Source organism: Frigoribacterium sp. R86507 (genome assembly GCF_044597695.1).
Lineage (GTDB): Bacteria > Actinomycetota > Actinomycetes > Actinomycetales > Microbacteriaceae > Frigoribacterium.
Window position 1 is genome coordinate 843,870 of sequence record NZ_CP139002.1, and the last position, 56,984, is coordinate 900,853.

The window sequence follows — 56,984 nt, forward strand, 5'->3', positions numbered from 1 at the left end:
TTATTCGCCGATTTGCAGCCGTTCCTAGTGCCTCCCACCAGCATCAAGAACAGCTACTACGGAAGATCGGGTCTAGTCACCCAGTGGCGACTGGCGGCCCAGGCCCTACGTGCCGCCGATCAGGTTGACATCATTGGTTATTCGTTCCCCGCAAGTGACCTGCCCACCCGGACATTTCTCAGCAGCACGATTCGACCGGACGCGCGGCTTCGGGTCATCGACCCGTTCCCACGGGACGGCGCTGCGAAGAGCGCCATGCCAGGGCGCGAAGTAGGCCTTGTTCATGCGAGCGCTCAGGTCTTTGCTGAAAAGCATGCAGGCACTCGGGTGAGTGCCTGGTATTCGCAGCAGGACGATGGCCAGTACCTACTGCAGATAGAGGAAAACGGGGCGCTCCGTACATCGCTGATTCCCAACACCCCACAGCCTGATGAAGAGCTTCGGCGCAGGCTCGTTGACGATTACGGGCCGCAGGAATACACAAGCACCGGGGGGCGAGGACCCTCTCACGCTTGGTCTTCCACAGTGGAAGTCTTCCTCCCCTCGGACGATGAATGTGAGTAGTCACTCAGCTGTCCGGCTTGGCGGCCACCGCCAGCTTCATCCTCTCGCGGTGAGTGTCAAAGGCCTGATCGGGCAAGCATCAGTTTGGTATCGGACGTGCGCATCTGAGCCGTCTGGCGCGAGAAACCTCAAAGATGATGGCCGTTTCGCTTGTGCAAATACTTCTGCGAATTCCTAGGCATTGACTCCCGATTAACGCTTGAATGAGGGCATGAGGAATAACGGCTACAACATGGAACACGGTGAATCTTTCGATCCCGCCGAGCAAATACAATTTGATGAGGCGCAGGAGCAAGAGTCGAACAGGGTTTACTTCGCCAAGAAAGTCGAGACTTTGGAGAAACGTGAGCGGGAGCTGTCGAGTGAGCTTGCTAGCGTCGTTCAGGAGTTGGAAGAAGCCCGGAGCGAGAGTGCTCGCGCTGGCGAGCCCAGGTGGAACAGAAGCAACGGCTAGTGGTAGGCGGCCTTTGCGGCAGCTAGCCGCACTCCAAGACTGGGGCCGATGGGTCTGTCTAGTCGCTTGTCAGGACACAAACCGTGTCTTTGAAAGGTGACTCGTTACTAGCAGAATGTAATTGGGCGATAATATCGAACTACGCCACCGCCCTCTGTTGCTCAGCGCGTCGCTAACATCGCCGAGTGCCCATAGGGCATATCGGCGACCGCGCAGGCCCGTAGCAGTGGCGTTGCACGAGCGAACCTCGCATATCGCTTCCGCTCTGGTATATTAGAACGAATCAATCACTACGGCGTGCGCCGAATCACGGCAGCGCACACGAAGCCGTTGAATAATCTACGGGCGGTGCGGCTATCGACGAACCCCCAGATGCTCGCACCGGAACGAACGGCGGCGTCGAGGCCCGACGCCGTCCTCGCTTCTGCGGCTGCGGCAAGCTCCACGGCATCGGTGACGTTTATCCGGCCTCCTACAGGATGCTCGTAGTGGGCCGTCGTCAGACCTCTGCGGGCACCGTCGTCTAATCGTGGCGTGCTCTCGAATCTGCGGACGTTAAAATCATTGACGGACTGCCCGTGACCAGCCGCGAGCGCACCGCTGTCGACCTCCTCAGCGATGAGGATGATGTTTCCATTGCAGCCGACGCCCTTCGCGATGCGCTGTGGGGCGACCAAGAGCCCGTCACCGGGCCGCACGCCGAGCGTCACCTGGTCGGTGACGATGGTCCCCGCCTCGGCGAGGCTGTCGCTGGTCACCGTCGAGACGCTCGGTCGGAAGGGAAGGGGCGACAACTGCTCGACACTCGCGGCTTCGGAAGCCGAGGCCGCCACCCCGCCCGAGAAGAGGATCATCTGCGAGCCTGCGGGGCTGTTCCCCACCGTGGTCACCCGTCCGTACGGCAGGTCGACGAACTCGACCGAGGCGTTCACGATGAGTTGAGCAGCGTCACCGGTGGCGGTGACGGGCACGCTCTCGCCGTTGCGGACGAGGGCCGTGGTCGAACCGTCCTCGAACACGGCTCCGTCCAGGGTGACCGTGCCCGCATGCGTGGGCTCGAGGGCCGTCGGCCCACCCGTCACGCGGTCGACCGTGAGGTCGGGGCGGATGAGCCCCGTGCCGTCGTCCGAGAGCTCGACGGTGATCGATGCCGCGACCGACTTCGACGCGGCGGACGAGGCCTCGGCGAGCATCTGGTTCGCGCGTTCGAGCACGATCGGCCACCGCTCGTTGGCACGGCCGGCGTAGTAACGCTGCGTGTGGCCGTTCAGGCCGGTGATGGTCCAGACCGCGAGCTGTCCCGCGGCGGCCGTGTCGGCGTCGGTCGTGCCACCCCAGGTGCGGACGATGTAGGCGAGGCGCGCGTGGCCGTCGGTCGAGACGCCGATCACGTCGCCAACCGTGGTCGTGTCGTAGTGGTTGCCGACGGGCGAGCTCTTGCCGGCTTCGAGGCAGAACGCCTGGGTGCCGTCGTCGAGTCGGTACGTGCCGAGCCACGAGGCGTTGTCGCCGCGCCAGAGGTGGCCCGGGCCGAGTCCCGTCCCGGTGACGGCGGCGGCCGGGGCGTGGCCGAGCAGGCCGACGACGACGGAGAAGAGCAGGGCGAGGGCGAGGGCGAGGCGCCGTCTGGGGGGATGGAGGGCGCTGTGTGGTGAAGTCATGCACCGACGATCGGGCAGCGACCCCGGCTGCCGAGGGCGGCACCGCGCCTCCTGTGCGCGGATGACGACGGCGACCGCCAGGGGAGGAGCCGTGACGCGACCACGGCCCCGCCGCGACGCGACGACGCCCCCGCCGCGAGGTGCGGCGGGGGCGTCGTCAGACGGTGGTGACCGAGGTCACTCGGTCTCGTCGAGGTCGATCTCGTCGCCCTCGAGGTCGTTCGAGGCGTACTCGGGCGAGCCCTCGCGGGGCGCGCCGCCGGTCGGGCCGTCGTTGCCCTCGCCGACGCCGGGGAAGACCGTCTCGCCGGCGACGGCGTCGTTGGTCGCGATCTGCTCGGACTCGGCGAACTCGTCGGCCTGATCGTAGGGCTGGTCGCCCGATGCTGCGGGGGTGTTGATGTCGCTCATGATGCGTCCTTCCGAAGGCGGTGCGGGGTGGTGGGAAAGCGGCTCAGGCCAGGCCGAGCTGCTGCTTGAGGCCGGCCTCGTCGGTGGCGCCCCAGCGCTCGACCAGCAGGCCGTCCTCGTCGAAGCGGCCGACCTGGATGCCGCGCACGGTGAACGACTTGCCCGTGGGCTCGGCGCCCTGGAACGTGCCCGTGTGCGTGCCCGAGATCGTGAAGACCGCGGTGACGTTCTCGTCGTCGGCGACGAGCGTCTCGACCCCGAGGTCGGCGTCGGGGAAGGCCGCGAAGAACTCGGTCCAGAAGGCCTGGATGCCCGCGAGGCCGGCGGGTGCGTCGGGGGCCGGGTCGTGGTCGACGACGTCGGCGTGGAAGCCCTCGCCGAGGCGGTCGATCTCACGGGCGGTCAGGATCTCGCCGAGGCGTTCCTGCGTGGCGAGGTTCTTCTCTTTCGACATGCGTGTCTCCGTTTTCTCGTTCTGTCGGGATGCCTCTCGTCTACTCCCCAGGTCATCGGTGGCCGCCGATGCTCACAGCAGACGCGACGCTCGGCGTACCCCTCGGGTCGCCCGCTAGGCTGACCGCTGGCCCATATGTCTTCATGTCGAGATGGCTCGATGTCGAGACGGATCATGGTGAGACGACGCAGCGATGCGGATTGGAAGAACAGCGTGGATCTTTTCGAGTACCAGGCCAGAGACCTGTTCGAGCAGTACGGGGTTCCCGTGTTGCCGGGCATCGTGGCCGACACCCCCGAGGAGGCGCGAGCGGCGTCCGAGAAGCTGGGTGGCGTCACCGTCGTGAAGGCCCAGGTCAAGGTCGGCGGCCGCGGCAAGGCCGGCGGCGTCAAGGTGGCGAAGACCCCGGACGACGCCGAGGCAGCAGCGAAGGACATCCTCGGGCTCGACATCAAGGGCCACGTCGTCAAGCGCGTGATGATCGCCGGCGGCGCCCAGATCGCCCGCGAGTTCTACTTCTCGGTGCTGCTCGACCGCGCCAACCGCTCGTACCTCTCGCTCTGCAGCGTCGAGGGCGGCATGGAGATCGAGCAGCTCGCCGTCGAGAAGCCCGACGCGCTGGCGCGCATCGAGGTCGACCCCCGCTCGGGCATCGACCTGGCGAAGGCCACCGAGATCGCGAAGGCCGGCGGGTTCCCCGACGAGCTGATCGAGAAGGTCGCGCCCGTGCTGGTCAAGCTCTACGCGGTCTACGAGGGCGAGGACGCCACCCTCGTCGAGGTCAACCCGCTCGTCCTCACCGAGCAGGGAGACATCGTCGCCCTCGACGGCAAGGTCTCGATCGACGAGAACGCCGAGTTCCGTCACCCCGGTCACGCCGAGCTCGAGGACGCCGACGCGGCCGACCCGCTCGAGGCGAAGGCCAAGGCCGCGGGCCTCAACTACGTGAAGCTCGACGGCGAGGTCGGCATCATCGGCAACGGCGCCGGGCTCGTCATGTCGACGCTCGACGTCGTCGCCTACGCCGGCGAGGCGCACGGCGGCGTGAAGCCCGCCAACTTCCTCGACATCGGCGGCGGAGCGAGCGCCGAGGTCATGGCGGCGGGGCTCGACGTGATCCTGGGCGACGCCCAGGTCAAGAGCGTCTTCGTCAACGTCTTCGGTGGCATCACCGCCTGTGACGCGGTCGCCAACGGCATCGTCGCCGCCCTCGGCATCCTCGGCGACGCGGCCACCAAGCCGCTCGTCGTGCGACTCGACGGCAACAACGTCGACGAGGGTCGACGCATCCTGGCGGAGGCGGCGCACCCGCTGGTCACCGTCGTCGCGACCATGGACGAGGCTGCCGACAAGGCCGCCGAGCTGGCTTCGAAGTAAGGACTGCAGAGAACAATGTCGATCTTCCTCAACAAGGACAGCAAGGTCATCGTCCAGGGCATCACCGGCGGTGAGGGCACCAAGCACACCGCCCTCATGCTCAAGGCAGGCACCCAGGTCGTCGGTGGAGTCAACGCCCGCAAGGCCGGCACGACCGTCACCCACGGTGACGTCGAGCTCCCCGTCTTCGGCACCGTGACCGAGGCCGTCGCCGAGACCGGCGCCGACGTCTCGATCGTCTTCGTGCCGCCGGCGTTCGCCAAGGACGCCGTCGTCGAGGCCATCGAAGCCGAGGTGCCGCTCGTCGTCGTCATCACCGAAGGCATCCCGGTGCAAGACAGTGCCGAGTTCTGGGCCCTCGCCAAGGCCAAGGGCGGCACGACCCGCATCATCGGTCCGAACTGCCCCGGCATCATCACGCCGGGCGAGTCGCTGGTCGGCATCACGCCCGCCTCGATCTCGGGCTCGGGCCCGATCGGGCTCGTCTCGAAGTCGGGCACCCTGACCTACCAGATGATGTTCGAGCTGCGCGACCTCGGCTTCTCGACCGCCATCGGCATCGGCGGCGACCCGGTCATCGGCACGACCCACATCGACGCCCTCGAGGCGTTCGAGGCCGACCCCGACACCAAGGCGATCGTCATGATCGGCGAGATCGGTGGCGACGCCGAAGAGCGTGCCGCCGACTACATCAAGGCGCACGTCACCAAGCCCGTCGTCGGCTACGTCGCGGGCTTCACGGCCCCCGAGGGCAAGACGATGGGTCACGCCGGGGCGATCGTATCCGGCTCGGCCGGCACCGCCCAGGCCAAGAAAGAGGCACTCGAGGCCGCCGGCGTCAAGGTCGGCAAGACGCCGAGCGAGACCGCGGCGCTGCTCCGCGAGGTCTACGCCTCCCTCTAGGGGCCGACCCGCGCCTCCTCGACGGGCGTGTTCGTCACGGCCGGTCGTCCTCGGACGCCCGGTCACGACGGACACGCCCGTCGTCGTCCGTGTGGCCCGGTGCAGGCGCGGCACGGGTGCCGACCGGTGTCGTCGTCGTGGGCGGCGGGGCAGCAGGCCGGCCCCGGTCGGCACCGGTACAGTCGCTCGCGATGAACCGCCCAGTCACCGCCCTCTTCTCCGCGCTCGAAGCCCTGCTCGTCGTGGCCATCGGCGTCGGCATCCCCCTCGTCGTGCTGACCTCGCTCTGGGCGTTCCAGTACGGCCTGCAGATCGACTGGATCGTCTTCTGGCGAGCGGCCGTCGACTCGTGGCTCGTCGGGCACGGCGCCGACCTCACCGTCCAGCTCAGTGCGGACGCGGCCGCGGCGACCGGCATCGCCGGGGCCGACGCCCCCATCGTCGTCTCGCTGGCCGCGCTCGGCTTCGCCCTGCTCACGGTGCTGATGGGGGTCCGCGCCGGCCGTGCCGCCGCCGAGACGGCCCACCGCACGATCGGTGTGCTCGTCACGATCGGCACCTTCGCCCTGCTGTCCCTCGCCCTGGCGGCCTCGGCGCAGCACGAGCTCGCGCGCCCGTCGTTGTGGCAGGGCACCCTGCTGCCCACGCTCGTCTACGCCGTGCCCGTCGTGGCCATGGCCGAGGTCACGCGCCGCCGTCGGGGCGAGTCCGCCGACCCGGTCACCGGTGCCGTCATCGGCCTGCTGTCCCGACTGCCCGGACAGGTGACCGGCATCGCAGCCGCCGGGCTGCGTCTCGGGGCCGTGGCCGCATCGACCGTGCTCGCCGTGTCGGCCCTGATCGTCTCGGTGCTGATCGTGACGAACTACGCCGAGATCATCACCCTGTACGAAGGCGCGCACGGCGGGTTCCTCGGCGGGCTCGCGCTGACGCTCGGACAACTGGCGCTGCTCCCCGACGTCGTCGTCTGGGCGGCGTCGTGGCTGGTCGGCCCCGGCTTCGCCATCGGCACCGGGTCGTCGATCTCGCCCCTCGGCACCGCCGTCGGTCCGATGCCCGCGATCCCCTTCCTCGGCGCCCTGCCCACCGCCGACCTGACGTTCGGGTTCGTCGGGCTGCTGGTGCCGGTCGTCGCCGCGTACGTCTGCGCGACGCTGCTGAGGCCGAAGCTGCAGCGGATGCTCGCCGGGCACGGAGTCGACGACCTGGTCCGCCGCATCGTCGTCGCGGTCGTCGGCGGGCTCGTCGGGGGAGTGCTGCTGGGCCTGCTCGCCTGGGCGGCCTCGGGCTCGGCCGGGCCCGGGCGACTGACCGAGGTCGGACCCGACCCGCTGCTGGTGGGCGGGTTCGCGGCGCTCGAGTTCGCCGTCGCCGGCGTCTTGGCGATGGTCGTGACGCCGCCGAGGTTCGCGGGTCCGCGGGCCGAGACGACGCCGGACAGGTCCCGGACGAAGCGGCACGACGATGCGGGTGTCGACTCGACCGCGACGACCGCGACGACCGCGACGACCGCGACGACCGGGCCCGTGTCCGTACCCACCCCCCGGCCCGACGGTGACGACACCGAGCGCATCGAGGGCATCACGCGCTGACGTCGTCGTCGTCCGCCTCACGACGGACCCCTGTCTCCGCCGCCCCACGGTGCGCGTGCCCGGCCCGCTAGGCTTGCCGGGTGCTGAAGCTCGTGGTGCTCATCTCCGGTGGCGGCTCGAACCTCCGGGCGTTGCTCGAGGCCGCGAGCGACGCCGAGTACCCGGCCCGAGTGGTCGCCGTCGGCGCCGACCGTGAGGCCGACGGCTTCGAGCACGCCGAACACTTCGGGGTGCCGACCTTCTCGGTCGCCTTCTCGAACTTCGCCGACCGTGCCGCCTGGGGCGACGAGCTGCTGGCCCAGGTCGAGCAGTGGCAGCCCGACCTCGTGGTGCTCAGCGGGTTCATGCGGCTCGTGCCGCCGCGGGTCGTCGCGGCCCTCGCCCCGAACCTGATCAACACGCACCCCGCCTACCTGCCCGAGTTCCCCGGGGCGCACGGCGTGCGTGACGCGCTCGCGGCCGGGGTCGAGCAGACCGGCGCCAGCGTGATCGTCGTCGACGAGGGCGTCGACAGCGGCCCGATCCTCGCGCAACGCCGCATCCCGGTGCTGCCCGGCGACGACGAGTCGTCGCTGCACGACCGCATCAAGGTCGTCGAGCGCGAACTGCTCGTGCAGACCGTGCTCGACATCGCCAACGGAACGATCTCTCTCGAACAGGAGCCCACCGCATGAGCGGCCACGCCATCGACCCCAGCCTCTACCGCGACCGTGACGCCGTCCCCGTGCGACGGGCGTTGATTAGCGTCAGCGACAAGACGGGCCTGCTCGACCTCGCCGCCGCGCTGTCTGCTTCCGGCGTCGAGATCGTGTCCACCGGTTCGACCGCCCAGACCATCCGCGACGCCGGCCACGCCGTCACCGACGTCAGCAGCGTCACCGGGTTCCCCGAGTCGCTCGACGGGCGCGTCAAGACGCTGCACCCCGCGGTGCACGCGGGCATCCTCGCCGACCTGCGTCTCGAGTCGCACGAGGCCCAGCTGGCCGAACTCGACATCGCCGCGTTCGAGCTCGTCGTCGTCAACCTCTACCCGTTCGTCGAGACCGTCGCGTCGGGTGCCGACGTGCCCACCGTCATCGAGAACGTCGACATCGGCGGGCCCGCCATGGTGCGGGCCGCCGCGAAGAACCACGCCAACGCCGCGATCGTCGTCTCGCCGACGAACTACCCGCAGGTCGTCAAGGCACTCACGCTCGGTGGCACGACCCTGGCCCAGCGTCAGCGCCTGGCCGGCGAGGCCTTCGCCCACACGGCCGCGTACGACACGGCAGTCGCGGCGTACTTCGCCGCACACGTGGGTGTGCGCGCCGAGGCCGACGCGTCCGCCGGGGCGACCGGCGCCTCCTCGTCCGTCGTCGACCAGCAGGAGGCGCGGGCCGGCTTCGAACGCACGGTCACCCTCTCGGCCGAGGTGCAGCACACCCTCCGCTACGGCGAGAACTCCCACCAGGCCGCGGCGATCTACGCGACGCCCGGGGCGCACGGCATCGCGCAGGCGACGCAGCTGCACGGCAAAGAGATGTCGTACAACAACTACGTCGACGCCGACGCCGCCCTGCGCGCCGCCTTCGACTTCGACGAGCCCGCCGTCGCGATCATCAAGCACGCGAACCCGTGCGGCATCGCCGTCGCCTCGCCCGACGCCGTCGACGCCATCGCCGACGCGCACCAGCGGGCCCACGCCTGCGACCCCGTCTCGGCGTTCGGCGGCGTCATCGCGGCCAACCGCACCGTGACGCGCGCCATGGCCGAGACCGTCGCGGACATCTTCACCGAGGTCGTCATCGCCCCGGCGTTCGACCCCGAGGCCGTCGAGATCCTCAGCGCGAAGAAGAACATCCGCCTGCTGACCCTGCCCGCCGACTTCGCTCGCGACGTCCGCGAGGTCAAGCAGATCTCGGGTGGCCTGCTCGTCCAGGACGCCGACCGGTTCGACGGCTTCACGTCCGACGGCTGGACGCTGGTCGCCGGTGACGAGGCCGACGCCGCGACGCGTGCCGACCTCGAGTTCGCCTGGAAGGCCTCGCGCGCCGTCAAGTCGAACGCGATCCTGCTCGCCTCGGGCGGCGCCTCGGTCGGAGTCGGCATGGGCCAGGTCAACCGCGTCGACTCGTGCCACCTCGCCGTCGACCGCGCCGGCTCGCGCGCCACCGGGTCGGTCGCGGCGTCCGACGCGTTCTTCCCCTTCGCCGACGGCCTGCAGGTGCTGCTCGACGCGGGTGTGGCCGCGGTGGTGCAGCCCGGCGGGTCGATCCGCGACGACGAGGTCGTGGCCGCGGCCAAGGCCGCCGGCGTCACCATGTACTTCACGGGCGAGCGCCACTTCTTCCACTAGGTCGTCGTCGACGAGGTCCCGGAGGCGCGGGTCGCGTCGTCCGTTGATCCGAACGATTCCGTCTTGCGGCGGAGTCGACGGCACGCATATCCTGTAAGGCTGCTCACAGCCGGTCGGACACGACCGCACGGACGGACGACGACACTCAGGAGGACATGATGACGACGACGACACTGACCACGGTGGGCACGGCCACCGACGGTGCTCGCGTGGGTCGCGCCTCCTCGGCGTATCCGAGCCCGGCGCCGATCATCTAGACGAGACGGTCCGCCGCCCACCGGCACCACTCCGACACCTACGCCCGGCGACGTCCCGGGCGCGACCGCGCGACCATGCGTCCTCCCCGGACGGTCGCCGCACCACCTTTCTCCACAACGGGTCAGCGCTCTGCGCCGTCGCCTGTGCCAGATCACGACACTTGGATCACCCATGTCTCAGAAGTTCTCGTCCGCCCGTCCGCCCGACACCGCGAAGCGCCCCTCGACGGTGCAGTCGCTCACTCGGCTGTACCCCTACGTCAAACCGGCCCTGCCCCGCATCGTGCTGGGCATGGTCGCGGCCCTCCTCGCCGCCGTCGTCGCCCTGCTGATCCCCCTCGTCCTGCAGCTGCTCGTCGACGGACCGCTGTCGAGCGGTGACCGGTCGCAGGTGTGGCCCGCGTTCGCCGTCGTGCTGGGCCTCGGCGTCGCCGAGGCGATCATGATCGGTGCTCGTCGACGACTGGTGCTCACCCCGAGCACGCACGTCGAGGCGACCATGCGCAACGCCCTGTACGCCAAGCTGCAAGACCTGCCGGTGGCGTTCCACGACCGGTGGCAGAGCGGTCAGCTGCTGAGCCGGTCGGTCAGCGACCTGAGCCTCATCCGTCGCTGGCTCGCGTTCGGCGTCGTGCTGCTCGTCGTCAACGTGCTCACCATCGTCGTCGGCTTCGTCGTGCTGTTCTGGTACAGCTGGGTGCTCGGCCTCGTCTTCCTCGTCGCGTCGTTGCCGGTGTTCTTCGTCAGTTTCGCCTTCGAGAAGCGGTACTCGATCGTCGCCCGTCGGTCCCAGGACCAGGTCGGCGACCTGGCGACCAGCGTGGAAGAGAGCGTCCACGGCATCCGGGTCCTCAAGGCCTTCGGTCGCGGCAAGCACTCGCTGCGCGAGTTCGCCAAGCAGGCCGAAGACCTCCGGGGGACCGAGATCGAGAAGGCGAAGGCCATCTCGAAACTGTGGCTCTGGCTGCTGCTCGTGCCCGACGTGGCCTTCGCGCTGTGTCTGCTCGGCGGCGTGTGGCTCGCCGCCGACGGTCAGCTGACCGTCGGCCAGTTGTTCGCCTTCTTCGCTACCGCGACCGTGCTGCGTTGGCCGGTCGAGTCGATCGGCTTCCTGCTGTCGATGACCTTCGACACCCGCACGGCCGTCGACCGCTACTTCGAGGTGATGGACAGCGAGAACACGGTGACCGACCCCGAGAACCCGTCGACGATCGCAGAACCCCGCGGCCGTCTCGAGTTCAAGGGCACGCACTTCCGCTACCAGGACTCACCGGCCCAGTTCTCCGACCTGGTCAACGGGGTCGACCTGGTCGTCGAGCCCGGCGAGACGATGGCCCTCGTCGGTCTCACCGGCTCGGGCAAGACCACGCTCCTGTCGCTCGTGTCCCGGCTCTACGACGTCACCGGCGGGCAGGTCCTGATCGACGGCGTCGACGTCCGCGACCTCAGTCGCGAAGAACTCCGCCGTCACATCGGCATGGCGTTCGAGGACGCGACGCTGTTCAGCGCGTCCGTGCGCGACAACGTGCTGCTCGGTCGCCCCGATCTCGCGGACGACCCCGACGAGGCCGACCGGGTGATGCGCGAGGCCCTCGAGATCGCCCAGGCCGACTTCGTCGAACGATTGCCCGAGGGCGTCGACACCCGGGTGGGCGAAGAGGGGCTCAGCCTGTCCGGCGGACAGCGCCAGCGCCTCGCGCTGGCACGCGCCATCGCGGCCCGCCCGGCCGTGCTGGTGCTCGACGACCCGTTGTCGGCCCTCGACGTCGACACCGAAGCGCGCGTCGAAGCCGGTCTGAGGCGCGTGCTCGCGTCGACGACGTCCCTGATCGTCGCCCACCGACCGTCGACGGTCACCCTGGCCGACCGGGTCGCGCTGCTCGAGAACGGCACGGTCACCGCGGTGGGCCGCCACTCCGACCTCATCGCGAGCAACGAGCACTACCGCTACGTCATCTCGTCGCTCGACGACGACTCCACCACCAGCCGAGAGCAGGTGCTCGCATGACCGACACGACACTCGAGGACGACCGTCCCGACCGTCCGGCAGCAGCCGACGGCCCCGTCGAGCGCGAGGCGCTCGACGGACGCACCCCCGCCGAGAAGCGCGCCGAGCAGGGCTCGACGACGCAGGGCGTCCGCGGCGAAGAGCGCGAGAACTTCACCAAGGACGAGAGCAAGAGGCTGCGCCGTCGTTCGCTGCGCCTCCTCGGCTCGCTCGTGCACCCGCTGCGCTGGCGTCTCGCACTGATGGGCGTCGTCGTCGTGATCAGCACGGCCTCGCAGGTCGCGGGGCCGGCCCTGATCGCGATCGGCATCGACACCGCCCTGCCGGCGCTGATGGACGACCAGGACTGGGCGCCCGCGATCCTCGTCGTGGTCGCCTACCTGGTGACCGGTGTGATCGGTGCGGTGCTGATGGCTCAGTACACGGTGCTGTCGGCGCGCATCAGCCAGGCGATCCTGTTCGACCTGCGCAAGCGTCTGTTCCTGCACACGCAACGGCTCAGCCTCGAGTTCCACGAGACCTACACGTCGGGCCGCATCATCTCGCGCCAGACGAGCGACCTGGACTCGATCCGAGAACTGCTGGACTCGGGCATCAACCAGCTCGTCTCGGGTCTGCTGTACATGGTCTTCACCGCCGTCGCCCTCGTCGCGCTCGACCCGCAGAGCGGCCTCGTCCTCGCCGTGGCGCTCGTGCCGCTCGTGGCGTTGACCCGGTGGTTCCAGGTGCGCTCGCAGAAGCTGTTCCGCGCCACCCGCGTCACGAGCGCCCGCGTCATCGTCCACTTCGTCGAGACGATGACGGGCATGCGCGCGGTGCAGGCCTTCCGCAAGGAGGCGCGCAACGAGAAGGAATACGCCGGTCACGTCGAGGACTACCGGCAGGCCAACTCGAAGGTGTTCACGTTGTTCGGCACCTTCGACCCGGGCCTGGTGCTCATCGGCAACGCGACCCTCGCGGCCGTCGTGCTCTTCGGCGGCTTCCGGGTGATCGACGGTTCGCTCGAGATCGGCGCCCTGCTCGCGGTGGCGCTCTACGCGAAGCGGTTCTTCGACCCGGCCGAAGAGATGGCCATGTTCTACAACGGCTACCAGTCGGCGTCGGCCGCGCTCGAGAAGATCTCGGGCGTGCTCGAGGAGCAGCCGAGCGTGCCCGACCCGACGCGTCCGGTCGACCTGTGGGACGCCAAGGGGCAGGTGCACTTCGACGACGTCGAGTTCGCCTACAACGCCGACACGGTCGTGCTGCCTGGCTTCGACCTCCACGTGCCCGCGGGTCAGACCATCGCCCTCGTTGGGTCGACGGGGGCCGGCAAGTCGACGTTGGCGAAGCTCATCTCGCGCTTCTACGACCCGACGCGCGGGGCGGTGACGCTCGACGGCGTCGACCTGCGCGACCTGCACCCGAAGGACCTGCGCCGCGCGATCGTCATGGTCACGCAAGAGGCCTACCTCTTCTCGGGGTCGGTGGCCGACAACATCTCGCTCGGCAAGCCCGACGCGACACGTGACGAGATCGTGCGGGCGGCGAAGGCGGTCGGGGCGCACGAGTTCATCGAGGCCCTGCCCGACGGGTACGACACCGACGTGAACAAGCGCGGCGGCCGGGTGTCGGCCGGGCAACGTCAGCTGCTGTCGTTCGCCCGGGCGTTCATCGCGGACCCGAGCGTGCTGATCCTCGACGAGGCGACGGCGTCGCTCGACATCCCGTCCGAGCGCATGGTGCAGGAGGCGCTGCAGACCCTGCTCGCCGATCGCACCGCCGTCATCATCGCGCACCGCCTGTCGACGGTCGCGATCGCCGACCGGGTACTCGTGATGGAGCACGGCAAGATCGTCGAGGACGGCACCCCGGACGACCTGATCGCGGGCACCGGCCGTTTCGCGCAGCTGCACGCGGCGTGGCGCGACTCGCTCGTGTGAGATCGCGGCTCGGCTAGCGTGTCCCCGATGATCGACGCGACGACCTACCTGCAGGCCTACGACGAGCAACTCCGCACCGACGCCGAGACGCCGAGTGCGATCGACGTCACGCGGCACGGTCCGTTGCGGCTCGTCACCTTCGCCGGTGGCCGCGGGTTCGTCACCTACCGCGACCTCGGCGAGGCCGACGCCGACGCGGTGCGCGCGCTCGTGGCCGTCGCCGTCGAGCACTTCGACGCCGACGCCGAGATCACCCGGGTCGAGTGGAAGACGCGGGGCCACGACCGGGCGCCTGGGCTGCACGACGCGCTCGTGGCCTCGGGTTTCGAGCCCGGCGAGCCCGAGTCGATCATGATCGGGCCGCTCACGGCGTTGGCCGGTCTCGGCGATGCACCCGAGGGGGTGACGGTCCGTCGGGTCACCACCGAGGCTGACGTTCGGGCGATGAGCGCGATGGTCGACGAGGCGTTCGGCGAAGCGGTCGACGCGCGGATGGCCGACGCGCTGCTCTCGCGGCTGGGTCGCGACGACGGCATGGAGCTCTGGGTCGCCGAGGTCGACGGTCGGATGGTCAGCGGTGGCCGACTCGAGCCCGTCCCCGGCACGGACTTCGTCGGCATCTGGGGCGGTGCCACCCTCGAGGCGTACCGCCACCGCGGCATCTACCGGGCGCTGACCGCCGCACGGGCGCGCTCCGCCCTCGCGCAGGGCAAGGCCCTCGTGCACAGCGACTCGACCGACGACTCGCGTCCGATCCTCGAACGGTCGGGCCTGGTCGCGGTGTCGACGACGACCCCGTACGACCGGACGCGCTGAGGCCGCCCGAGCGTCGGCGGGCGAGTCCGGGGGAGTCGGGCGGTCGTGGCCGACCGTCTCCGACGAGTCCGCCCGGTCCGGTCACGAGAGTCGGTCCGGTCGCGAGCGTCTGCCCGGTCAGGGACGGTAGGAGGCGCGCTCGAGATCGACGCGGAAGGTACCCGACCGGCTCCACAGCACAGGCGTGCCCTCGACGCGGTACTGCTCGAGGGCCCGCTGCTCGTGGTCGCGCGGGGCATGGCCCGAGGCGCGGATCACCCGCCACCAGGGCAGGTCGGCCCCCGCGTACGCCATCACCTGGCCGACGCCGCGAGAGGCCCGGGAGCCGAGGGCCGCGGCGACCGAGCCGTAGGTCATGACGTGGCCAGGCGGGATCGACTCGACCACGGCGATCACCCGCGAGACGAAGTCGTCGGCATGCGGCCCGGAGCCGGCTGCGCGTCCCGGCCCCGCGTCGAGGTCGGGTTCGAGGCCGAGCCCGGTCCCGGTGGCGGACCCGGGCTCGTCGCCGGGGGCGGGCCCGTCCGGTGTCACGACGTCGGCCTCTCGCGGTGCCGGCTCAGACCTGCGACGACGCCAGGGTCAGCCCTGCGACGTGCTCGCCGTAGGGCGTCTCGCCGATGACCTCGAAGCCGATGTGGTGGAAGAACTCTTCGGGCCCGTCGTCGCCCGGCTCGTAGATGACGGTGACCCGGTCGAAGCCGCGGCTGCGGGCCTCGTCGGCGAGGGCGTGGACGGCGAACCGCCCGATGCCCCGGCCCTGGGCGTCGGCCTCGACGTTGATGCGCCAGATGCAGCTGCGCAGCGCCTCGTCGTCGGCCTCGGCGTCGAAGTTGCCCATGATGAAGCCGACGACCGTGTCGTCGTCGTCGACGACGACGCGGGGCCAAGCGGTGGTCGGGTTGACGTAGGCCTCGGCGATCGAGTGCGAGACGGGGGCGACGAACTGCTCTTGCCCCGGCTTGAGCGTCAGGTTGTTGGCCGCGACGACGGTGGCGGCGGACAGTTCTTCGAGGCGCAGTCCAGACATGGATTCAGGGTAACGGCGCGTCCCGACGGGCACCACCGCCGGGCGGATGACGGGGCGCGGTCTGCGCGCGACCCCGGACGTCGTGGATGATGACGAGAATGAACCGCGGGACGAACCTGCCGGCGATCGGCGGCTACAACCGGTCGGTCGTGCTCGACGCGATCCGGCGGGAGAGCACGGGCCTGAGCCGGACCGAGATCGCCGGGCGCACCGGGCTCAGCCCCCAGGCCGTGACGAACGTCTCGCGACGGTTGATCGAGTCGGGCCTGATCCGTGAGAGCGGCACCGTCATCAGCGGCCCCGGCAAGCCCCGCACCATGCTGCAGCTCGAGTCGCGGGGGCGCTTCGCGGTCGGCGTGCACGTCGACCCCGCCGTGCTCACGTTCGTGTTGCTCGACCTCGTGGGCACGGTCGTCGCCCACGCCCGCGAGCTGACCCCGTCCGCCAGCGAACCCGACGAGGTGGTGGCCCTGATGGCGCGGGCCATCGACGGGCTGGTCGTCACGAGCGGCGTCGACCGCGACCTGCTGCTCGGGGTCGGCATCGCCTCGCCCGGCCCGGTCGACATCGGGCCCGGCCTCGTGCTCGATCCGCCGATGATGCCGCTCTGGCGGCACGTGCCGTTGCGCCGGGCGCTGAGCGAGGCCACCGGCCTGCCGGTCCTGCTCGAGAAGGACGTCACGGCCTGCGCGGTCGCCGAGCTCTGGCTGAGCGACGGAGGCGCGGGTGAGCGCAGCGACTTCGCCTTCGTCTACTACGGCACCGGCTACGGCACCGGGCTCGTGCTCGGCGGCGACGTGCTGCGCGGGGCCAGTGCGAACGCGGGGGACTCGGGGCACGTGATGGTCGACGACCACGGTCACCGCTGCACCTGCGGGCGGATCGGCTGCGTGGGCGAGCTGATCACGCCGCACGCCCTCGTGCGCGAGGCCGTCGCCACGGGGGTGCTGGTCGAGGGAGACGTGTCGGAGGACGCGCTCGCCGAGGCGGCACGCAGCGGGGACGACGTGGACATGCGTCGCATCGACGAGGCGTTCGTCGCCCTGGTCGGCAAGGCGGACGCGGGCGACGCCGGGGCCCTGCACGTGCTGCACGGGGCCGGGCGACACCTGGCCCGGGCCCTGGTGACCATCGTCAACCTGCTCGACCTCGACGAGGTCGTCTTCGGCGGGCCGTTCTGGGCGCCACTGTCGCGGCACGTCCTCGCGGTGCTGCCGGCCGCGCTCCGCGACGACCCGGCGCTGGTCCCGAAGCATCCGATCCGGCTCGTCGAGTCGTCGATCGGCATCGACGTCGCGGCCGTCGGAGCGGCCTGCCTGGTGCTCGACCAGACGTTCTCGCCGCGACCGTCCGCCCTGCTGATCCGCGCCTGACGGGGCCGAGCCGCGCCTCCTGCGCTTGTCGACCAGCGCCTCGGGGCGTCAGGACCCGCCCCTCCTGCGGTCGTGGCCCGCGCCTCCTCGGCCGTCGCGTCGTTACCGGACCGTTGCGCGCAAGGATCTTGACACGAGTTACTCCATACGATGTAGTAATCGAATCGCGGTCGGGCAGAGCAGCCCGGCGCCGACGCGACTGGAGCAAAGGAGCACCATGTCACGCACGTTCACCTCGGCCCGGGGGCGCAAGCGCGCACTGGCCGTCGCCGCCGCGGCGGTCGCCACGGCCCTGCTGGCCTCGGGCTGCTCGGGGGGTGCCGGCAGCGGCGACTCCGACACCATCAAGGTCGCGTACCAGAAGTTCGGCACGTTCACCCAGATGGACGCCCACATGAAGGAGACCGCCAAGACCTTCGAGGCGGCCAACCCCGGCATGAAGGTCGAGTTCGTGCCCATCGCGGCACAGAACGACGACTACTTCACGAAGCTCGCGCTGATGAACCGGTCGGCGGCCACCGCACCCGACGTCATGTACGAGGACACGTTCAAGGTCAAGAGCGACGCGGCCGCCGGATACCTGCTGCCGCTCGACGAGTACACCGAGGCCTGGGACGACTGGGACGAGTTCTACGACAACGCCAAGGAGGCCGGCGTCGGCGAGGACGGCAAGACGTACGGCATCCCGATGGGCACCGACACGCGGGCCCTCTGGTACAACAAGGACCTCTTCGCGCAGGCCGGCCTCCCCGTGCCGTGGGAGCCGAAGACCTGGCAGGACGTGCTCGACGCGGCCGAGACGGTCAAGGCGAAGGTGCCCGACGTGGTCCCGCTCAACGTCTACTCGGGCAAGCCGCAGGGCGAGGGCGCGACCATGCAGGGCTTCGAGATGCTGCTCTACGGCACGCCGACCGGCACCCTCTACGACGACGAGACCGGCAAGTGGCTCACCGACTCGCAGGGCTTCGTCGACTCGCTCGGCTTCATCGAGGACGTCTACCAGGGCGGCATCGGACCGAAACCCGAGGAGGCGCTGGACACCAACATCGCCACCATCGTCGGTGGTGAGTGGCTTCCGCAGGGCAAGCTCGCCATCGCCCTCGACGGCTCGTGGATGAGCGGCACCTGGCTCGAGACCGGCACCAACCCGTGGCCCGAGTGGAACGACGTGATGGGCCAGGCGCCCATGCCCACCCAGGACGGTGCGAAGCCGGGCGCGACGAGCATGTCGGGCGGCTGGACGCTGGCCGTCGGCTCGAAGACGAAGAACCCCGACAAGGCGTTCGAGTTCATCGCCGACGCCCTCGACAAGGACGGCTCGCAGAGCTACGACATCGCCGCCAGCCAGATCGCGGTGCGCAGCGACGTCGCGGAGGACCCCGAGTACGTCGGCAGCAACCCGACCTTCGAGTTCTTCTCGTCGATCGTGCCGGTGACGCACTTCCGTCCGGCGACCACCGACTACAGCCGCATCTCGAACGAGATCACCGTCGCGATGGAGGCCGTCATGACGGGGCAGCAGTCTCCCGAGGAGGCGGCGGCCGCGTTCGACGACCAACTCGTCGGCATCGTCGGCGAGGACCAGACACAGAAGGCGGGGGACTAGCCGGATGGCGACCATCGCCCCCACCCCGGTCGGCCGTGAGAGCGGCCGACCGGGGGCCTCCGGGCCCGGCCCCGGGCCCCACGGTGAGAAGCCGGGTCGTCGGGCGGGCGCGTCGAAGGCGCGCGCCCTGCGCACCGGTGCCCGCACCCTGCCGCTCGTCCCGGCCTTCGTGCTGCTGGCCCTGTTCTTGCTGGGGCCCGTCATCTCGAGCTTCTACGGCTCGTTCACCGACGCCTCGCTGACCGGCTACGCCGCCGGCGGGTCGGAGTTCATCGGGTTCCGCAACTACACCGAGCTCTTCGCCGACCCGGACTTCCCGAAGTCGGTGCTGCTGACGCTCGCCTTCGTCTTCTTCTCGGCCGTGGTCGGCCAGAACGTCGTCGGCCTGGGACTCGCCCTGCTGATGCGGAACGGCCACAAGGTCGTGCGCTCGATCGTCGGCACGTTCGTGATCGCCGCGTGGGTGCTGCCCGAGATCGTCGCCGCCTTCGCGGCCTACGCGTTCTTCAACGACGCGGGCACGCTCAACACGGTCCTGTCGTGGTTCGGCGTCACGGGCGCCAACTGGCTTTACGCGATGCCGATGCTCTCGGTGATCCTCGCCAACATCTGGCGCGGCGCCGCGTTCTCGATGCTCGTCTACTCGGCGGCCGTGCAGGAGGTGCCCCCCGAGATCACCGAGTCGGCCGAGGTCGACGGCGCCACCGGCTGGCAACGCCTGGTCTACATCACGCTGCCGGTCATCCGACGCAGCATCTCGACCAACCTCATGCTGACCACGCTGCAGACGCTCTCGGTCTTCACGCTGATCTACGTGATGACCGGCGGCGGACCGGGCACGAACAGCACGACGCTGCCGATCCTGGCCTACCAAGAGGCCTTCCAGTTCTCGCAGCTGGGCTTCGGCACGGCCATCGCCACGATCATGCTGCTCGTCGGAGCGGTGTTCTCGATCATCTACATCAGGGCCCTGAAACCGGAGGTCGACTGACCATGGGCATGACCTCACCCAGCGGCCGCAGCATGAAGGCCGTCTCGAACGCCGTGCTGATCGTCATCGCGATCTGCTTCGCCGTGCCCCTCGTCTGGCTGCTGCTGGCCTCGTTCGACCCGTCGGCCACGCTGTCGGCCAAGGTGCCGTCTCAGTTCACTCTCGACAACTTCACCGCCGTGCTGACGCCCGAGATCTCGTTCGTGCCGCTGGCCAACAGCCTCATCGTGTCGGGTGGCTGCGCCCTGGTGACCGTGGTCGTGGCGATCCTCGCGGCGTACCCGCTCTCGCGGTACCGGATGCGCATCAACAAGCCGTTCCTCTACGGCATCCTCTTCGGCACCGGCCTGCCCATCACCGCGATGATGGTGCCGGTCTACAGCCTGTTCGTCTCGCTGAACCTGATCGACTCGATCGGCGGCACGGTGTTCTTCCTCGCCGCGACCAGCCTGCCGATGGCGATCTGGATGGCGAAGAACTTCATGGACTCGGTGCCGATCTCGCTCGAGGAGGCCGCGTGGACCGACGGGGCCTCGATGTTCTCGACCCTGACGCGCATCGTCGTGCCGCTCATGCGGCCGGGCATCGCCGTGGTGTTCATCTTCGTGTTCATCCAGGCGTGGGGGAACTTCTTCGTGCCGTTCGTGCTGCTGCTCAGCCCCGACAAGCAGCCCGCGGCCGTGAGCATCTTCAACTTCTTCGGGCAGTACGGCTCGGTGGCGTACGGCCAGCTCGCCGCGTTCTCGATCGTCTACTCGGTGCCCGTCATCGCGTTGTACGTGCTCGTCTCGCGGACCCTCGGCGGCTCGAACGCGCTGGCCGGTGCCGTGAAGGGGTGACGCGCCTCCCCACCAGTGCCTCCGCCGCCCTCCCGATCCACAGAACGACCCGCCCCACCGTGCGCCTCGGCGCGCCCGTCAGGAGACTGATCCCATGCACGACAACACCGTCCTCGTCGAAGCCCGCATCGACCGCTTCGTCCGCGACCGCATCACACCGGCGGTCTACCGTCGGGCCGTCCCGCTGACGATCACGGCCTGGGAGGCGCCGGGCGAGCCGGTCCCCTTCGCCGAGGCCGTCTCGCAGACGTACGAGCCGTTCGCCGTCGGCTCGCCGTGGAGCCGCCCGTGGGGCACCACGTGGTTCCACGTCACGGGGACGGTGCCCGACGACTTCGGCACCGACCCCGCCACCGCCCTCGAGCTCGTCGTCGACCTGGGCTTCAGCATCCGCCAGCCCGGGTTCCAGGCCGAGGGCCTCGTCTGGCGACCCGACGGCACCATCGTCAAGGCGATCGAGCCGTACAACGGCTACGTGCCACTGACCGCGATCGGTGCGGGCGTGACCCCGGGCAGCACGATCGACGTCTACGTCGAGGCCGCGTCGAACCCCGACATCGGCGGCGACGACTTCCACGGCGAGACCCCCCTGGGCGACCCCGAGACAGCCGGCGACGCCCCGATCTACGCCCTGCGCAGCATCGTGCTCGCCGAACGCGACGAGGTCGTCGCCGAACTCGATCGAGACGTCTGGACGCTCGTCGGGCTGATGCGCACCCTCGAGCTCACCTCGCCGCGACGTCACGAGATCCTGAGGGCCCTCGACCGGATGTGCGACGTCGTCGACCACGCCGACGTCGCGGGGTCGGCGACGGCCGGTCGGGCCGCGCTCGCCGACGTGCTCGCGGCGCCGGCGAACGCGAGCGCCCACCGGGTCGTCGCGACCGGGCACGCCCACATCGACTCGGCCTGGCTCTGGCCCGTCCGCGAGACGCAGCGCAAGGTCGCCCGCACCTTCTCGAACGTCGTCGCGCTGATGGACGACGACCCCGACTTCGTCTTCGCCGCCTCGAGCGCCCAGCAGTACGCCTGGCTGAAGGAGCACTACCCCGAGCTGTTCGAGCGGGTGAAGCAGAAGGTCGCCGAGGGCCGGTTCGTGCCCGTCGGCGGCATGTGGGTCGAGTCCGACACGAACATGCCCGGCGGTGAGGCGCTCGCCCGTCAGTTCGTCGCGGGCAAGGGGTTCTTCCTCCGCGAGTTCGGCGTCGACGCCGACGAGGTCTGGCTGCCCGACTCGTTCGGCTACACGGGTGCCATGCCGCAGATCGCCCGCGCCGCCGGCGCCAGCTCGTTCTTCACCCAGAAGGAGTCCTGGAACGAGACGAACCGCATGCCGCACCACACCTTCCTGTGGGAGGGCATCGACGGCAGCCGGGTCTTCACGCACTTCCCGCCGGTCGACACCTACAACTCCGACCTCTCGCCGGCCGAGCTCGCCCACGCCGAGCGCGGCTACGCCGAGAAGGGGTACTCGAACGTCTCGATCGTCCCGTTCGGCTGGGGTGACGGCGGCGGCGGCCCGACCCGCGAGATGATGGCGGCCGCACGACGGGCCTCAGACCTCGAGGGCTCACCGCGCGTGACCGTCGGCACCCCCGCCTCCTTCTTCGCCCAGGCGCGGGACGAACTCGCCGACCCGGCCGTCTGGTCGGGCGAGATGTACCTCGAGTTCCACCGCGGCACCTACACCTCGCAGGCCCGCACCAAGCAGGGCAATCGCCGCAGCGAGCACCTGCTGCGCGAAGCCGAGCTCTGGAGCGCCACGGCGACGGCGCGCCGCCTGCTCGACTACCCCTACGACGAGCTCGAGCAGATCTGGCACGTCGTGCTGCTGCAGCAGTTCCACGACATCCTGCCCGGCTCGTCCATCGCCTGGGTGCACCACGAGGCCGAACGGCACTACGCCCGGGTCGCCGAGCAGCTCGAGGCGATCATCGGGTCGGCCCAGCGGGCGCTCGCCGGGTCGGGGTCGGCGACGACCACGTTCAACGCCGGGCCGGTCCCGGCGGCCGGGGTCGACGCCTCGGCCGGCTCGGCCTCGGGTCAGGCCCAGGAGGCGGGGGTCGGGTCGGTGGCACCGGTCGCCTCCGACGGCGGCTGGGTACTCGACAACGGGCTCGTGCGCGCCGTGTTCGACGGGGACGGCCTCGTCGCCTCGCTCGTCGACACCACGTCGGGGCGCGACCTCGTCGCCCCGGGCGCACGGCTCGGGTTGCTGCAACTCTTCCGCGACACCCCCAACCAATGGGACGCGTGGGACGTCGACCAGGCCTACAAGAACGTCCGCACCGACCTGGTCGAGGCCGAATCGGTCGTCGCCGACGGTGGGGCCCTCGTCGTGACCCGTCGCGTCGGCGACTCGACGATCGTGCAGCGCTGGTGGCTCGACGACGGTGAGGCCGAGCTGCACGTGCAGACCGAGGTCGACTGGCACGAGCGGCAGAAGCTGCTCAAGCTGGCGTTCCCGCTCGACGTGCACGCCGACCGGGCCGCCTCCGAGGTGCAGTTCGGCCACGTGCAGCGCCCGACCCACCAGAACACGTCGTGGGACTTCGCCCGGTTCGAGACCGTCGCGCACCGCTGGGTGCACGTCGCCGAGCCCGGCTTCGGCGTGGCCGTGGCGAACGACGCCACGTACGGCCACGACATCACCCGGAGCACCCGCGACTCGGCCGACGGCGGTGACGGCGGCACGACGACGCTCGTGCGGCAGTCGCTGCTGCGGGCCCCGACCTTCCCCGACCCCCACGCCGACCAGGGCCGACACGTGCTGCGTTCGTCGGTGCGGGTCGCGCCCGACGTGCTCGAGGCGGCGACCGCGGGCTACCGCCTCAACCTGCCCGTCCGGCGGGTCGACGGATCGTCCGGGGCTGCGGTGGCACCGCTCGTCACGTCGTCGTCGCCCGCCGTGCTGGTCGAGGCGGTCAAGCTGGCCGAGGACCGCTCGGGCGACCTGATCGTGCGGCTCTACGAGGCACGGGGCGCGCGGGCGGCGACCACGGTCACGGTCGACGCCGCCAGCGGGTTCGGCGACGCATGGCGCACCGACCTGATCGAGCGCGAGCTGGCCGAGGGCGCCGCCGGCTCGGGCCGCTGGACGGCGGGGGCCGCGGTCGAGCTCACCCTGCGCCCGTTCGAGATCGTGACGCTGCGGGTGGCCCGGGCTTAGCGCAGCACCTGCGGGCACCGCGCCACGAGATGGTCACAGCGCCGGGTTTTCGCCTGGTGCGGTGACCATCTCGTGGCGGTGTGGCGGTGTGGCGGTGTGGCGGTGTGGCGGTGTGGCGGTGTGGCAACGCAGGGGCGTGGGGGCAGAGCGCCGTGGCGGCGGTCAGACGGCGGCTGCGGTCGCCGTGGCCGACCCGCGGGCTCCGACCGTCGCCGCACCGACGGCCGCCACGGGGAACCCCGGCGGCAGCAGCTCGATGCGCGATGAGAGCTCGAGCGAGGCGAGGAACGGCGACCCCGCCGCCCAGCGGTCGAGCACACCGGCGACGTCGTCGAGCAGGGGGCGACCGAGGTTGCTGAGCCCGCCCCCGATCACGACGGAGTCCACGTCGGTCGTCAGGACGAGGAGGCGCACCGCGGCCGCCACCCCCGCCGCGAGGTCGGCACGCACGCGGACGGCCTCGGGGTCGCCGGCGTCGGCCGCCGCGAACAGCGCCACGGCCGGGTACGCCCCCTCGGTCGGCCAGTGACGTGACACCGCGGCGCCGGCCGCGACGGTCTCGAGGCACCCGCGCTGCCCACAGGGGCAGAGTTCGCCCCCGGGGTCGACGGGGACGTGCCCGATCTCGCCCGAGACGCCTCGCGAGCCGCGCCAGAGTTCGCCGTCCACGACGAGGCCCGCGGCCAGGCCGGTGCCGAGGTTGAGGTAGCCGACCGAACCCGACAGCGACATGGCGAGGTACGCGCCCAGGGCCGCCGCGTTGACGTCGTTCTCGACCCGGACCGGCACCCCGAGCCGGGCGCTCAACGTGGACCCCACGGCGACGTCGTCGAAGCCGATGTTCACCGCGTGCCGCACACGCCCCGTGGTGCCGTCGACCAAGCCGGGGATGCCGACGCCGACCGACTCGAAGGCCCCGACGGCGACGCCGACGCGGTCCGCCAACGAGTTGACCGCCGTGGCCGCGTTCGCCAACACGGAGTCAGGGCCGAACCCCGTGGGCAGGCGGAGACGGTGGACGGGGGCGCCGGACCCGTCGACGACGACCGCGTCGATCTTGGTGCCGCCGATGTCGAGGCCGACCCTCACGGCCGCCCCGTCGATCCGGCCCCGGAGGCACCCGCCCGCGCGTCGTCGAGAGCGCCGGGAGGCGCGGCGACGGACACGGAGGCGGGCGTGGACATGTTTGTTAGTAAAGCTTACGAACCAGGTCCCGGCAAGGGGTCCGGCAGGAGGGGGTCGCGATGTTTCGGGTGTTGACCGCCGGTGTTTCGTGTGCGTAAACTCGCCGCCACGCACCTTGACACGTGTTTGTAAGGCCCATTTACTAACGGCACGCCACCACGGCGACGCCACCCGGCACCGCTGCCGACGGGCCCTGCGAACGGGTCCGAGGTCGGCGACGATGCCGAGACGAGAGGACGCGCCCGTGACCACCACGACGATCACCCGGCAGCAGCAACCGCCCGTCCGCGCGCACAACCGCTCGCTCGTCCTCGAGGCCCTCTACCGCGACGGCTCGATGAGCCGGGCCGACCTGGCTCGTCGCTCGGGCCTGACGCGCCCCACCGTCTCCGCACTCGTCGCCGAACTGATCGACGACGGCATCGCTCGCGAGCTCGGCGTCCGCGACGACGCCCGGGTCGGCAAACCGGCGACGCTCGTCGGCATCGAGTCGGACGCCTTCCACATCGTCACGGTCGACCTGTCGAACGCCGACCGTTTCGTCGGGGCCGTCGTCGACCTGAGGGGCGGGGTCGTCGAGCGCGCCGGCGTCGAGCTCGAGGGTGCCGTCGGCGAGGCCGCCGTGTCCCTGGTCGAACGACTCGTCGACGACCTCGGCTCGCGCACGACCCGCCCACTGCTCGGTGTCGGGGTCGCGACCCCCGGCATCGTCGACCACGACGGCGTCGTGCGCACCGCCGTCCACCTCGGCTGGTACGACCTGCCCCTGCGGTCCCGGCTCTCCGACCACGTCGGGTTGCCCGTCCACGTCGGCAACGACTCCAACGCCGCGGCCGTGGGCATCCGCACCTTCGGCGAGACGGCCGGGCAGGGTGTGGCCGGGCGAGCCCCGGCCGGGCAGAGCCTCATGGTCGTGACGATCGACCACGGTGTCGGCGTCGGGCTGGTCGTCGCCGGCTCGCTCGTCGAGGGCGACCAGTTCTCGGCCGGTGAGATCGGGCACGTGACGGTCGACGAGAACGGTGACGTGTGCGCGTGCGGTCGACGCGGCTGCCTTGAGGAGGTGCTGGCCGCCCCGCAGCTGAGGGCGCGCCTCCTGCAGCACGACGAGGGATCGCGGGGGGCCGTGCTGCACGACGCCGGGCGCGCGCTCGGCCTCGTGCTCGCCCCCATCATCAGTGCGCTCAACATCGACGAGGTCGTGCTGTCGGGCCCCGCCGACCTGGTCGAGGGCGCCCTGCTGCGGGCCGCCCGCGACACCGTGCGGCAGCGCACGCTGTCGGCCGTGAGCAACGGCCTGACCATGAGCATCGCGGGCAGCGGCACCGACCTCGCCCTGCGGGGTGCGGCGTCGTTCGTGCTGCAGGCCGAACTGGGGCTGACGTGACCCCGGCGAGCGGCTCGTCGGCGGCCCGGGGCGAACGCCCCACCACAGACCTCGGGGGCCCACCCCCGGAGGCGGCGAGGGCCCCGGCCCGTGCCGCATTCCCGACCCGACGCTTGTGCGAGCGCGGGCCGGGACCACAGCGATGCGGCATCCCCGCTTCGACGACGAGGAGATGAAATTGCGAATCCAACGCTACACGGCGGTCGGGGCCCTGGGCCTGGCCGCGGCACTCGCCCTGACCGCCTGCTCGAGCTCGGGCACGGGCGGCAGCTCGTCCGACGAGCCCCAGGCCGTACCCACCACCAAGGGCGACGGCAAGACACTGACGGTCTGGGTCATGACGGGTGACTACACGCCCGAGACGATCGATGCCATCAACGCCGAGTTCACCGAGCAGACGGGCGCCGACGTCGACGTCCAGATCCAGCAGTGGGACGGCATCACCACGAAGATCAGCACGGCGCTCGCCACCAGCACGCCGCCCGACGTGCTCGACCTCGGCAACACGCAGGTCGCCAGCTACGCCGCCAACGGTGCGCTCCTCGACCTGACGCCGTACCGGGACGACCTGAAGCAGGGGCAGACCTGGTTGACCGGTCTCGAGGAGCCCGCGACCGTCGACGACTCCCTCTACGCCGTGCCGGGCTTCGCCGGTGCCCGCGCCGTCATCTACAACAAGACGATGTGGGCCGAGGCCGGCATCACCGAGGCCCCCACCACCTACGACGAGCTCACGGCCGACCTCGACAAGGTGAAGGCCGCCAACACGGCGTCCGACTTCTCGGCCTTCTACCTGCCCGGCCAGTACTGGTACGCGGGCATGCAGTTCGTCTGGGACGCCGGCGGCGACATCGCCACCTCGAGCGACGGCACCTGGAAGGCCGGCCTCGAGAGCGACGAGGCGCAGCAGGGCCTGGCCGACTTCACCGAGTTCCAGAACGCCTACTCGACGCCCGCGTCGCAGACCCTCGACACCGATGCCCCCGACCAGACGCAGGTCTTCGCCGACGGCAAGACGGCGACGATCCTGCACACCAACGGTTCGATCGACCTGATCCAGAAGGCCAACCCCGCCCTGACCGACGACGACTTCGGCACCTTCCCGATGCCGGGCAGGTCGGGTGAGACGCAGCCGGTCATGCTGGGCGGCTCGGACTGGGGCATCGCGGCCAAGAGCCAGAACTCCGACCTGGCCCTGCAGTGGACGAAGATCGCCACGAGCCCCGACATCCAGAGCGAATGGGTCGTGGGCAACGACGGCTGGATCCCGAACAGCGAAGAGGGCATCGAGGCGGCCGGCAGCGTGGTGACGCCGATCCAGAAGGGCTTCTTCGACGCCGCGCTCAACTCGAAGGCCACGCCGGCCAGCGCGAACTGGGCGGCCCTCGAGGGCGACAAGAGCATCAACCAGCTCTTCTCCTCGGTGGTCTCGGGCTCGAAGTCGCCCGAGGCGGCTGCCAAGTCCTTCGACGAGGCCACCGACGAAGCGCTGAACGACTAGCGCCGAGCCACCGGCAGCACCGGCAGCACCTGCTGCCTCCGGGGGCGTCGCGCGACCATCCGACCGCGCGACGCTCCCACCCCCTCGACCCGCACCTCCTGGACTCGAACCGAAAGAGGAACCGTGGCCCTCTCGATCGCCCCCGGTCTCACCGAGACCCCGCCCGGCGCGGCGCCCGACCAGAAGGGCGGCCGGCGTCCGAAGAACGAGCGGAAGGCTCCGGTGCGGCCGGGGAAGAAGCGTCAGCTCGCCCCGCTCTGGCTGCTGTCGCCCGCGGGCATCGTCCTGCTCGCCGTCACGGTCGCACCCATCGTCTTCCTGGTGTTCACCTCGTTCACCGACTACGACCAGCGCTCGCTCTTCACCGGCGCGTACGACTCGGTCGGCGTGCAGCAGTACGCGACCCTGCTGGCCGACACCGATTTCTGGTGGTCGCTCGTCCGCACCCTGGTCTTCACGGCCGCGATGGTCGGCGGCAGCGTCCTGATCGGCACGGGCGTCTCGCACCTGCTGACCCGGCTCGGCACGCCGATGCGCTACACGGTGACGGTGGTGCTCATCCTCGCCTGGGCGATGCCGAACGTGGCGTCGTCGATCGTCTGGAAGTGGCTGTTCCAGCCCGGCTACGGCGTCGTCAACTGGCTGCTCACCCAGACCGGCCTGCTCGGCGACATGACCAACGTCGACTGGTCGAACGACGCCGCGCTCGCCTACACGAGCATCTGGCTGCTCATCGTGTGGCAGGCCGTGCCGTTCATCGCGCTGACCATGTACGCCGCCGAGACGCAGATCCCGCTCGAGTACAAAGAGGCCGCGCGACTCGACGGTGCGAGCGAGTGGCGCGTCTACCGCACCGTCACCCTGGTGTTCCTCAAGCCGACGTTGCTGCTGATCACGATCCTGTCGATCATCTGGGACTTCAACGTCTTCAACCAGATCTGGCTCGTCTCGGCCGGCGGCCCCGACGACGCCACCTCGACCCTCGGCGTCTTCACCTACGTCACCGCGTTCGTCGGCTTCGACATCGGGCAGGGCGCCGCCATCTCGGTGGTCACCACCCTGCTGCTCGTCGTGCTGACCGCGTTCTACGTCCGCAACCTCGTCCGATCCGGAGAAGACCTGTGACCACGACCGCACCCGCCGGCGTCGGCACCACGACGACCGAGACCGTCGCGCGCGACGAGAGAACCAAGGAGGCGCGCTCGGGCCACGGCACCGGCCGCCCGTCGAGCGCCCGCCCGACCCGGCGCCGCCGGAAGCCCCGCTGGGTCAGCAACGCGATCGCGATCGTCTTCAGCCTCGTCTGGCTGTTCCCCGTCTACTGGATGGTGAACACGGCGTTCAAGCCGCGCCCCGAGGTGATGACGGCGACCCCGCTGTTCTGGCCGCAGAACCCGACCCTCGACAACTTCGTCGTCGCGGTCACGCAGTCCGACTTCTTCACGAACCTGCGCAACAGCGTGATCGTCGTGGTCGGCGCCGTCGTCTTCTCGATCGTGCTCGGCCTGTTCGCCTCGGCCGCCCTGTCGCGGTTCCGGTTCCGCGGGCGGCGCACGATCATGGTGTTCATCCTGATCGTGCAGATGCTGCCGGCGACGGCCCTGTTGATCCCGCAGTTCCTGATCTTCAACAGCCTCGGGCTGCTCGGCACCTACGGCGGGCTCATCCTGGCGTACGTCGCGTCGACGTTGCCGTTCTCGATCTGGGTGATGCGCGGGTTCTTCCTGGCGATCCCGGTCGAGGTCGAAGAGGCCGCGCAGCTCGACGGCGCGAGCACCTGGCAGGTGCTGACGCGCATCATGTTCCCGCTCGTGCTGCCCGGCATGATCGCGACCAGCATCTTCGCCTTCATCGCGGCGTGGAACGACTACCTCGTGGCCTACACGTTCATGAAGGACCAGTCGATGTACACGCTGCCGGTCTGGCTGGCCTCGTTCAGCACGCCCACCAGCGGCACCGACTTCGGCGGGCAGATGGCGGCCTCGGTGCTGTTCTCGCTGCCGGTCGTCGTCTTCTTCATGATCATCCAACGCAACCTGGTGACCGGCATGTCCGCCGGCGCCGTGAAGGGCTGACCCCGTGACGAACGCACCCTCGACCCCCTCGACCACCGCGCGGGCCGGCACCGGGACGCCCGAGACCGCACCGGTCGCGATCGTGCCGCGTCCTGCTCGACTGACCCGCGCCTCCGGGGCGTTCCGCCTCGACGCGGCGACGCGCGTCTCGGCGCCCGACGAGCTGGCGGGCGTCGTCGCCTGGCTGCAGCAGGCGCTGCGCCCGGCGACCGGGTTGCCGCTGCGCGAGGGCAGCGCCGACGGCACCGGCATCTCGTTCGACCTCGATCCATCGCTCGGAGCCGAGGCCTACCGCCTGGAGGCGCGACCCGCCGGGGTGCGCATCACCGGTGGCGACGCGGCCGGCGCGTTCCACGGGGCACAGGTGCTGCGTCAGCTGCTGCCCGCGGCGGTGTACCGGTCGGCCCTCGTGACCGGGGTCGACTGGGTGGTGCCCGCCGTCGACGTCGAGGACCGGCCACGCTTCGGCTGGCGGGGGACGCACCTGGACGTCGCCCGGCACTTCCTGCCGAAGCACGACGTGCTGCGCTTCGTCGACCTGATGGCGCTGCACCGGCTGAACACGCTGCACTGGCACCTCACCGAGGACCAGGGCTGGCGCATCGAGATCACGAAGTACCCGCGCCTCACCTCGGTCGGTGCCTGGCGGGAGTCGACGCAGGTGGGGGCCGGGCCGGACGCGACCCAGGACGGTCGGCCGCACGGCGGCTTCTACACCCAGGACGACATCCGCGAGGTCGTCGCCTACGCCGCCGCCCGCCACATCACGGTCGTGCCCGAGGTCGACGTGCCGGGCCACTCGATGGCCGCGATCACGGCGTACCCGCACCTGGGCGTCGGGGCGGTCGAGGTCGGCGGCACGCCCGTGGCATCGCCCCGGCAGATCGCCGTCGGCACCGAGTGGGGCATCTTCGAGGACGTGCTCAACACCGAGCAGTCGACGGTCGACTTCTACACCGACGTGCTCGACGAGGTGATGGAGCTCTTCCCGGGCACCTGGATCGGCATCGGCGGCGACGAGTGCCCCAAGGCCCAGTGGCAGGCCGACCCCCGCACACGAGAGCTGATGCGCGACCGCGGCCTCGCCGACGAGGAAGAGCTGCAGGCGTGGTTCATCGGCCGGCTCGACGCGCATCTGACGGCCGCCGGACGACGCACCTTCGGCTGGGACGAGATCCTCGAGGGGAACGCGACGATGTCGCCCGGCGCGACGGTCGCGTCGTGGCGGGGCATGACCGGGGCCGTCACGGCCGCGCGACGCGGGTACGACGTCGTCGCCTGCCCGGACGACCAGGTCTACCTCGACTACCGGCAGTCCGAGGGCCCGGACGAGCCGATCCCCGTGTCGATCCCGCTGACCCTCGCCGACGTGTACGCGTTCGAGCCGGTGCCGGCCGTCCTGGACGAGGCCGAGGCCCGCCACGTGCTCGGCGGTCAGGCCAACATCTGGACCGAGCACATGGACTCGCCCCGCACCGTCGACTTCTTCGCCTTCCCGCGCTTGTGCGCCGTCGCCGAGGCGCTCTGGACGACCGAACCGCGGGACTTCGACGACTTCTCCACACGCCTCGCCGTGCACCTCGGACGCCTCGACGCCATCGGCGTCGAGTACCGGCACGAGTCGGGGCCGCTACCGTGGCAGCAGCGTCCGGGCGTGCCCGGGCGGCCGGCCTCGCGGGAAGAACGCGAGGCGTACATCGCGTCGGTCGTGGCGAACATCACCTGACGCCGCGTCAGCAAGGAGCCCCCATGGAGATCATCATCGTCCGCGACGCCGACGAGGTCGGCCGCGTCGCCGCCCTCAAGATCGCGTCGGTCGTGCAGCGCGAGCCCGAGGCCGTGCTGGGCCTCGCGACCGGGTCGTCGCCGACCGGCATCTACGCGTCGCTCGCGGCCCGGGTCGCGGCGGGCGAGCTCGACTTCGGCCGCGCCTCCGGGTTCGCGCTCGACGAGTACGTCGGCATCCCGCTCGAGCATCCCGAGAGCTACGCGTCGGTGATCGAGCGCGACGTCGTCGTGCCGCTGGGCATGGACGCGACGAAGGTGCGCGTGCCCGACGGCCGAGCGAGCGACATCGAGGCGGCCGTCGTCGACTACGAGCAGGCCATCGTCGACGCGGGCGGCATCGACATCCAGATCCTCGGCATCGGCGCGAACGGGCACATCGGCTTCAACGAGCCCACCTCGTCGTTCGCCTCGCGCACCCGCATCAAGACGCTCGCGCCGCAGACCCGGGCCGACAACGCGCGCTTCTTCGACGACCCGTCGCAGGTGCCCACGCACTGCCTGACCCAGGGGCTCGGCACCATCCTCGACGCGCACGAGGTCGTGCTCGTGGCGCAGGGGTCGGCCAAGGCGGCGGCCGTCGTGGGCATGGTCGAGGGGCCGCTCAGCGCGATGTGCCCGGGCAGCGCGTTGCAGCTGCACCGGCACGCGACGATCGTGGTCGACGAGGCCGCCGCGGCCGACCTGCAGCTGGCCGACTACTACCGCTACACGTACGCGAACAAGCCCGTGTGGCAGCGCTTCGAATAGCTCGGCATCCCTCTCGATGACCGCGGTGCTCTCGTGACGGCGGCGGTGCCCTCGTGACGACGCTGGTGCTCGCGGGCGGGACGGTCTGGGACGGGTCCGGAGGCGCGGGTCACGTCGCGGACGTCGTCGTGCGCGACGGGGTGGTCACCGCGGTCGGGGTCGGGGCGGGGGCGTCGGTCACGGGCGCCGAGGGCACGGGCCGTGGAGGCGAGCGTGCCGGGGCGGTGACGTCCGTCGGCGGCGGGCACCGCGCCTCCTCGTCCGGGACTCCGGACGGTGTCGAGGTGGTCGACGCGAGCGGGCTCGACGTGCTGCCGGGGTTCGTCGACGTGCACGCACACGACGACGCGGCGCTGTTCCGCCCGGGCGGCGTCGCGCCCAAGACCGGGCAGGGCGTGACGACCACGATCGTCGGCAACTGCGGCCAGGGCGTCGCACCGTCGCCGACCGATCCCGACGACCGTTCGCTCGAGGACTACTCGCGACCGGTGCTGGGCGGGTTCCCGGCACGGCGATGGGGGACGTTCGCCGACTACGTCCGGACGCTGGCCGAGGGCGACGCCGACGGGCGGTTCGGCCTGCACGCCGCGACCCTCGTGCCACACGCACCGCTGCGGGCGGACGTGCTCGGCTTCGAGCGACGCCCGGCCGACGCCACCGAGCGGTCGCTCGTCGCGGCGTCGGTGGGCGAGGCACTCGACGCCGGGGCCCTCGGCGTCTCACTCGGCCTCATGTACGCACCCGGCGACGCCGCCGACCGGCCCGAGCTCGTGGCGCTGGCCCGGGAGTGCGCCATCCGCGGCGCGCTGCTGGTCGCACACGTCCGCAACGAGGCCGACGGGCTCCGCGACTCGATCGACGAGCTGGCCTCGCTCGGACGCGAGACCGGGGCCGCCGTGCACGTCAGCCACCTCAAGGTGACCGGACCGCGGAACGTCGGCGGCATGCCCGCGATCGTCGAGCGCCTCGACGCCCTGCGGGACTCGGGGGTCGACGTCAGCGCGGACGTCTACCCCTACGACGCGGGCAGCACGACGGTCGCGTCGCTGTTCCCTCCGTCCACGGCCGACCGCGGGGTCGAGAGCCTGCTCGAGGCGCTCCGGCCCGGCACGCGCTCGCGGCGTCAGGTGCTCGACGGGCTGCTCGAGCCCTGGGCCGGATCGACGCTCGAGAACCAGTACTCCGCGATCGGCCCCGCACGGATCTCGTTGGCGGGGTTCACGCGAGCCGAGCACGCGGGCTTCGAGGGACGGCCGCTGTCCGACATCGCCGCGTCGGTCGGTGCCGACCCACGCGAGGTGCTCGCCGACCTCGTCCTCGCCGAACGGGGTGCCCTGACCGTCATCGTGTTCCACACCGACCTCGAGGGCATGCGGACGGCCCTGGCCTGGCCGCACACCCTGGTCGGGTCGGACGGTCTGCCGCGCGAGACCGGCACCGTGCACCCGCGGCTGTACGGCACGTTCTCGCGCGTGCTCGACGAGTACGCCGGGTCGGGGCCGAGGGCCGTGCTGTCCCGAGGCGAGGCGATCGCGCGCCTGTCGACCCGCGCCTCCTCGCGGTTCGGGCTGGGCGGTGGCGGCTCGACCGTCGGTCGCGCGGCCGGCGCCGGTCGTGCAGGAGGCGCGCTCGGCATCGCCCCCGGGGCCGTCGCCGACCTGCAGCTGATCGACCCTGCCGCCTACGCCGACCGGGCCACCTACGCGACGCCTCGCCTCGGCCCCTCGGGGCTGATCGGCCTCTGGGCCGCCGGCCGCCGCCTCCGCTGACCCTGCCCCCTCGCCCCCGGGGTTGCCGCCGACGTGTGTAGATCGCGACAACCGGCGGGCGACATGCCGCCTCGGAGGGAAGATGAGCGGCGTGTCGGCCCGAAGATGTCGGGATTTGCACACATCTGGGGTGCCCGGGGTCGGGTTCGGCGCGCATCCGGGGTGCCCGGGAGTCGGGTTCGAGCGGGTGAAGGTTCGGCCGTGGAGCTCTCGGCCTGCTCTCGGCCCGCTCTTGGCCGGGCGGTGTTCGCTTTCCTGAACGACAGGAGGCGCGATGAGGATTCTGGTGCTGGGAGCGACCGGGGGCACGGGCTCCCACGTCCTGCGGGTCGCCCTGTCGGCTGGGCACGAGGTGACGGTGCTCGTCCGGGACGCGTCCACCCTCGACGTGACCGACGGCGTCCGGGTGCTCACCGGGGACGCGACCTCGGCCGAGGACGTCCGCGCCGCGGTCGCCGGGCAGGACGCCGTGCTGAATGCTGTCGGCTCGCGGAACATCCGTCACCCGGTCGAGGTCGAGGTCGGCCGCGCCCTGCTGCCGGCGATGCGCGACGCGGCGGTCGACCGCCTCGTCGTCTGTTCGGCCTTCGGTGTCGGCGACAGCCAGGCCGACGCGAACACGCTGCAGAAGATGTTCTTCCACACCGTGCTCGGCAAGGTCTACTCCGCCAAGGAGGTCGCCGACGCCGAGGTGCGCGAGAGCGGCCTCGACTGGACCCTCGTCTACCCGACGCGCCTCACCGACGACCCGGCGACCGGGTCGCTCGCGACGGGGGAGCGGCTGCCCCGTGGGGCGGGCATCCACGTCACCCGGGCCGACGTGGCGCGCTTCATGCTGGCCCAGCTGACCGACGCGACGTGGTCACGGAAGACCGTGGTCGTGACGGGCGCGGCCGACTGACCCCGCGCCTCCTGCGGTGACGTCAGCCGAGGATCGCGAGCGCGTCGATCTCGACGAGCATGGCCTCGTTCGGCAGCCCGACGAAGACCGTCGTGCGGGTGGGGAACACGCCACTCGGGACGTTCTGCAGCAGGTAGGTCTCGTACGCGGCGTTCATCTCGGCGAAGTCGTCGCGCGTGGTGAGGAACACGCGCAGCGAGACGACGTCGTCGAACGTGCCGCCGGCGCCCTCGACGATCGCCTTGACGTTGTCGAGCGTGCGGACGGTCTGTGACGTCAGGTCGCCGGGGTGCAGGTACTCGCTGGTGGCGGGGTCTTGCGGCCCCTGGCCCGACACGCTGAGGAAGCCGTTCTTCAGCACGCCCTGCGAGAAGGTCGAGATGGGGGTGGGGGCGCCGCCGGTGCGGACTTCGGTCTTCTCGCTCACAGGTCTGCTCTTCTCTGATCGATGGTCTGTGGAACCGACGTGATGTGTCGTGTGTCGGGGGTGACTGCAAAACTACCGTCAGGCACCGACACACGGCCTGACCGCAGCACCACCCCACCCGCCCCGTCGGAAGGCACCATGACCACGTCACCCTCGACCCCGTCCGCCCCCGCCGTCACCTCGATCACCAAGGTCGGCTTCGGCCGCGAACCCCGGCCCGTCCCGCTGATCGACCTCGCGACCCCCCTGCTGACGATCGACCTCGACGCCCTCGCCCACAACGTCGACACCATGGCCGCCTGGTGCCGCGAGGCCGGGGTCGACCTGGCGCCGCACGGCAAGACGACCATGGCGCCCGAGATCTGGCGGCGGCAGCTCGACGCCGGGGCCTGGGGCATCACGCTCGCGACGGCGTTCCAGGTCGCGGTCGCCCGCGAGGCCGGGGTGCCGACCGTCGTCCTGGCCGGCACCGCGTTCGCGCCCGCGACCCTGGCGGCGCTCGCCGCACCCGGCACGGACGTGCTCATGTGGGTCGACTCGGTCGAGACCGTGCGGCTCGTCGACGCCGCCCTGGCGCGGGCCGAGGCCGAGCGTCCGCTCGCGGTGCTGGTCGAGTTCGGGTCCTCGCTCGGTCGGACGGGTGCTCGGTCGGTGCGCGAGGCCCTGCTCGTCGCCGAGGCCGTCTCCACCGCATCGCACCTCGTGCTGGCCGGGGTGGCCGGCTACGAGGGCGCCCTCACCCACGACGTCGACGCGGCAGGCATCGCCGTGGTCGACGACTACCTGCGGGGTCTCCTCGACGTGCTCGACGGCATCGGTGCCCCGGCCTTCGACCCGTGGCTGTCGTCCGGTCACGACGTGGTGCTCACGGCCGGTGGCAGCGTCTACTTCGACCGTGTCGTCGCCGTGCTCGGCGACCGGCACGACCCGTCGGGGCTGCAGGGGCCGCGCACGCGCGTCGTGCTGCGGTCCGGTTCGTACGTCGCCCACGACCACGACCTCTACCGCCGGCTGACACCGTTCGCCCGTGACACGATGCCGACGACCGCAGGAGGCGCGGGTGGCGTCGACGCGGACGTCACGGTGGTCGTCGGCGACGATTCCGCGGGGTCGCAGGCCGATCGCGAGATGGGTGGGCCGACCGACGGCGAACTGACCGGGGTCGACGGAGCGGCCGAGGGGTTCGGGGCCGAGCGGCCCGCGGGGCCGTCCGCCGAGTCCGCCGGTTCGCCCCGAACCGGGCCCGGCGGCGTGGCGTCGACCGAGCCGTCGTTCCTGCCGGCCCTCGAATTGTGGGCGTCCGTGGTGTCCCGTCCCGAGCCCGGGCTCGCCCTGCTCAACGTCGGGCGTCGCGACACGTCGGACGATGAGGGGTTCCCGGTGGCGCTCGAGGCGTGGCGTCCGCAGGCGGCCGACCGGCGCCTCCCCGGGGTGCTCGACGGGTCGCACGTGTCGGCGCTCAACGACCAGCACGCCTTCCTGCGGCTCGAGCCGACGTCGGGGCTGCAGGTCGGCGACCTGGTGCGGCTCGGCGTCTCGCACCCCTGCACCACGATCGACAAGTGGAACGAGATCGCCACGGTGCGGGGCTCGGCCGACCGCCGCGGTGTGCCACCCGTGGTCGAGGGCAGCATCACCACGCGGTTCTGAGCGGCGTCGGGCCGTTCCGACCGGCGTCGGGCGGTCCGGTCGGTCGCGGCCGGCGGCCTACGAGCCCGAGCCCTCGTCGGTACCGGGTGCGGGCGTCGGTGCGTCGGCGGGAGGGGTGGGCGCGTCGGTCGGCGGAGTGGGGCGGTCGGAGTCGTCCTCGGTGTCGCCGGAGTCCGTCTTCGGGCCGCCCTTCTCACCGGGGCCGTGGCCCGGGCCGCCCTTCGGTCCGCCACCCTTCGGTCCGCCTGCCGCCGGTCCGCCGTCGGCAGGGCCGCCCTCGGGGGCCTCGGGCAGGGCCTTGCCGTCGGGGCCGGTGCCGGGGGTCGGCAGGGCCTCACCGTCGGGGCCGGTGCCCGGGGTCGGCAGGGCCTTCCCATCGGGGCCGGTGCCCTCGGCCGGAGCGTTCCCGTCCGATTCGTCGCCCGCAGCAGGCGGGGTCGGCGCGTCCGTCGGCGCACCGGTGGCGCCGTCGTCGGAGCCTCGGCCTCCGGGCTCCTGTCGTGAGCCGTCGGCCTGGTTCGCCGCGTCGTCTTGGCCCGGCGTCGCGGTCGACGAGGCGCTGGTCGAACTGCCGGCGTTCGACACCGCGACGGCGGTGCTGGTGCCGACCAGGGCGAGCCCGGCCGCCGCGATGCCGATGCCGACGAGCAGGCGCTTGGTGGGGCGGCGACGGGTGGTCGTCCCGGCGGCCTCCGCCGACGACGCGCTCCGGAACGCACTGCCGTCCGCGGGCAGTTCGCGGGTGCGCTGGTCGTCGGCGACGATCGGCGTGGTCGGGGCCGTCGGCTGCCCGGGCGCCGTGGCCGGCAGCTCGGTGGTGGCGCGTGCGTCCTGGTCCTCGTCCTCGCGGCGCAGCCGTTCGGCCCACGCGTCGTCCTGCGAGGGGGTGTTCTCGTCACGACGGTCGTCGCGGCCGTCGGGGGTGGTGTCCTTCGCCATGGTGTCTCCAGATGTCGGGTGCCGGGCGAGCCGCGAGGCGGCTGGCGGTCGGGGCGTTCCCGCCGGCACACACCACTCTCGGAACCGAATCTGAAGCGGGGCTTAAGTCGCTGGCGACTCGCGGGAGAGAGAAAGGTCATCACCGTGGGGATGCAGTTCGAAGATGCGTCGTCTCCCAACGACTTAGGTTCTTCCGGATGTTCGTTGTGAGATATAATTTAATGACTGACCCAAGGCGTATCTATCATCAGTGACATGAAGGGGCGTTCGAGTGAAGCGCTACCTTTCTTTCTTCACCCAGTCTCTCTTCGCCTTAGCGACCGTGGTCGGTCTGTACCTAGGTGCCGCTGCGCTCAAGCTCGAGTGGATCTTCTGGGTGGTCATTGCACTCAGCTTCGTGTTCGCAGCATCTCGGCTTGTATTGCCTCATGTTCTTGCTGTCTTCAGGGCTTGGCGCTCTCATCCATCTCTGGTGTCTCGGATCAAGCAGCTAGAGACTGAAGCAAGAGATACGGGGCTGAAACTCGAGGAATCGAAGAAACAGTTCGACATGTTGTCCGGGGAAGTCGAGACGGCGTCAGCCGAAGGGGTTGCAAGAGGACGACTAGAAGCGGTCGGGGAATTCCTTGCCACGTCCGTAGCTATCCCTGAGATAGTCCAACTCGAGGATTACGACGGGCAAATTAGCCTTGTAGTCGAAACGAGTAAAGGCGTCCCTCCTCTGACTTCGAGGTACCAATTACTCGTCGGGCGCACAGGTCAATTGCGGGGAATTGTTGAAGTAGCTGAAATCGACCTTGGCCGAGGCATCGCCTATCTCATCTGCGTGGAGCCTTCCATGCCTGCTTTCTGGAGTGCCCTGAGCGAACGCGTGCTCACTGATAGCACACCGCCTAGGGACATCGTCCTGGAGACAATCGCCTTGCCCGATTTATCCATCGAGCCAACCCACGCTTCCTTATCGGCGGAAGCACTCGACAAAGAGGAAGCGAAATGAATAAGGATGAAGTAGAAGTTGCCGTCGGTAAGAGTGCGACTATCGTCAGCCCGTCGCAGTTGGCGATCAATGTTGGTGCCGCCAACGGGGTTCGTGTAGGCGATGCGGCGAAGGTGCGCCGAATCGTCAAAGTCACAGACCCGGACACAGGGGAAGAGCTTGGAGAGGTGCACCTGACTCGCGTCAGTCTGCGCATATCGATCGCTGCAGATTCCTTTTCCGTCGGAACGGTCACCGACTTTGTTCCATCTGCCTCCGGCGTGAGTTCCATAGCAGCAGCTCTAGAATCGACGCGGGTTCGGCGCCGCAAGACATTGGTGGGAAGCGAGTTTGAAGCTTCAGATGTCTCTGTCTACGTAACTCCGGGCGAATCGGTAGTTGTAACACGGGCTCTTGAAGTCGAGGATGATTCCTAGCTCAGCTATGAAGGGAAGTCACTTCACCTTGGGGTGCCGATCGCGGAGGCTCTTCACAATTTTCGTAACTAGCAGACAGCGGGCTAGCTCCGCCCGGGTGCTACCGTCCGCGCATGTCTAATCGACGAGTCCTTGCACCCGAGCCGCCGGCCAGAAGGTCACGGGCCCGGCGTCGTACTTCCCGGGCATCGAGCGCGCCCATGGTCGGCCGATCCAGGAGTGGCTCGACCTGACCGCCGAACGCCTCGACGAGGACGAGCACACGCACATGCAGGTGGTGTCGTGGCTGAAGTCCGAGCACGGCCTGGGTCACGGTCACGCCAACGCGATCGTCGCGTACGTGCGCCACGCCCGCGGTTGACGCGACGGCGCGGCTGACGCGAAAGCTGGGCGCGGTCAGCGGCCCCCGGCCGACTCGTGCCTCCGCAGTTCGACGACGACCTCGTCCAGGAAATCGTCGACCTCGTCCTGGCTGTACCCCTCCCGGAACTTCGTCGGCTGGAATCGTGCGTTCACGACGTCGACGTCTGCCAGGACCTCGACGGCGGTCCCCTGTTCGTAGGCCGTGAGGGTCGCATGGATGCGCTCGAGGAACGCGTCCACGTCGTCCATCGCGTATCCCTCGCGGAAGCGGGTCGGAGTGAATCTCTTCTCGGTCACGTCGCGTGCGAGCACGGTGCTCCTCGGATTTCGGGGTCGACAGGTCGGTCTCGATCCTTCCACGCCGTCACGGCGTTGCGCGGCGACTCCCTGGTGGGCGGGATCGCGCCTGCGGGTCTGGGCGGCGACCGACGTCGCTAGCGGAGGTTCGGGGGCGTGGGTCGCTTCGCGGCGATCATGAAGCCGTAGATCAGGGACCACACGTAGAAGATGATCGCGACGCCGAGACCGGCGAGACCGATGCCGCCGAGGACCGCGCTCTGCACGTTCGCCTGCAGGACGATCCCGAAGCAGATCAGGCCGACCAGGGCCGCGCCGAAGGCGACGAACTGGAGGCGGAGCCTGAAGCGGACGCGTTTCTTGTGCTCCGCGACCGAGATGATGTCCGACATGGAGTCCCCCTTCTTCCGGGCGGTACGACTGCACCCCCGTGTGGGGAGAACACTACGACTCGAACGATCGTCGACGCGCTCTGGACCACTGACCGGTCGCGAGCCGTCGCCCGACCGCCCGAGGTGCGACGATGAGCCCATGCCTGTCGTCGAGTCCCGGTGTGTCGTCCCCGTCGACGTGCGCGTCGCCTTCGCGGTGTCCCAGACCCAGGGGGAGGCACGCAAACGATGGGACCCCTTCATCCGTCGCCAGTACCTCGTCGGCGGAGCGACACGGGCCGCCAAAGGGGTCCGGACGTTCACCGTGCAGCGTTTCGGGTTCCGGATGGAGAGCGAGTACGTCTCGTACAACCCGCCGACCAACGTCGGCATGAAGATGACGAAGGGGTCGTGGTTCTTCGAGCGCCTCGGTGGCGGATGGCGGTTCCGCGAGGTCGACGGTGACCCGACCTCGACCGAGGCCGTGTGGCGCTACAACTTCTCGTGCAAGCCGAGATGGCTGGCGCCGGTGGCCGAGCGCTTCGGCGCGGTCCTCCTGCAGCGCGACATCGACCGCCGCATCCGCGGCTTCGCCCGGGGCTGCGTCGATCCGTTCGTCCTCGCCCGCCTCGATCCCCATCTCGACACCGACCCCGACCTCGACCCCGACGTCACGGACGACCCGACCCACACCGCGCCTCCAGCCCGTCCATAGCTTCCGCCCACCGAGGGCTCTTACAGTGCGGAAGATGCTCAGCCCCGCCCGCGTCCTCGTGATCGACGACGACGAGACCATCCGCACCGCCGTCGTCACCGCGCTCGGCGCCGAGGGCTTCGCCGTGCACGGTCTGGCCGACGGCTCCGACCTGCCCGAACAGCTGAAGGCGTTCGTGCCCGACCTCGTCGTGCTCGACTGGATGCTGCCCGGGGCGAGCGGCATCCGCCTGGCGGGCACCATCCGCACCTCGTCCGACGCCGCCGTCGTCATGCTGACCGCCCGGGACGAGGTCGACGACCGGCTGCGCGGCTTCTCCGAGGGCGTCGACGACTACGTGGTCAAGCCGTTCGCCGTCGCCGAGCTGATCGCGCGGGTCACGGCCGTCCTCCGCCGCCGCGGTCGCATCCCCTCGGTGATCGAGATCGGCGACCTGGTGGTCGACCCCGAGGCGGCCCGCATCACGCGCGGCGGCGAACCGCTCGACCTCACGGCGACCGAGTTCCGCCTGCTCGGGTTCCTCGCCGAGAGTCGCGGACGCACCGTCTCGAAGACGCAGATCCTCACCCAGGTCTGGGGCTACGACGACTACGACCCCAACCTCGTCGAGGTGCACCTCAGCGCCCTGCGCCGCAAGATGGAGACCCGCGGCCCCCGCCTGATCCACACCGTCCGCGGTCTCGGCTACCGGATGAGCGCGTGACGCGCCGCCGCCCCGCCGCGCTCTCGACGGGACACCACCCCCGAGGAGGCGCGGTGCCGGCCCCCGACACCGCCGTCCCCGGGCTGCGCACCGGCTCGTTGCGCGTCCGCACGGTCGTCGCCGTGCTGCTGCTGCTGGCCGTCCTGCTGGCGGCGCTCGCCGTGACCGTCGAGCTCACCCTCGGCCAGCGGCTCCGCGCCCAGGTCGTCGACCGGCTGTCCGACCGTGCCGCGGCCGCCGCTGCCCTGGTGGGCACGGTCGACGGCGACGAACTCGCCGACCGGCTCTCGGCCCAGGGACTCTCGGTCGTCATCCGCGACGCGAACGGCGACGCCATCGTCGCCGGCCCGAGCCCCGACCAGTTGCGCGACGGTCCGCTCTCACTCGGCGAGGGAGGCCCCGGTCGCGGCGGCCCGGCCTCGGGCCCCGCCGACGGACCAGGAGGCGCGGGCACCGACGCCGAGGACGCCACCGGCACCGACGGTGACTCCTCGAACGGTACCGACTCGTCGACCGGCACCGACTCCGGGGACGCGGGCAGCGCCTCCTCGTCCGACGCGACGACCGTCACCTCGTCCGAGGTGCGGAGCGACGACGAGGTGACCACGCTCGTCTCGCAGCTCAGCGACGGGTCCACCATCACGCTGACCACGGACTCGCGGTCGGTGGGCGAGACCCTGGTGCAGCTGCGCTGGGTGATGATCGGCGCCTCCGCGGCCTTCCTGCTGATCGCGGCGATCGGCCTCGCCCTCGTGGTGCGGGCGACCCTGCGACCGCTCGACCGGATGACGAGCGTCGCCCGGTCGATCGCGCACGGCGACCGCGGTCGCCGCCTGCGCCCGGCCCGACGCGACACCGAGATCGGTCGGGTCGCCGTCGCCTTCGACGAGATGCTCGACGGCGTCGAGGGGGCCGAGCGGACGGCCCTCGACGCCGAGACGCGCGTGCGGGCGTTCGTCTCGGACGCCGCCCACGAACTGCGCACCCCCGTCGCCGGCATGCGGGCCGCGGCCGACACCCTCGTGCGCTCACCCGGCACGGCCGACGAACGCGAACGGCTCGCGACGCACGTGGTGCGCGAGGCCGAGCGCGCCTCCCGGTTGATCGACGACATGCTGCTGATGGCGCGCGTCGACCAAGGCATCTCGCTCGACGTCGCCCCCGTCGACCTCGGGGCGTCGCTGCTCGCCGACGTCGAACGCCAGCGGCTGCGACGGCCGTCGCTCGACCTGCGCGTCGTGCTGCCCGACGGGCCCGTCGTGGTCACCGCCGACGCAGGGCGGGTCTCGCAGATCGTCGGCAACCTGGTCGACAACGCTGCCCGGGCGACGGGTGGCACGGGGCAGGTGACGCTGTGGCTCGACGCGTCCCGGGTCGACGAGGTCTCGGTGCTGGTCTCGGACGACGGCCCGGGCGTGGCGGCGGGCGACCGCGAGCGGGTGTTCGACCGGTTGGTGCGACTCGACGAGGCCCGACGGTCCGGGGACGGAGGCGCGGGCCTGGGGCTGCCCATCGCCCGCGGTCTCGCCCGCGCCCACGGCGGCGACCTGGTCTGCGAGGCCCCCGGATTCGGGCGGCCCGGCGCGGTGTTCCGGCTGACGCTGCCCGTCGCGGTGCGGGCCGGGTCGGAGGCGGCTGACGTGGCTCGCGCCTCGTCGCCCACGGCCGCGGCCGCGCTGCGTCGCACCGCCGGCTGAACGTCGCACCGCCTAAGTAGGCGGTGCGACGTTCAGTCGGCGGCGTGACGGCGGGTCGGTCGCCCGGGACGCAGGTCGCGCGGGTGCGGCGCGCGCCGGAACCCGGGACCGAGGTCGCACCACGCTCGCGTCCACGAACCGCGCCCGTGGGTGGTTCGACGACGCGACGGTGGTGCGGCCGCGGCCAGAGATGTCTCAGGGGAGAGTGATCGCTCCGGCGGGCAGCTGGGGCACGTCGCCCGGCCACGGGCCGAACGTCGCCGCGGCGTCGTCCGCATCGAGGGAGGGGGACGCCTGGTCGGTGAGGTCCGAGAGCGGCAGCCCGGCGTCGGTACCCAGAGCGACCCAGTCGCTCGGAGTGGTCGCCCCTTTGAACCCGACCGTGATCGATCGGGTCGGCTCTTGGTCGGAGACGGACCAGGCCGTCCGGAGCAGGAACTCGACCAAAGCCGGCGGGTCCTCCACGGTCGCGCCCGCGGGGATCGCTACGTAGAGGTTCGTCGTGGTCGATGACTGGAAGCCGTTCATCGCCTTCGACACGGTGACCTCGACCTGGTCGAAGCCTGCGGCTTCGACGGCGGCAGCCGCGTCCGACCGAGATTGCCCCCCTCAGGCTTCGGCGCGCTCGAGCCGCACGCCACGAGCACGAGACTCAAAAGGCAGACCGTGGTGGTGGCCAGAGCGCCACGCCTTCCAGGTGTCATGGTGCTCATCTCCTGGTCACGAAGTAGTCGTCGCTCGTTCCGCCCAGGAACGTGACAGGGCCCGAGGTGACGTGCAGCAGGGCGACCGGCACCGCCAGGCGGTCGTCGCCGATGCGGTGGTCGTCGCTCGCGACCACCTCGATCGTGCACCCCGACCGTAACCCGGACTCGTGGACGGTCAGCAGCGGGTTCAGCAGCCGGGACGTCGTCGACCCGGGCACCCACATGCGCAGCGTCGGGATCGTCGGCCTCGCGGCCCGCGAGGCGTCGGGGTCGGACTCGACCAGGTACCCGGCGATGTCGCCGATGCTGGCCGTGATGTCGACCGTCACCGCCACGTCGCGCGCCCGGTCGTCGCCTCGCCGGGCGTCGTCCCCGTCGATCAGTGTCAGCTTCAGCCGCATGGCCGTCTCCCCTCGCCCGGATCGAGCCTAGGTGACGAGCACCGGCCGGCGCGGGTGACGACCCCGCGCCGCCCCGGACCCGGGCCTTCGGGCTAGAGCGCGACGAGCCGTTCGTAGGCGTCGTCGACCCAGGGGTCGATGGCGCGGCGCGAGGCGTCGGCGTCGTGCCAGGCGACGATCTGGCGGGCTCCCTCGGCGAAGGGGACCCGCGCCTCCCAACCGGGCACCAACGCGCGGATCTTCGACGTGTCGAACACGGCCGGATGGCTGCGGTCGCCGCACAGGTCGGCCGTCCACTCGGGCACCTCGTCGGTCAGCACCTGGGTCGTGCGGTGGACGACGTGCAGCGACGCCCCCGCGGCGTCGGCGAGGTCGCGGGCGATCATGTTCCAGGTGAGCAGCTCGGGCGACATGATGTGGAAGGCCTCGCCCAGGGCTCCCGGGTGCCCGAGCAACCCGACGAAGGCGCGGGCGAAGTCGGCCGAGTGGGTCAGCGCCCAGAGCGAGGTGCCGTCGCCGTGCAGCACGACCGGGTCGCCGCGTCGCATGCGCTCGATCGTGGTCCAGCCGCCGAGCAACGGCACGGCCGTCTCGTCGTAGGTGTGCGACGGGCGCACGACCGTCGCCTGCACCCGCCCGGCGAGGTGCTCGTCGCGCAGCAGGCGTTCGCAGGCGATCTTGTCGCGCGAGTAGGACCACCACGGGTTGAACAACGGGGTCGCCTCGGTGATCGGCAGCGTCACCGGGGGCTTCTGGTAGGCCGAGGCCGAGCCGATGAACACGTACTGATCGGTGAGCGGGGCCACGACCCGCAGCATCGACGCGAGCTGGTCGGGCGTGAAGGTCAGGAAGTCGGCCACCGAGTCGAAGCGACGTCCGTTCAGGGCGGCGACCAGCGCCTCCTCGTCCCGGACGTCGGCGACGAGCTGCTCGACACCGGCGGGCACGGGCCGGATCGTGGTGCTGCCGCGGTTCAGCACGGCCACGGCCAGGCCGTCGCGCAGGGCCTGTCGCACGACCGAGGCGCTGATCTGCCCGGTGCCGCCGATCACGAGGAGGGACGTCGATGTCATCGCTCCACTGTGCACCCCCGCGACCGGGGGTGGTCGTCGAGGTGGGCCGGAGCGGGCAGGAGGCGCGGGTCGGGAGGCGCGGGTCGGCTCACCGGGACGGGTCGCGTCGCCGGTGCGCGGCGGTGTCGCGGTCGGCCGCGGCGTCAGGCCTGGTCGAGGGCGTGACGGGCGGCGCGGACCAGCTCGGGGTCGGTCTCGAACCACGAGTCGGTGGACGCCTCGGTGCCGAGCGACACGGTCGTCCCCGACCGGGACGAGGAGGCGCGCACGGCCTGCGCCCGCTTCGCCGACAGGTGCACGGCGTCGACCCCCGCGGCCACGAGTGTCGGGACGTCGCCGAGCTGCACCCCGCCCCCGGCCATCACCTGCACGTCGCCGGCGACCTCGACCATGCGCGTCAGCATCCCCGACGCCAGACCGGCCCCGACCCGGGACGCCCCGCCCGACGTCAGCACCCGCGTGACGCCCAGCCCCACGAGGGCCGCCACCGCCGCGACCGGGTCCGCCGCTCGATCGACGGCCCGGTGCACGGTGATCTGGAGCGGTGAGACCCCAGGAAGTCGCCGAGACCCCGGGGCGCGAGCTGGGGTCTCGGCGAGTTCCTGGGGTGTCGTGCTCGGGTGCGGTGCGGCGGCGGCGTCGAGCGCGGCCTCGACGAACCAGCGGACGGCGTCGACGTCGAGCGAGCCGTCCTCGCGCAGCGCGCCCACGACGACGCCGGCCACGCCCGACCGCACCAGCGCCCGGATCTCGCGCACCATCACGTCGAGCTCGTCCGCGTCGTACACGAATCCGCCGGGACGGCATCTCACCAGCGCGTGCACGGGCACCCCCGTCGCGACGGCGGCCTCGACCAGTCCCTGCGACGGGGTGACGCCCCCGAGCTCGAGGGCGCTGCACAACTCGACGCGGTCGGCTCCGCCGTCGCGCGCCGTGACGGCTCCGGCGGCGCTCGTCACCGCGATCTCGAGGGCGGGCCGCGAGCGTGCGGACGTGGCTGCGGATGAGGAGGCGCGGGTCGCGTCGGTCGTCATGTCACGACCCTAGGCGAGCGGCCCGCCCGCCTGCCGGGCTCTCCCGGTCGCCCGGCCCGCGCCTCCTGCCCCTGCTCCGGCCCCTCGAGCTGTCACGACGTGCGCTTGCCCATGAACACGAGCGAGACGTCGTGGGATGTCGAGGGGCAGGGACGCCCATGCCGGGGTCGGCATGGGGCGGGGTGCATGATGGCGGGATGTCCGACGCACCCGCATCCGCCGACACGCCCGCCGCACCCGCCGCCGCACCCGCACCCGCCGCTGCACCCACACCCGCCGAGGCCCCGGCCACCGCCGCGTACCGGGCGGCCCGCGACCACCTGCTGGGGCTCGGGCACGACCTCGACCGGGCGAGCGACGAGTTCCGCTGGCCGGACGTCGGCGACCGCTTCAACTGGGCGACCGACTGGTTCGACGTGATCGCCCGCGACAACGACCGCACGGCGCTGTGGATCGTCGAGGAGGACGGCTCCGAGCAGAGGGTGTCGTTCGACGCCATGCGCCGCCGCAGCGACCAGGTCGCCGCCTGGCTGCACGACCTCGGCGTCGCGAAGGGCGACCACGTCATGCTGATGCTCGGCAACCAGGTCGAGCTGTGGGAGGCGATGCTCGCCGTGATGAAGGTGGGCGCGGTCATCCTGCCGACGTCGACCGTGCTCGGCAGCGCCGACCTCGCCGACCGCATCGACCGGGGGCTCGTCCGGCACGTGATCGCCAACGCGGCCGACGCCCCCGCGTTCGCCGGGGTGGACGGGGTCGAGGCCGTCACGCGGATCGCCGTCGTCCCCGAGGGCGACGAGGCGCCCGCGGGCTGGACGTCCTTCGGGGACTCGCACCGCGCCTCCTGGGCTCGCCCCGACGTCGCGACCGCGACCGAGGACGCCTGCCTCGTCTACTTCACGTCGGGCACGACGAGCAAGCCGAAGATGGTCGTGCACTCGCACGCCTCGTACCCGGTCGGGCACCTGACCACGACCTACTGGCTCGGCGTGCAGCCGGGCGACGTGCACATGACGATCTCGTCGCCGGGCTGGGGCAAGCACGCCTGGAGCTGCTTCTTCGCGCCGTGGACCGCCGAGGCCACCGTGTTCGTCTACAACTACGGGCGCTTCCGGCCGGCCGAGCTCCGGGACCAGCTCGAGCGCGCCCGGGTGACCTCGTTCTGTGCACCGCCGACCGTGTGGCGCATGCTGATCCAGTCGTCGCTGGGTTCGCGGCCGAGCGCGCTCCGCGAGGCGCTGTCGGCCGGCGAGCCGCTCAACCCCGAGGTGATCGGGCGGGTGCAGCAGGGCTGGGGTCTCGACATCCGCGACGGGTACGGGCAGACCGAGACGACCGCCATCGTCGCGAACGCGCCCGGCGGCACCATCAAGGCCGGCTCGATGGGGCGCGCCCTGCCCGGCGTCGAGGTCGTGCTGGTCGACCCCGTCACGGGCGTCGTCGGCGACGAGGGCGAGGTCTGCCTCGACCTCACCACGCGGCCCGTCAACCTGATGACCGGCTACCTCGGCGACGCCGCCCGCACCGAGTCGTCCATGCGCGACGGGTTGTTCCACACCGGAGACGTGGCCGTGCGCGACTCCGAGGGCATGATCACGTTCGTCGGCCGCACCGACGACGTCTTCAAGTCGTCGGACTACAAGGTCTCGCCGTTCGAGGTCGAGAGCATGCTGATCGAGCACCCGGCCGTCGCCGAGTCCGCGGTCGTGCCGGCGCCCGACGACACCCGGCTGAACATCGTCAAGGCGTACGTGACCCTGGCCGAGGGGTGGGCACCCGACGCCGAGACCGCTCGGGCCGTCCTGGCGCACGCCCGGGTGTCGCTGCCCGCCTACGAGCGGGTGCGGCGGGTCGAGTTCGCCGAGCTGCCGAAGACGATCTCGGGCAAGATCCGCCGCGTCGAACTGCGCGACCGCGAGGAGGCGCTGGCCCGGTCGGGCGAGCGGGCTGCGGCCGAGTGGCGCGAGGCGGACTTCCCCGACCTGAAGGGTTAGGGCGCTCGGCTGAGGCCCACGACCCGCGGCTGCGTCTCACTGCACCGCGTTTCGTGCACGACACCGCACCTAGTCGCGGTGCTGTGCACGAAACGCGGTGCCGTGTCGTGAGGGGTCGGGCAGGGCGGGGCTGGCCGTACCGGGGATCAGCCGACGGGCAGTTCGCGGCCGGCGGCCCAGACCCGGGCGACCGTCCAGTCGTCGCGCCACGCGACGGCGTCGGCGGCGTGCCCGGGGGCCAGCCGGCCGAGCGGCGGCCGGCCCCCGGCGGCCTGCACCGAGCCCTGCGCCGAGCGCACGACGCCGGCCTGCGCCGAGTCCTGCGCCGAGCGCGCGACGCCGGCCTGCGGGGCGCGCGTGCCCGCTCGCCTGCCCCCGGCATCGAGGCCGAGCACGCGGGCCGGCACGAGCGTCAGCGCCGCGACCGCGTCGACGGCCGAGAGCCCGGCCTGCAGGACCGCGATGCGCAGGGCGGCGTCCTGCGTCAGGGTCGAGCCCGCGATGGTCGACGTGCCGGTGAGCGTGGCGACGCCGCGCTCGACCGTGACCGCGAGTTCGCCGATGCGGTAGTCGCCGTCGGCGGCTCCGGCCGCGGCCATCGCGTCGGTGATGAGGGCGACCCGCCGCGGAGCCGACCGCAGCACGAGGCCTGCGACGGCCGGGTGCACGTGCACGCCGTCGAGGATCAGCTCGATCGTCACGCGCTCGTCGCCGACCGCCGCGACGAGCGGCCCCGGGTCGCGGTGGTGGATGCCGTTCATGGCGTTGAACGCGTGGGTCACGAGGCTCGCGCCCCGGTCGAAGGCCGCGCGGGCCAGGTCGAAGTCCGCCTCGGTGTGCCCGACGGCGGCGACCACGCCCGAGCTGACGAGCCGGTCGATCGCGTCGAGCCCGCCGGGGAGTTCGGGGGCGATGGTGACCTGCCGCGTGATGCCGTCGCCGGCCTCGAGCAGGCTCTCGACCGTGGCCGCGTCGGGCTCGAGCAGGAAGTGCGGGGCGTGGGCTCCCCGCCGGTCGGGGGCCAGGAACGGCCCCTCGAGATGGGCCCCGAGCACGAGCGGGTCACGGCGCATGAGGTCGCCGACCAGCCCGAGCGACCGGGACAGCACGGGCACCGGGTTCGCGACGAGGCTGATCAGTGAACGGGTCGTGCCGTGTCGGCGGTGCAGGGCGAGACCGGAGTCGAGATCGTCCGGCCCGCCGTCGAAGGCGTGCCCGCCTCCGCCGTGCGTGTGCAGGTCGATCAGTCCCGGGGTGAGGGTGGCGCCCGCGAGGTCGACCGTGACGTCCGCCGGGGGCGGCACCGCGCCTCCTGCGGTCGGGTCGTCGGGTGCACCCGACGTCGCCGAGGAGGCGCGGGCCGCGTCGACCCCGCCCGTCACCCCGGCCGCCGCGCGCGACCCCGGCACCGTGGAACCGGTGGCGACGATGACGTCGCCGTCGACGAGCATCCAGAAGCCGTCGACCTCGCCGTCGGCGTCGACCTTGCGGGCGTCCGTGAACAGGGTCGTGGTCATCGGCGGGCCCCCCGGCGGTTCTCGCGACGGAAGGCCAGGACGCCCGTGACGCCGGCCAGGACGGCGAACGCGACGGCGACGACGGGGTAGCCGAGCATGGCCCAGGCCGCGACCACGGCACCCATGATCGCGATCTCGACGAGCGCCTTGCCCACGGCATCGGTCGGGACGGGCGCGCGGGGCGACCGGAAGAGGCCCCACACGACGATCGCGAACAGGGGCGCACCGATCATGAACGCCAGCGACGGGAACGGGAACGGCCAGGCGAGGTAGCCCCAGAACCCGAGGCTGAGGAAGGCGAGGATCAGCGTGACGAACCGCACCACGTCGAGGGCGTCGACCGGGCCGCCTCGGGCCGGGGCGGGAGAGGGGGCGGGGTCGGTCGGAGTCACGCGTCCAGCGTACGGCCGGTGTGTGCTGTGCGGCCTGCCTGTGATCCGGTCCGTACCGGATCGAGCTGCGGAGCGACGAGTGGGCAGGAAGTGCTCCTTGCGGGCGCGACAGCAGCATCTTCTGCCCACTCGTCGGCCGAACGGTCGGGCGGTCACGGGCCGGGACCCGTGACACGGGGTCGAGTGGGCAGGACGTGCTCGTCACGGGGCCGTGAGCAACGTCTTCTGCCCACTCGGCGTCGGGCGCCGGTTGCCGGGCGCACGGGCGGGGGTCGGAGCCGACGAGGCCTGTGCCCGAGCGGGTCTAGCGGAAGACGATGGTGCGGGCGCCGTCGAGCAGCACGCGGTCTTCGGCGAACCAGCGGACGGCCTGGGTCAGGGTGCGGCTCTCTTCGTCCTGGCCGATCGCCATCAGCTCGGGGGCGCTGCGGGTGTGGTCGACGCGCACGACGTTCTGCTCGATGATCGGCCCCTCGTCGAGGTCGCTCGTGACGAAGTGCGCCGTCGCACCGATCAGCTTCACGCCGCGGGCGTGCGCCTGGCGGTAGGGGTTCGCGCCCTTGAACCCGGGCAGGAACGAGTGGTGGATGTTGATCGCGCGCCCCTCGAGCGCCGCGCACAGCTCTGGGCTGAGGATCTGCATGTACCGCGCCAGCACGACCAGCTCGACGTCGTACCGGTCGACGACCTGCAGCACGCGTGCCTCGAACGCCGCCTTCGACTCGGGGTCGGTGACCGGGTGGTGCTCGAACCGCTTGCCGTAGAACTCGGCCAGCCCCGACAGGTCGTCGTGGTTCGCGAGGATCAGCGGCACCTCGATCGGCAGCTGGCCGGCGCGCTGCCGGAACAGCAGGTCGTTCACGCAGTGCGCCGCCTTGCTCGCCAACACGAGTGTGCGGGTCGGACGTCCGACGACGTCGAGCTTCGCCTGCACGTCGTAGTGCGCGAGCACGGGTGCCAGTGCCGCCTCGAACGCGTCGCGCTCGCCGGGGGCCTCGACCTGCAGGCGCATGAAGAACGTGCCGGTATCGTGGCTCGAGAACTGCGCCGACTCGGTGATGTTGCCGCCGGCCTGCACTACGGCGCCGCTGATCGCGTGGACGATGCCGGGCCGGTCCTGGCAGACGAGCGTCAGCGTCCAGTGCGTCGTCGGGGCGTCGGGAGCGGAGGAGGCGCGGGTGGCGTCGGTCACGTCGGTCACCCGCCCAGGCTAGTGCGGCCGACGGGGCCGGACGGGCAGGTCAGTACGACGAGATCAGCAGGGTCACGAGGGCGACGAGCGGGAAGAACCCCTGCGTGAGGGCGGCCCGCGCCTTGGTGCGGTCGGAGAAGAGCAGCACGAGCGCGGCGGCGAGCATCGACCCCGTGCCCGCGACCAGCAGGGCGGTGCCCGCGGCGGATGCCTCGAAAGCGCTGCCCGCGCCTCCTGCCCCTCCGGCGACGAGGACGACGCCCACGATCGTGACGATCGCGAGGAACAGGTTGTAGAAGCCCTGGTTGTAGGCGAGCGGCTTCGTGTGCTCGGCCTGGACGTCGTCGGTGATGCCGAAGGTCGCGCGGACGCGGGGGGTGGTCCAGAGGAAGGACTCCATCACGAAGATGTAGAGGTGCAGCAGGGCGGCGAGCGAGGCCGCGACGAGCGAGACGATGAGCATGCCCCGACCCTAGGGCCGGGCGGGCCACGCGAGGGTGGCGACCACGGCGGGTCAGTAGCATCGTGGAGGCGCGGCGGGCGCACAGGCGCATCGGCACAGGCGAGGACGAGGAGGCGCGGCGTGGCAGAGCGGGTCACCATCGTCGAGGTCGCGGCCCGGGCCGGCGTCGCGATCAGCTCGGTCAGCAGCGCCCTCAACGGTCGCCCCGGCGTCTCGGAGCAGACCCGCGCGCGCATCCGCCAGGCCGCCGACGACCTCGGCTTCGTGCCCAGCGTCCGGGGGCGCAGCCTCAGTGCCAAGCGGGCCTTCACCGTCGGTCTCGTCGTGCATCGCGACCCGTTCGTGCTCGAGTCCGACCCGTTCTTCGGCAGCTTCATCGGCGGGCTCGAATCGGTGCTCGACCCGCGCGGGTACGCGCTCATCCTGCAGATGGGGTCGGCGGCGGACGAGCCGCTCGACCGTTACCGCCGGCTCGCGGCCGGGCGTCGGGTCGACGGCGTCGTCCTCAACGAGCTGACCGTGGACGACCCGCGCGTCGACCTCGTCCGCGAGCTCGACCTGCCCGCCGTCGGGGTCAACCCGGCCGGCGACTTCCCCCTGCCCGCCGTGCGGCAGGACGACTCGGCCGGCATCGGAGAGCTCGTCGACCACCTCGTGACGCTCGGGCACCGACGGTTCGCCCACGTCGCCGGGCCCACCCGGTTCGTGCACTCGCGGCGCCGCGGAGCCGCCTGGCGGGACGCCCTCGTGGCGGCCGGGCACGACCCCGGGGTCGTCGTCGAGGCCGACTTCACCTACGACGGGGGAGCCCGGGCCGCGGCTCGCCTGTTCGGCCCGGACGCACCGGTCGACGGCCGGCCCACCGCCGTCTTCTGCGCGAACGACCTGGCCGCGATCGGGTTCATGACCGAGCTCGACCGGCTCGGGGTCCGCGTCCCCGGCGACGTCAGCGTGGCCGGGTTCGACGGCATCGAGCTCGGGTCGTACGTGCGCCCCGGGCTGACCACGCTGACGACGGCTCCGCGGCTGATCGGGGCCGAGGCGGCGCGCCTCCTGCTCTCGGCCGTCGAGGGCGAGACCGTCACCGATGCCGAGATCGAGCCCGCGCGGCTGCTCGTCCGCGCGTCGACGGGCCCCGCCGTCCGCTGACCCCGGGCCCGCGGGCCGGACCCGGCGGGTCGCACCGTCGACTGAACGTTGCACCGCGGAAGTGCGCGGTGCGACGTTCAGTCGGCGGTGCGACAGGAGGCGAGCTGCAGGGGGTTCCGGTCGGGCCGTCACCGTGCTAGCTTCTCGGTCTACCGAAACGTTTCGGTAGACGAGCGAGACCGCACACGACGAAGTGGGTGCCCCGATGACGACGACAGCCGACGCGACCAGCGCCCATGCGACGAGCAGCGCCGCCGACGCGACGACCGCCGACGCTACGACCGGCGACGTCGACGTGGCCCGCGCCGCCTCGAAGCCGTACCTCGTCCCGCTGACCCGGGAGCGCCTCCGGACGGTGCTCGACGAGGCCCTCGTCCACCGCAACGAGCTGACCGGCGCGCTCTCGCAGCTGACCTTCTCGAGCCCCGCCGCGTACGAGTCTGCCGGCCGCGCCGACACCGCCGGCCGCGCCGGCACCGACGGCCCAGCCCGCACCGACTGGGCGGTCGGCCCCTTCGCCGTCGACCCGGCGTTCACCTTCACGCTCGACGGCCAGTGGCCCGACCCCGACGGCCTCGGCTGGACGAGCGAATCCCTCTACAACCCCAGCCTGATCGAGCACGACGGCACCCTGCACCTCTTCTACCGGGCCTCGCCCCGCAAGGAGAGCCTCGGCAGCCGCATCGGCCACGCCACCCTCGCCCTCACGCCCGACGGCGAACCCGCCCCCGGTGCCGCCTGGGTCGACGACCCGGCCAACCCGGTCGTCCGTCCCACCCTCGACGACGAGCTGTTCGGCACCGAGGACCCCAAGGTCTACCGGGCCGAGGGCCGCTTCTGGCTCTTCTACAACGGCGTCTTCCCGATCACCGAGGAGGCGCGGGTCGCCCACCCGAGCCCCGGTTATCCCGTCCAGGCGGTCGGCATCGACATGCTGGTCGCCGTCAGCGACGACCTCGTGACCTGGCAGAAGCTCGGGCCGATCGCCGACCACGAGCAGACGCGGCTCTGGGCCAAGGGCGCCGTGATCCCGCGCGACGAGCACGGGAACGCCGTCCGCCTCGGCGGCACCGGCGACGACGCCGGCGACTACCTCATGTTCGTCAGCGAGGGCTTCGACGGCGTGCTGCACGTCGGCCGCTCGGACGACCTGCGCCACTGGACCTTCGAGCCCGTGCCGTACCTCGACCTGACGGGCGTCGGCGGCCGTCTGCACGAGGTCGCCGCCGCGATCGTCACGGGTGACGGCCGCCTCGTGCTCGACGTCTTCCACGACGTCGACGGGGTCTTCGCGGCGAGCCAGGCGCTGTACGACGTCGAACGGCCGGTCGACCAGCTCGCCCTGACGCCGGGCGGCTCGCTCAGCTGGGGCGGCCTGCAGAAGATCGGCGGCCGCTGGACCTTCACGCAGGGCTGGGACGCCCCCGCCGGCCGCCGCGACCTGTACTTCTACCGCGCCGACGCAGCCCGCACCGACCCCGCCGGCTCGCACACCCCCGCACCGCACACGACCCCCTAGTCACACCCGCAGCACCACCCCACCCAAGGAGAACATCGTGCAACGACGCACACGCTTCACCCGCCGTGCCACCCTCGGCGCGACCGTCCTGGTCGCCGCCCTCGGCCTGACCGCCTGCTCCGGTGGCGGCGGAGCCTCGAGCGACGCCCTGACCGCCAAGGGCCCCATCACGATCTGGTACTCGAACAACGAGCAGGAGGTCACCTGGGGCAAGGCCATGGTCGAGGCCTGGAACGCCGACCACCCCGACGAGCAGGTCAAGGGGCAGGAGATCCCCGCCGGCAAGTCCAGCGAAGAGGTCATCGGCGCCGCCATCACGGCCGGCAACGCTCCCTGCCTCGTCTACAACACCGCCCCCAGCGCGGTCGGGCAGTTCCAGAAGCAGGGCGGCCTGGTCGACCTGTCGAGCTTCGACGACGGCGCGAGCTACATCGAGGAGCGCAGCGGCGACCTCGCAAAGCAGTACCAGGACGCCGACGGCAAGTACTACCAGCTGCCCTGGAAGTCGAACCCGGTGATGATCTTCTACAACAAGGACCTCTTCACCAAGGCCGGCCTCGATGCCGAGAACCCCGACCTGTCGACCTACGACGACTTCCTCGCGACGTCGAAGACCCTGGTCGACGCGGGCGTCTCGAAATACGCCATCCACCCGGCGCCGACGAGCGAGTTCTTCCAGTCGCAGTTCGACTTCATGCCGCTCTACGCGGCCGAGACCGGCGGCACCGGCCTCGTCGAGGACGGCAAGGCGACCTTCGCCGACACCGCCGGCGAGGACGTCGCGACCTTCTGGCGCTCGCTCTACGAGCAGGGACTGGCCGGCCAGGAGCAGTACACGGGCGACTCGTTCGCCGACGGCGAGGCCGCGATGTCGATCGTGGGGCCGTGGGCCGTCTCCGTGTACGAGGACGTCAACTGGGGTGCCGTGCCCGTCCCGACCAAGGACGGCACGAGCGCCGACGAGACCTACACGTTCAGCGACGCGAAGAACGTCGGCATGTACACGGCCTGCGAGAACCAGGGCACGGCGTGGGACTTCCTGAAGTTCTCGACCAGCAGCGACCAGGACCGCGCCCTGCTCGAGACCACGGGCCAGATGCCGATCCGCACCGACCTGGCCTCGACCTACGCCGACTACTTCGACGCGAACCCCTCGTACGCGCTCTTCGGCGACCAGGCGGCCCGCACCGTCGAGGTGCCGGCCGGCCCGAACACCGTGGCCGAGCTGCAGGCGTTCCGCGACGCCTGGTCGAGCAGCGTGATCTTCGGCAAGGGTGACGTCGACTCGTCGCTGAAGGACGCCGCGGACAAGATCGACGAGCTCGCGGCCCAGGGCTGATCGTGTCCACCGTGCACGAGGCGGCGGCAGCGTCGCCGACCGCCGGACGAGCCGAGGAGGCGCACCGCGCCTCCTCGGGGGGTCCCGGCTCCGGGCACCGGGCGGGCCGTCGCCGCGACGACGACCCGCGCGGGCGTCGGCGGGGCGGCCTGCTCGGCAAGCACCCGCTCGGCCTGCTGTTCAGCGCGCCGTACCTGGTGTTCGTGCTGGCGGTGTTCGCGTACCCGTTGGTCTACGCGGTCTACATCGCGTTCCACGACTACTTCTTCACGGCGCCCGGTGCCGTCGTCGCGCGGCCCTTCGTCGGCCTCGAGAACTTCGTCACCGCGTTCACCGACCCCGCGGTCATCCGCTCGTTCGGCAACGTCGGCGTCTTCCTGGTGATCAACGTGCCGCTGACCGTCGTGCTGAGCATGGTGCTCGCCACGGCGCTCGACAAGGTCGCGCACTTCCGGGGCTTCCTGCGGGTGGCGTTCTACGTGCCGTACCTGACGGCGAGCGTCGCCGTCGTCGC

General features: G+C 71.2%; 51 protein-coding genes and 3 pseudogenes (2 of these 54 cut by a window edge). 35 read left to right on the forward strand and 19 right to left on the reverse strand.

The features are described from left to right. A protein-coding gene (locus SJY14_RS04135) for an SIR2 family protein (RefSeq protein WP_396599860.1) crosses the window boundary here: on the forward strand, positions 1-564 show its 3' end. Its footprint begins 609 nt before the window's first position; the window shows 564 of its 1,173 coding nt (coding positions 610-1,173); its start codon lies off the left edge, out of view; the stop codon is at positions 562-564. A gap of 211 nt (positions 565-775) precedes the next feature. After that, positions 776-1,018, forward strand: a complete 243-nt coding sequence (locus SJY14_RS04140; protein ID WP_396599861.1) for a hypothetical protein — start codon at positions 776-778, stop codon at positions 1,016-1,018. 290 nt (positions 1,019-1,308) lie between these two features. Here SJY14_RS04140 and SJY14_RS04145 read toward each other — a convergent pair whose 3' ends face one another. The 3 genes from SJY14_RS04145 to SJY14_RS04155 all read right to left on the reverse strand — a co-directional run bounded on the left by SJY14_RS04145 (position 1,309) and on the right by SJY14_RS04155 (position 3,544). Then, a complete protein-coding gene (locus SJY14_RS04145) occupies positions 1,309-2,679 on the reverse strand; it encodes a thioester domain-containing protein (protein WP_396599862.1) in 1,371 nt (456 codons plus the stop codon). A gap of 177 nt (positions 2,680-2,856) precedes the next feature. Next, the gene (locus SJY14_RS04150) at positions 2,857-3,090 is read right to left on the reverse strand and encodes a hypothetical protein (protein WP_071256291.1); all 234 of its coding nucleotides are present in this window, start codon (positions 3,088-3,090) and stop codon (positions 2,857-2,859) included. Positions 3,091-3,133: 43 nt separating this feature from the next. After that, entirely contained in the window at positions 3,134-3,544 is a 411-nt protein-coding gene (locus tag SJY14_RS04155; protein WP_071256292.1) for an ester cyclase, read from the reverse strand. Positions 3,545-3,757: 213 nt separating this feature from the next. On the opposite strand from SJY14_RS04155, the gene sucC reads away from it, so the two are divergent. The 8 genes from sucC to SJY14_RS04195 all read left to right on the forward strand — a co-directional run bounded on the left by sucC (position 3,758) and on the right by SJY14_RS04195 (position 14,754). Next, positions 3,758-4,921 carry an ADP-forming succinate--CoA ligase subunit beta gene (gene sucC / locus SJY14_RS04160; RefSeq protein WP_055974887.1) on the forward strand — a complete coding sequence of 388 codons (1,164 nt, stop codon included), beginning with the start codon at positions 3,758-3,760 and terminating at the stop codon, positions 4,919-4,921. Positions 4,922-4,936: 15 nt separating this feature from the next. Beyond that, the gene (gene sucD / locus SJY14_RS04165) at positions 4,937-5,824 is read left to right on the forward strand and encodes a succinate--CoA ligase subunit alpha (RefSeq protein WP_043594275.1); all 888 of its coding nucleotides are present in this window, start codon (positions 4,937-4,939) and stop codon (positions 5,822-5,824) included. Positions 5,825-6,015: 191 nt separating this feature from the next. Then, positions 6,016-7,416, forward strand: a complete 1,401-nt coding sequence (locus SJY14_RS04170; RefSeq protein ID WP_396599863.1) for a DUF6350 family protein — start codon at positions 6,016-6,018, stop codon at positions 7,414-7,416. An 80-nt stretch (positions 7,417-7,496) separates the two neighbouring features. Then, positions 7,497-8,090: a phosphoribosylglycinamide formyltransferase gene (purN, locus tag SJY14_RS04175; protein ID WP_396599864.1), complete on the forward strand. Its 594-nt coding sequence runs from the start codon at positions 7,497-7,499 to the stop codon at positions 8,088-8,090. Then, the gene (gene purH, locus SJY14_RS04180) at positions 8,087-9,751 is read left to right on the forward strand and encodes a bifunctional phosphoribosylaminoimidazolecarboxamide formyltransferase/IMP cyclohydrolase (RefSeq protein WP_396599865.1); all 1,665 of its coding nucleotides are present in this window, start codon (positions 8,087-8,089) and stop codon (positions 9,749-9,751) included. Before purN ends, purH begins: the two co-directional genes overlap by 4 nt. A gap of 429 nt (positions 9,752-10,180) precedes the next feature. Beyond that, positions 10,181-12,016, forward strand: a complete 1,836-nt coding sequence (locus tag SJY14_RS04185; RefSeq protein ID WP_396599866.1) for an ABC transporter ATP-binding protein — start codon at positions 10,181-10,183, stop codon at positions 12,014-12,016. Then, on the forward strand, positions 12,013-13,938 hold the full coding sequence (locus tag SJY14_RS04190) for an ABC transporter ATP-binding protein (protein WP_396599867.1): 1,926 nt from the start codon (positions 12,013-12,015) through the stop codon (positions 13,936-13,938). The genes SJY14_RS04185 and SJY14_RS04190 overlap by 4 nt, the downstream gene beginning before the upstream one ends. A 27-nt stretch (positions 13,939-13,965) precedes the next feature. After that, on the forward strand, positions 13,966-14,754 hold the full coding sequence (locus SJY14_RS04195; protein ID WP_396599868.1) for a GNAT family N-acetyltransferase: 789 nt from the start codon (positions 13,966-13,968) through the stop codon (positions 14,752-14,754). Between the two features lie 117 nt (positions 14,755-14,871). On the opposite strand, the gene SJY14_RS04200 is transcribed toward SJY14_RS04195, so the two are convergent. Both SJY14_RS04200 and SJY14_RS04205 read right to left on the reverse strand, forming a co-directional pair. Next, positions 14,872-15,288, reverse strand: coding sequence for an MGMT family protein (locus tag SJY14_RS04200; protein ID WP_396599869.1), 417 nt, complete (start codon positions 15,286-15,288; stop codon positions 14,872-14,874). A 25-nt stretch (positions 15,289-15,313) separates the two neighbouring features. Then, on the reverse strand, positions 15,314-15,784 hold the full coding sequence (locus SJY14_RS04205) for an N-acetyltransferase (protein WP_071256307.1): 471 nt from the start codon (positions 15,782-15,784) through the stop codon (positions 15,314-15,316). 98 nt (positions 15,785-15,882) lie between these two features. On the opposite strand from SJY14_RS04205, the gene SJY14_RS04210 reads away from it, so the two are divergent. The 5 genes from SJY14_RS04210 to SJY14_RS04230 all read left to right on the forward strand — a co-directional run bounded on the left by SJY14_RS04210 (position 15,883) and on the right by SJY14_RS04230 (position 23,762). Next, positions 15,883-17,157 carry an ROK family protein gene (locus tag SJY14_RS04210; protein WP_396599870.1) on the forward strand — a complete coding sequence of 425 codons (1,275 nt, stop codon included), beginning with the start codon at positions 15,883-15,885 and terminating at the stop codon, positions 17,155-17,157. A gap of 217 nt (positions 17,158-17,374) precedes the next feature. Beyond that, positions 17,375-18,763, forward strand: coding sequence for an extracellular solute-binding protein (locus tag SJY14_RS04215; protein WP_396599871.1), 1,389 nt, complete (start codon positions 17,375-17,377; stop codon positions 18,761-18,763). A gap of 4 nt (positions 18,764-18,767) precedes the next feature. Beyond that, complete coding sequence (locus tag SJY14_RS04220) at positions 18,768-19,754, forward strand: carbohydrate ABC transporter permease (RefSeq protein WP_396599872.1); 987 nt, start codon at positions 18,768-18,770, stop codon at positions 19,752-19,754. Positions 19,755-19,756: 2 nt separating this feature from the next. Next, positions 19,757-20,593 carry a carbohydrate ABC transporter permease gene (locus SJY14_RS04225; RefSeq protein WP_071256311.1) on the forward strand — a complete coding sequence of 279 codons (837 nt, stop codon included), beginning with the start codon at positions 19,757-19,759 and terminating at the stop codon, positions 20,591-20,593. Positions 20,594-20,687: 94 nt separating this feature from the next. Continuing rightward, on the forward strand, positions 20,688-23,762 hold the full coding sequence (locus SJY14_RS04230) for an alpha-mannosidase (protein ID WP_396599873.1): 3,075 nt from the start codon (positions 20,688-20,690) through the stop codon (positions 23,760-23,762). A 162-nt stretch (positions 23,763-23,924) separates the two neighbouring features. Here SJY14_RS04230 and SJY14_RS04235 read toward each other — a convergent pair whose 3' ends face one another. Beyond that, the gene (locus SJY14_RS04235; RefSeq protein WP_396599874.1) at positions 23,925-24,851 is read right to left on the reverse strand and encodes an ROK family protein; all 927 of its coding nucleotides are present in this window, start codon (positions 24,849-24,851) and stop codon (positions 23,925-23,927) included. Positions 24,852-25,191: 340 nt separating this feature from the next. Between SJY14_RS04235 and SJY14_RS04240 the strand changes: the two genes are divergently transcribed. From SJY14_RS04240 to SJY14_RS04275, 8 genes are all read left to right on the forward strand, one after another. Continuing rightward, positions 25,192-26,334, forward strand: coding sequence for an ROK family transcriptional regulator (locus SJY14_RS04240; RefSeq protein ID WP_071256316.1), 1,143 nt, complete (start codon positions 25,192-25,194; stop codon positions 26,332-26,334). Between the two features lie 178 nt (positions 26,335-26,512). After that, on the forward strand, positions 26,513-27,835 hold the full coding sequence (locus SJY14_RS04245) for a sugar ABC transporter substrate-binding protein (RefSeq protein WP_396599875.1): 1,323 nt from the start codon (positions 26,513-26,515) through the stop codon (positions 27,833-27,835). 123 nt (positions 27,836-27,958) lie between these two features. Next, positions 27,959-28,960 carry a carbohydrate ABC transporter permease gene (locus SJY14_RS04250; protein ID WP_396599876.1) on the forward strand — a complete coding sequence of 334 codons (1,002 nt, stop codon included), beginning with the start codon at positions 27,959-27,961 and terminating at the stop codon, positions 28,958-28,960. Further along, positions 28,957-29,910, forward strand: coding sequence for a carbohydrate ABC transporter permease (locus SJY14_RS04255; RefSeq protein WP_083396367.1), 954 nt, complete (start codon positions 28,957-28,959; stop codon positions 29,908-29,910). Before SJY14_RS04250 ends, SJY14_RS04255 begins: the two co-directional genes overlap by 4 nt. 4 nt (positions 29,911-29,914) lie before the next feature. After that, positions 29,915-31,636: a beta-N-acetylhexosaminidase gene (locus tag SJY14_RS04260; protein ID WP_396599877.1), complete on the forward strand. Its 1,722-nt coding sequence runs from the start codon at positions 29,915-29,917 to the stop codon at positions 31,634-31,636. A gap of 23 nt (positions 31,637-31,659) precedes the next feature. Further along, positions 31,660-32,445 carry a glucosamine-6-phosphate deaminase gene (gene nagB, locus SJY14_RS04265; protein ID WP_396599878.1) on the forward strand — a complete coding sequence of 262 codons (786 nt, stop codon included), beginning with the start codon at positions 31,660-31,662 and terminating at the stop codon, positions 32,443-32,445. A gap of 53 nt (positions 32,446-32,498) precedes the next feature. Then, a complete protein-coding gene (locus SJY14_RS04270; RefSeq protein ID WP_396599879.1) occupies positions 32,499-34,214 on the forward strand; it encodes an amidohydrolase family protein in 1,716 nt (571 codons plus the stop codon). A 274-nt stretch (positions 34,215-34,488) separates the two neighbouring features. Beyond that, complete coding sequence (locus tag SJY14_RS04275) at positions 34,489-35,115, forward strand: NAD(P)-dependent oxidoreductase (RefSeq protein ID WP_396599880.1); 627 nt, start codon at positions 34,489-34,491, stop codon at positions 35,113-35,115. Between the two features lie 22 nt (positions 35,116-35,137). On the opposite strand, the gene SJY14_RS04280 is transcribed toward SJY14_RS04275, so the two are convergent. Next, entirely contained in the window at positions 35,138-35,542 is a 405-nt protein-coding gene (locus tag SJY14_RS04280; protein WP_396599881.1) for a RidA family protein, read from the reverse strand. A 138-nt stretch (positions 35,543-35,680) separates the two neighbouring features. Between SJY14_RS04280 and SJY14_RS04285 the strand changes: the two genes are divergently transcribed. Further along, entirely contained in the window at positions 35,681-37,192 is a 1,512-nt protein-coding gene (locus SJY14_RS04285; protein ID WP_396599882.1) for an alanine racemase, read from the forward strand. 57 nt (positions 37,193-37,249) lie between these two features. Here SJY14_RS04285 and SJY14_RS04290 read toward each other — a convergent pair whose 3' ends face one another. After that, entirely contained in the window at positions 37,250-38,131 is an 882-nt protein-coding gene (locus SJY14_RS04290) for a hypothetical protein (protein WP_396599883.1), read from the reverse strand. A gap of 271 nt (positions 38,132-38,402) precedes the next feature. Here SJY14_RS04290 and SJY14_RS04295 point away from each other — a divergent pair, with 271 nt between their 5' ends. From SJY14_RS04295 to SJY14_RS04305, 3 genes and pseudogenes are all read left to right on the forward strand, one after another. After that, the gene (locus tag SJY14_RS04295) at positions 38,403-39,128 is read left to right on the forward strand and encodes a hypothetical protein (protein ID WP_396599884.1); all 726 of its coding nucleotides are present in this window, start codon (positions 38,403-38,405) and stop codon (positions 39,126-39,128) included. Further along, positions 39,125-39,544 (forward strand): hypothetical protein, encoded by a 420-nt coding sequence (locus SJY14_RS04300; RefSeq protein WP_396599885.1) that lies wholly within the window; start codon positions 39,125-39,127, stop codon positions 39,542-39,544. The genes SJY14_RS04295 and SJY14_RS04300 overlap by 4 nt, the downstream gene beginning before the upstream one ends. A gap of 151 nt (positions 39,545-39,695) precedes the next feature. Beyond that, positions 39,696-39,905 (forward strand): annotated as a pseudogene (locus SJY14_RS04305) (DUF4287 domain-containing protein); the annotation flags it as partial. A gap of 59 nt (positions 39,906-39,964) precedes the next feature. On the opposite strand, the pseudogene SJY14_RS04310 reads toward SJY14_RS04305, so the two are convergent. The 3 genes and pseudogenes from SJY14_RS04310 to SJY14_RS04320 form a co-directional block, all read right to left on the reverse strand. After that, positions 39,965-40,078, reverse strand: a pseudogene (locus SJY14_RS04310) (DivIVA domain-containing protein); the annotation flags it as partial. A 48-nt stretch (positions 40,079-40,126) separates the two neighbouring features. Then, positions 40,127-40,405, reverse strand: a pseudogene (locus tag SJY14_RS04315) (DivIVA domain-containing protein); the annotation flags it as partial. Further along, positions 40,342-40,596: a hypothetical protein gene (locus tag SJY14_RS04320; protein ID WP_055974815.1), complete on the reverse strand. Its 255-nt coding sequence runs from the start codon at positions 40,594-40,596 to the stop codon at positions 40,342-40,344. The pseudogene SJY14_RS04315 and the gene SJY14_RS04320, both read right to left, overlap by 64 nt. 139 nt (positions 40,597-40,735) lie before the next feature. On the opposite strand from SJY14_RS04320, the gene SJY14_RS04325 reads away from it, so the two are divergent. From SJY14_RS04325 to SJY14_RS04335, 3 genes are read left to right on the forward strand one after another with little or no spacing between them, the layout of a single operon-like run. Continuing rightward, entirely contained in the window at positions 40,736-41,290 is a 555-nt protein-coding gene (locus tag SJY14_RS04325; RefSeq protein WP_396599886.1) for an SRPBCC family protein, read from the forward strand. A gap of 34 nt (positions 41,291-41,324) precedes the next feature. Further along, entirely contained in the window at positions 41,325-41,993 is a 669-nt protein-coding gene (locus tag SJY14_RS04330; protein WP_396599887.1) for a response regulator transcription factor, read from the forward strand. After that, positions 41,990-43,690, forward strand: coding sequence for a sensor histidine kinase (locus SJY14_RS04335; RefSeq protein ID WP_396599888.1), 1,701 nt, complete (start codon positions 41,990-41,992; stop codon positions 43,688-43,690). The genes SJY14_RS04330 and SJY14_RS04335 overlap by 4 nt, the downstream gene beginning before the upstream one ends. Positions 43,691-43,885: 195 nt before the next feature. On the opposite strand, the gene SJY14_RS04340 is transcribed toward SJY14_RS04335, so the two are convergent. The 4 genes from SJY14_RS04340 to SJY14_RS04355 all read right to left on the reverse strand — a co-directional run bounded on the left by SJY14_RS04340 (position 43,886) and on the right by SJY14_RS04355 (position 46,905). After that, positions 43,886-44,230 carry a hypothetical protein gene (locus SJY14_RS04340; RefSeq protein ID WP_396599889.1) on the reverse strand — a complete coding sequence of 115 codons (345 nt, stop codon included), beginning with the start codon at positions 44,228-44,230 and terminating at the stop codon, positions 43,886-43,888. 169 nt (positions 44,231-44,399) lie between these two features. Beyond that, on the reverse strand, positions 44,400-44,798 hold the full coding sequence (locus SJY14_RS04345) for a hypothetical protein (RefSeq protein WP_396599890.1): 399 nt from the start codon (positions 44,796-44,798) through the stop codon (positions 44,400-44,402). A 92-nt stretch (positions 44,799-44,890) separates the two neighbouring features. Beyond that, entirely contained in the window at positions 44,891-45,871 is a 981-nt protein-coding gene (locus SJY14_RS04350) for an NAD-dependent epimerase/dehydratase family protein (RefSeq protein ID WP_396599891.1), read from the reverse strand. A 143-nt stretch (positions 45,872-46,014) separates the two neighbouring features. Further along, positions 46,015-46,905 carry a copper homeostasis protein CutC gene (locus SJY14_RS04355; protein WP_396599892.1) on the reverse strand — a complete coding sequence of 297 codons (891 nt, stop codon included), beginning with the start codon at positions 46,903-46,905 and terminating at the stop codon, positions 46,015-46,017. A 197-nt stretch (positions 46,906-47,102) separates the two neighbouring features. Here SJY14_RS04355 and SJY14_RS04360 point away from each other — a divergent pair, with 197 nt between their 5' ends. Further along, on the forward strand, positions 47,103-48,899 hold the full coding sequence (locus tag SJY14_RS04360; RefSeq protein WP_396599893.1) for an AMP-binding protein: 1,797 nt from the start codon (positions 47,103-47,105) through the stop codon (positions 48,897-48,899). Positions 48,900-49,045: 146 nt separating this feature from the next. Here the strand turns inward: SJY14_RS04360 and SJY14_RS04365 are convergent, their stop codons facing one another. The 4 genes from SJY14_RS04365 to SJY14_RS04380 all read right to left on the reverse strand — a co-directional run bounded on the left by SJY14_RS04365 (position 49,046) and on the right by SJY14_RS04380 (position 52,463). Continuing rightward, a complete protein-coding gene (locus tag SJY14_RS04365) occupies positions 49,046-50,416 on the reverse strand; it encodes an amidohydrolase family protein (RefSeq protein ID WP_396599894.1) in 1,371 nt (456 codons plus the stop codon). After that, positions 50,413-50,808: a YrdB family protein gene (locus SJY14_RS04370; RefSeq protein WP_396599895.1), complete on the reverse strand. Its 396-nt coding sequence runs from the start codon at positions 50,806-50,808 to the stop codon at positions 50,413-50,415. The genes SJY14_RS04365 and SJY14_RS04370 overlap by 4 nt, the downstream gene beginning before the upstream one ends. A gap of 304 nt (positions 50,809-51,112) precedes the next feature. Then, positions 51,113-52,000, reverse strand: coding sequence for a formyltetrahydrofolate deformylase (gene purU, locus SJY14_RS04375; protein WP_396600247.1), 888 nt, complete (start codon positions 51,998-52,000; stop codon positions 51,113-51,115). Between the two features lie 49 nt (positions 52,001-52,049). Further along, the gene (locus tag SJY14_RS04380) at positions 52,050-52,463 is read right to left on the reverse strand and encodes a DUF1304 domain-containing protein (RefSeq protein ID WP_396599896.1); all 414 of its coding nucleotides are present in this window, start codon (positions 52,461-52,463) and stop codon (positions 52,050-52,052) included. Between the two features lie 120 nt (positions 52,464-52,583). Here SJY14_RS04380 and SJY14_RS04385 point away from each other — a divergent pair, with 120 nt between their 5' ends. The 4 genes from SJY14_RS04385 to SJY14_RS04400 form a co-directional block, all read left to right on the forward strand. After that, the gene (locus SJY14_RS04385; RefSeq protein ID WP_396599897.1) at positions 52,584-53,612 is read left to right on the forward strand and encodes a LacI family DNA-binding transcriptional regulator; all 1,029 of its coding nucleotides are present in this window, start codon (positions 52,584-52,586) and stop codon (positions 53,610-53,612) included. A gap of 205 nt (positions 53,613-53,817) precedes the next feature. After that, positions 53,818-55,131, forward strand: coding sequence for a hypothetical protein (locus SJY14_RS04390; RefSeq protein WP_396599898.1), 1,314 nt, complete (start codon positions 53,818-53,820; stop codon positions 55,129-55,131). 37 nt (positions 55,132-55,168) lie between these two features. Continuing rightward, entirely contained in the window at positions 55,169-56,470 is a 1,302-nt protein-coding gene (locus tag SJY14_RS04395) for a sugar ABC transporter substrate-binding protein (protein WP_369813660.1), read from the forward strand. A 149-nt stretch (positions 56,471-56,619) separates the two neighbouring features. Beyond that, a protein-coding gene (locus SJY14_RS04400; RefSeq protein ID WP_152970376.1) for a carbohydrate ABC transporter permease crosses the window boundary here: on the forward strand, positions 56,620-56,984 show its 5' portion. It continues 508 nt past the right edge of the window; only the first 365 of its 873 coding nucleotides appear in the window; its start codon is at positions 56,620-56,622; its stop codon lies beyond the right edge, outside the window.

Excerpts from the sequence above, each read along its gene's own strand:
- SJY14_RS04195 (WP_396599868.1), top strand. The coding sequence starts at position 13,966 with ATGATCGACGCGACGACCTACCTGCAGGCCTACGACGAGCAACTCCGC.
- sucD (WP_043594275.1), top strand. The coding sequence starts at position 4,937 with ATGTCGATCTTCCTCAACAAGGACAGCAAGGTCATCGTCCAGGGCATC.
- SJY14_RS04290 (WP_396599883.1), bottom strand. The coding sequence starts at position 38,131 with ATGGCGAAGGACACCACCCCCGACGGCCGCGACGACCGTCGTGACGAG.
- SJY14_RS04150 (WP_071256291.1), bottom strand. The coding sequence starts at position 3,090 with ATGAGCGACATCAACACCCCCGCAGCATCGGGCGACCAGCCCTACGAT.
- SJY14_RS04205 (WP_071256307.1), bottom strand. The coding sequence starts at position 15,784 with ATGTCTGGACTGCGCCTCGAAGAACTGTCCGCCGCCACCGTCGTCGCG.
- SJY14_RS04320 (WP_055974815.1), bottom strand. The coding sequence starts at position 40,596 with ATGTCGGACATCATCTCGGTCGCGGAGCACAAGAAACGCGTCCGCTTC.
- SJY14_RS04185 (WP_396599866.1), top strand. The coding sequence starts at position 10,181 with ATGTCTCAGAAGTTCTCGTCCGCCCGTCCGCCCGACACCGCGAAGCGC.
- SJY14_RS04355 (WP_396599892.1), bottom strand. The coding sequence starts at position 46,905 with ATGACGACCGACGCGACCCGCGCCTCCTCATCCGCAGCCACGTCCGCA.
- SJY14_RS04225 (WP_071256311.1), top strand. The coding sequence starts at position 19,757 with ATGGGCATGACCTCACCCAGCGGCCGCAGCATGAAGGCCGTCTCGAAC.
- SJY14_RS04300 (WP_396599885.1), top strand. The coding sequence starts at position 39,125 with ATGAATAAGGATGAAGTAGAAGTTGCCGTCGGTAAGAGTGCGACTATC.
- SJY14_RS04230 (WP_396599873.1), top strand. The coding sequence starts at position 20,688 with ATGCACGACAACACCGTCCTCGTCGAAGCCCGCATCGACCGCTTCGTC.
- SJY14_RS04275 (WP_396599880.1), top strand. The coding sequence starts at position 34,489 with ATGAGGATTCTGGTGCTGGGAGCGACCGGGGGCACGGGCTCCCACGTC.
- SJY14_RS04155 (WP_071256292.1), bottom strand. The coding sequence starts at position 3,544 with ATGTCGAAAGAGAAGAACCTCGCCACGCAGGAACGCCTCGGCGAGATC.
- SJY14_RS04215 (WP_396599871.1), top strand. The coding sequence starts at position 17,375 with ATGTCACGCACGTTCACCTCGGCCCGGGGGCGCAAGCGCGCACTGGCC.
- SJY14_RS04190 (WP_396599867.1), top strand. The coding sequence starts at position 12,013 with ATGACCGACACGACACTCGAGGACGACCGTCCCGACCGTCCGGCAGCA.
- SJY14_RS04345 (WP_396599890.1), bottom strand. The coding sequence starts at position 44,798 with ATGCGGCTGAAGCTGACACTGATCGACGGGGACGACGCCCGGCGAGGC.
- nagB (WP_396599878.1), top strand. The coding sequence starts at position 31,660 with ATGGAGATCATCATCGTCCGCGACGCCGACGAGGTCGGCCGCGTCGCC.
- SJY14_RS04325 (WP_396599886.1), top strand. The coding sequence starts at position 40,736 with ATGCCTGTCGTCGAGTCCCGGTGTGTCGTCCCCGTCGACGTGCGCGTC.
- SJY14_RS04285 (WP_396599882.1), top strand. The coding sequence starts at position 35,681 with ATGACCACGTCACCCTCGACCCCGTCCGCCCCCGCCGTCACCTCGATC.
- SJY14_RS04210 (WP_396599870.1), top strand. The coding sequence starts at position 15,883 with ATGAACCGCGGGACGAACCTGCCGGCGATCGGCGGCTACAACCGGTCG.
- SJY14_RS04350 (WP_396599891.1), bottom strand. The coding sequence starts at position 45,871 with ATGACATCGACGTCCCTCCTCGTGATCGGCGGCACCGGGCAGATCAGC.
- SJY14_RS04330 (WP_396599887.1), top strand. The coding sequence starts at position 41,325 with ATGCTCAGCCCCGCCCGCGTCCTCGTGATCGACGACGACGAGACCATC.
- SJY14_RS04170 (WP_396599863.1), top strand. The coding sequence starts at position 6,016 with ATGAACCGCCCAGTCACCGCCCTCTTCTCCGCGCTCGAAGCCCTGCTC.
- SJY14_RS04380 (WP_396599896.1), bottom strand. The coding sequence starts at position 52,463 with ATGCTCATCGTCTCGCTCGTCGCGGCCTCGCTCGCCGCCCTGCTGCAC.
- SJY14_RS04220 (WP_396599872.1), top strand. The coding sequence starts at position 18,768 with ATGGCGACCATCGCCCCCACCCCGGTCGGCCGTGAGAGCGGCCGACCG.
- SJY14_RS04365 (WP_396599894.1), bottom strand. The coding sequence starts at position 50,416 with ATGACCACGACCCTGTTCACGGACGCCCGCAAGGTCGACGCCGACGGC.
- SJY14_RS04360 (WP_396599893.1), top strand. The coding sequence starts at position 47,103 with ATGTCCGACGCACCCGCATCCGCCGACACGCCCGCCGCACCCGCCGCC.
- SJY14_RS04140 (WP_396599861.1), top strand. The coding sequence starts at position 776 with ATGAGGAATAACGGCTACAACATGGAACACGGTGAATCTTTCGATCCC.
- purH (WP_396599865.1), top strand. The coding sequence starts at position 8,087 with ATGAGCGGCCACGCCATCGACCCCAGCCTCTACCGCGACCGTGACGCC.
- SJY14_RS04145 (WP_396599862.1), bottom strand. The coding sequence starts at position 2,679 with ATGACTTCACCACACAGCGCCCTCCATCCCCCCAGACGGCGCCTCGCC.
- SJY14_RS04390 (WP_396599898.1), top strand. The coding sequence starts at position 53,818 with ATGACGACGACAGCCGACGCGACCAGCGCCCATGCGACGAGCAGCGCC.